Source organism: Planktothrix serta PCC 8927, from assembly GCF_900010725.2.
Taxonomy (GTDB): domain Bacteria; phylum Cyanobacteriota; class Cyanobacteriia; order Cyanobacteriales; family Microcoleaceae; genus Planktothrix; species Planktothrix serta.
The window spans coordinates 76,684-134,354 of record NZ_LR734876.1 but is presented as its reverse complement, the minus strand read 5'-3'; the positions used below and the strand labels follow the sequence as shown (position 1 = coordinate 134,354).

At 39.8% G+C, this 57,671-nt stretch carries 53 protein-coding genes and 3 pseudogenes (2 of these 56 only partly in view); 28 read left to right on the top strand and 28 right to left on the bottom strand.

Annotated features, from left to right (window positions below; genetic code table 11):
* The 4 genes in view from PL8927_RS16545 to PL8927_RS16535 are tightly spaced (at most 60 nt apart) and all read left to right on the top strand, a layout consistent with a single transcriptional unit that may run on beyond the window.
* Positions 1-957, top strand: partial view of a M16 family metallopeptidase gene (locus PL8927_RS16545; protein ID WP_083623676.1) — the 3' portion only. It extends 624 nt beyond the left edge of the window; the window shows 957 of its 1,581 coding nt (coding positions 625-1,581); its start codon lies off the left edge, out of view; the stop codon is at positions 955-957.
* Between the two features lie 60 nt (positions 958-1,017).
* Positions 1,018-2,499 (top strand): M16 family metallopeptidase, encoded by a 1,482-nt coding sequence (locus tag PL8927_RS16540; protein WP_083623672.1) that lies wholly within the window; start codon positions 1,018-1,020, stop codon positions 2,497-2,499.
* A gap of 23 nt (positions 2,500-2,522) precedes the next feature.
* Positions 2,523-2,732, top strand: coding sequence for a DUF6972 family protein (locus tag PL8927_RS29160; RefSeq protein ID WP_407947424.1), 210 nt, complete (start codon positions 2,523-2,525; stop codon positions 2,730-2,732).
* Positions 2,680-2,958 (top strand): hypothetical protein, encoded by a 279-nt coding sequence (locus PL8927_RS16535; protein WP_083623670.1) that lies wholly within the window; start codon positions 2,680-2,682, stop codon positions 2,956-2,958. The genes PL8927_RS29160 and PL8927_RS16535 overlap by 53 nt, the downstream gene beginning before the upstream one ends.
* 107 nt (positions 2,959-3,065) lie before the next feature.
* Here the strand turns inward: PL8927_RS16535 and trpB are convergent, their stop codons facing one another.
* A complete protein-coding gene (gene trpB / locus PL8927_RS16530; RefSeq protein WP_083623667.1) occupies positions 3,066-4,316 on the bottom strand; it encodes a tryptophan synthase subunit beta in 1,251 nt (416 codons plus the stop codon).
* 266 nt (positions 4,317-4,582) lie between these two features.
* Between trpB and PL8927_RS16525 the strand changes: the two genes are divergently transcribed.
* Entirely contained in the window at positions 4,583-5,350 is a 768-nt protein-coding gene (locus PL8927_RS16525; RefSeq protein WP_156093216.1) for a hypothetical protein, read from the top strand.
* Between the two features lie 164 nt (positions 5,351-5,514).
* On the top strand, positions 5,515-5,736 hold the full coding sequence (locus tag PL8927_RS16520; RefSeq protein ID WP_083623662.1) for a hypothetical protein: 222 nt from the start codon (positions 5,515-5,517) through the stop codon (positions 5,734-5,736).
* Positions 5,737-5,887: 151 nt separating this feature from the next.
* Here PL8927_RS16520 and PL8927_RS16515 read toward each other — a convergent pair whose 3' ends face one another.
* The 8 genes and pseudogenes from PL8927_RS16515 to PL8927_RS16485 all read right to left on the bottom strand — a co-directional run bounded on the left by PL8927_RS16515 (position 5,888) and on the right by PL8927_RS16485 (position 14,233).
* Positions 5,888-9,430, bottom strand: a complete 3,543-nt coding sequence (locus PL8927_RS16515) for a HEAT repeat domain-containing protein (protein WP_083623659.1) — start codon at positions 9,428-9,430, stop codon at positions 5,888-5,890.
* 427 nt (positions 9,431-9,857) lie between these two features.
* The gene (ndhO, locus tag PL8927_RS16510; RefSeq protein WP_083623654.1) at positions 9,858-10,070 is read right to left on the bottom strand and encodes an NAD(P)H-quinone oxidoreductase subunit O; all 213 of its coding nucleotides are present in this window, start codon (positions 10,068-10,070) and stop codon (positions 9,858-9,860) included.
* Between the two features lie 178 nt (positions 10,071-10,248).
* The gene (locus PL8927_RS16505) at positions 10,249-11,139 is read right to left on the bottom strand and encodes a DNA-formamidopyrimidine glycosylase (protein WP_083623651.1); all 891 of its coding nucleotides are present in this window, start codon (positions 11,137-11,139) and stop codon (positions 10,249-10,251) included.
* A 3-nt stretch (positions 11,140-11,142) separates the two neighbouring features.
* Positions 11,143-11,295, bottom strand: a complete 153-nt coding sequence (locus PL8927_RS29155; protein WP_407947425.1) for a hypothetical protein — start codon at positions 11,293-11,295, stop codon at positions 11,143-11,145.
* A gap of 39 nt (positions 11,296-11,334) precedes the next feature.
* Positions 11,335-11,457: pseudogene (gene psaE, locus PL8927_RS29150) on the bottom strand (photosystem I reaction center subunit IV); the annotation flags it as partial.
* A 106-nt stretch (positions 11,458-11,563) separates the two neighbouring features.
* The gene (locus tag PL8927_RS16495; RefSeq protein WP_083623644.1) at positions 11,564-12,175 is read right to left on the bottom strand and encodes a DUF6391 domain-containing protein; all 612 of its coding nucleotides are present in this window, start codon (positions 12,173-12,175) and stop codon (positions 11,564-11,566) included.
* 120 nt (positions 12,176-12,295) lie between these two features.
* Entirely contained in the window at positions 12,296-13,024 is a 729-nt protein-coding gene (locus tag PL8927_RS16490) for an MORN repeat-containing protein (protein WP_083623640.1), read from the bottom strand.
* 75 nt (positions 13,025-13,099) lie between these two features.
* Positions 13,100-14,233 (bottom strand): hypothetical protein, encoded by a 1,134-nt coding sequence (locus PL8927_RS16485; protein WP_083623636.1) that lies wholly within the window; start codon positions 14,231-14,233, stop codon positions 13,100-13,102.
* Positions 14,234-14,381: 148 nt separating this feature from the next.
* On the opposite strand from PL8927_RS16485, the gene gpmI reads away from it, so the two are divergent.
* The 6 genes and pseudogenes from gpmI to PL8927_RS16455 all read left to right on the top strand — a co-directional run.
* Positions 14,382-15,980 carry a 2,3-bisphosphoglycerate-independent phosphoglycerate mutase gene (gpmI, locus tag PL8927_RS16480; protein WP_083623633.1) on the top strand — a complete coding sequence of 533 codons (1,599 nt, stop codon included), beginning with the start codon at positions 14,382-14,384 and terminating at the stop codon, positions 15,978-15,980.
* A gap of 75 nt (positions 15,981-16,055) precedes the next feature.
* Positions 16,056-16,283 carry a preprotein translocase subunit SecG gene (secG, locus tag PL8927_RS16475; RefSeq protein ID WP_083623631.1) on the top strand — a complete coding sequence of 76 codons (228 nt, stop codon included), beginning with the start codon at positions 16,056-16,058 and terminating at the stop codon, positions 16,281-16,283.
* A gap of 82 nt (positions 16,284-16,365) precedes the next feature.
* On the top strand, positions 16,366-17,112 hold the full coding sequence (locus PL8927_RS16470) for a matrixin family metalloprotease (protein ID WP_231506042.1): 747 nt from the start codon (positions 16,366-16,368) through the stop codon (positions 17,110-17,112).
* A 792-nt stretch (positions 17,113-17,904) separates the two neighbouring features.
* Positions 17,905-18,174: a hypothetical protein gene (locus PL8927_RS16465; RefSeq protein ID WP_083623628.1), complete on the top strand. Its 270-nt coding sequence runs from the start codon at positions 17,905-17,907 to the stop codon at positions 18,172-18,174.
* Between the two features lie 5 nt (positions 18,175-18,179).
* Positions 18,180-18,452: a type II toxin-antitoxin system VapC family toxin gene (locus PL8927_RS16460; RefSeq protein WP_197047447.1), complete on the top strand. Its 273-nt coding sequence runs from the start codon at positions 18,180-18,182 to the stop codon at positions 18,450-18,452.
* Positions 18,419-19,330: pseudogene (locus PL8927_RS16455) on the top strand (NB-ARC domain-containing protein); the annotation flags it as partial. The gene PL8927_RS16460 and the pseudogene PL8927_RS16455, both read left to right, overlap by 34 nt.
* A gap of 30 nt (positions 19,331-19,360) precedes the next feature.
* Here the strand turns inward: PL8927_RS16455 and mnmG are convergent.
* On the bottom strand, positions 19,361-21,277 hold the full coding sequence (mnmG, locus tag PL8927_RS16450; protein ID WP_083623620.1) for a tRNA uridine-5-carboxymethylaminomethyl(34) synthesis enzyme MnmG: 1,917 nt from the start codon (positions 21,275-21,277) through the stop codon (positions 19,361-19,363).
* A 137-nt stretch (positions 21,278-21,414) separates the two neighbouring features.
* On the opposite strand from mnmG, the gene PL8927_RS16445 reads away from it, so the two are divergent.
* On the top strand, positions 21,415-21,669 hold the full coding sequence (locus PL8927_RS16445; protein WP_083623616.1) for a helix-turn-helix domain-containing protein: 255 nt from the start codon (positions 21,415-21,417) through the stop codon (positions 21,667-21,669).
* Positions 21,650-22,249 carry a PDDEXK family nuclease gene (locus tag PL8927_RS16440; RefSeq protein WP_083623612.1) on the top strand — a complete coding sequence of 200 codons (600 nt, stop codon included), beginning with the start codon at positions 21,650-21,652 and terminating at the stop codon, positions 22,247-22,249. Before PL8927_RS16445 ends, PL8927_RS16440 begins: the two co-directional genes overlap by 20 nt.
* Here the strand turns inward: PL8927_RS16440 and PL8927_RS16435 are convergent.
* Together PL8927_RS16435 and PL8927_RS16430 are read right to left on the bottom strand one after the other, a co-directional pair.
* Positions 22,246-23,124, bottom strand: coding sequence for a DNA-methyltransferase (locus PL8927_RS16435; RefSeq protein WP_083623609.1), 879 nt, complete (start codon positions 23,122-23,124; stop codon positions 22,246-22,248). The two genes, PL8927_RS16440 and PL8927_RS16435, sit on opposite strands and share 4 nt — an antisense overlap.
* Positions 23,125-23,188: 64 nt before the next feature.
* The gene (locus PL8927_RS16430) at positions 23,189-23,344 is read right to left on the bottom strand and encodes an FAD-dependent oxidoreductase (RefSeq protein WP_231506041.1); all 156 of its coding nucleotides are present in this window, start codon (positions 23,342-23,344) and stop codon (positions 23,189-23,191) included.
* A 97-nt stretch (positions 23,345-23,441) separates the two neighbouring features.
* Between PL8927_RS16430 and PL8927_RS16425 the strand changes: the two genes are divergently transcribed.
* Complete coding sequence (locus PL8927_RS16425) at positions 23,442-24,218, top strand: DUF3800 domain-containing protein (protein ID WP_083623606.1); 777 nt, start codon at positions 23,442-23,444, stop codon at positions 24,216-24,218.
* Positions 24,219-24,477: 259 nt separating this feature from the next.
* Here PL8927_RS16425 and PL8927_RS16420 read toward each other — a convergent pair.
* A pseudogene (locus PL8927_RS16420) lies at positions 24,478-24,711 on the bottom strand (FAD-dependent oxidoreductase); the annotation flags it as partial.
* A gap of 77 nt (positions 24,712-24,788) precedes the next feature.
* Between PL8927_RS16420 and PL8927_RS16415 the strand changes: the two are divergent.
* A complete protein-coding gene (locus tag PL8927_RS16415) occupies positions 24,789-26,021 on the top strand; it encodes a GTPase (RefSeq protein WP_083623602.1) in 1,233 nt (410 codons plus the stop codon).
* Between the two features lie 76 nt (positions 26,022-26,097).
* Entirely contained in the window at positions 26,098-27,423 is a 1,326-nt protein-coding gene (locus PL8927_RS16410) for an AAA family ATPase (RefSeq protein ID WP_083623598.1), read from the top strand.
* Positions 27,424-27,433: 10 nt separating this feature from the next.
* Here the strand turns inward: PL8927_RS16410 and PL8927_RS16405 are convergent, their stop codons facing one another.
* The 4 genes from PL8927_RS16405 to PL8927_RS16390 form a co-directional block, all read right to left on the bottom strand.
* A complete protein-coding gene (locus PL8927_RS16405; RefSeq protein WP_083623595.1) occupies positions 27,434-28,351 on the bottom strand; it encodes a sensor histidine kinase in 918 nt (305 codons plus the stop codon).
* 133 nt (positions 28,352-28,484) lie between these two features.
* Positions 28,485-29,084: an L-threonylcarbamoyladenylate synthase gene (locus tag PL8927_RS16400; RefSeq protein WP_083623592.1), complete on the bottom strand. Its 600-nt coding sequence runs from the start codon at positions 29,082-29,084 to the stop codon at positions 28,485-28,487.
* A 113-nt stretch (positions 29,085-29,197) separates the two neighbouring features.
* On the bottom strand, positions 29,198-30,703 hold the full coding sequence (locus PL8927_RS16395) for a NupC/NupG family nucleoside CNT transporter (protein WP_083623590.1): 1,506 nt from the start codon (positions 30,701-30,703) through the stop codon (positions 29,198-29,200).
* Between the two features lie 326 nt (positions 30,704-31,029).
* The gene (locus PL8927_RS16390) at positions 31,030-33,828 is read right to left on the bottom strand and encodes a cation-translocating P-type ATPase (RefSeq protein WP_083623588.1); all 2,799 of its coding nucleotides are present in this window, start codon (positions 33,826-33,828) and stop codon (positions 31,030-31,032) included.
* Positions 33,829-34,053: 225 nt separating this feature from the next.
* Here PL8927_RS16390 and PL8927_RS16385 point away from each other — a divergent pair, with 225 nt between their 5' ends.
* The 4 genes from PL8927_RS16385 to PL8927_RS16370 all read left to right on the top strand — a co-directional run bounded on the left by PL8927_RS16385 (position 34,054) and on the right by PL8927_RS16370 (position 37,564).
* Positions 34,054-34,830, top strand: a complete 777-nt coding sequence (locus PL8927_RS16385) for a LemA family protein (protein WP_083623587.1) — start codon at positions 34,054-34,056, stop codon at positions 34,828-34,830.
* Between the two features lie 262 nt (positions 34,831-35,092).
* Positions 35,093-35,638, top strand: coding sequence for an LptA/OstA family protein (locus PL8927_RS16380; RefSeq protein WP_083623585.1), 546 nt, complete (start codon positions 35,093-35,095; stop codon positions 35,636-35,638).
* 22 nt (positions 35,639-35,660) lie between these two features.
* Entirely contained in the window at positions 35,661-36,389 is a 729-nt protein-coding gene (lptB, locus tag PL8927_RS16375; RefSeq protein WP_083623582.1) for an LPS export ABC transporter ATP-binding protein, read from the top strand.
* Entirely contained in the window at positions 36,386-37,564 is a 1,179-nt protein-coding gene (locus PL8927_RS16370; protein ID WP_083623580.1) for an LptF/LptG family permease, read from the top strand. Before lptB ends, PL8927_RS16370 begins: the two co-directional genes overlap by 4 nt.
* Positions 37,565-37,601: 37 nt before the next feature.
* Here the strand turns inward: PL8927_RS16370 and PL8927_RS16365 are convergent, their stop codons facing one another.
* From PL8927_RS16365 to purD, 4 genes are all read right to left on the bottom strand, one after another.
* Positions 37,602-39,521 carry an N-acetylmuramoyl-L-alanine amidase gene (locus PL8927_RS16365; protein WP_197047446.1) on the bottom strand — a complete coding sequence of 640 codons (1,920 nt, stop codon included), beginning with the start codon at positions 39,519-39,521 and terminating at the stop codon, positions 37,602-37,604.
* 230 nt (positions 39,522-39,751) lie between these two features.
* A complete protein-coding gene (locus PL8927_RS16360) occupies positions 39,752-41,434 on the bottom strand; it encodes a mechanosensitive ion channel family protein (RefSeq protein ID WP_083623577.1) in 1,683 nt (560 codons plus the stop codon).
* A 52-nt stretch (positions 41,435-41,486) separates the two neighbouring features.
* The gene (locus PL8927_RS16355) at positions 41,487-43,697 is read right to left on the bottom strand and encodes an ATP-binding protein (RefSeq protein WP_083623738.1); all 2,211 of its coding nucleotides are present in this window, start codon (positions 43,695-43,697) and stop codon (positions 41,487-41,489) included.
* Positions 43,698-44,063: 366 nt separating this feature from the next.
* On the bottom strand, positions 44,064-45,329 hold the full coding sequence (gene purD / locus PL8927_RS16350) for a phosphoribosylamine--glycine ligase (protein WP_083623574.1): 1,266 nt from the start codon (positions 45,327-45,329) through the stop codon (positions 44,064-44,066).
* 253 nt (positions 45,330-45,582) lie between these two features.
* On the opposite strand from purD, the gene PL8927_RS16345 reads away from it, so the two are divergent.
* Positions 45,583-46,101, top strand: coding sequence for a KGK domain-containing protein (locus PL8927_RS16345; RefSeq protein WP_083623571.1), 519 nt, complete (start codon positions 45,583-45,585; stop codon positions 46,099-46,101).
* Positions 46,102-46,177: 76 nt separating this feature from the next.
* On the opposite strand, the gene PL8927_RS16340 is transcribed toward PL8927_RS16345, so the two are convergent.
* From PL8927_RS16340 to PL8927_RS16315, 6 genes are all read right to left on the bottom strand, one after another.
* A complete protein-coding gene (locus PL8927_RS16340; protein ID WP_083623569.1) occupies positions 46,178-47,149 on the bottom strand; it encodes an o-succinylbenzoate synthase in 972 nt (323 codons plus the stop codon).
* Positions 47,146-47,955, bottom strand: coding sequence for a 2-succinyl-6-hydroxy-2,4-cyclohexadiene-1-carboxylate synthase (gene menH / locus PL8927_RS16335; protein WP_083623568.1), 810 nt, complete (start codon positions 47,953-47,955; stop codon positions 47,146-47,148). The genes PL8927_RS16340 and menH overlap by 4 nt, the downstream gene beginning before the upstream one ends.
* Positions 47,956-47,983: 28 nt before the next feature.
* Entirely contained in the window at positions 47,984-48,172 is a 189-nt protein-coding gene (locus PL8927_RS16330) for a hypothetical protein (RefSeq protein ID WP_083623566.1), read from the bottom strand.
* Positions 48,173-48,380: 208 nt separating this feature from the next.
* Positions 48,381-49,091 carry a M15 family metallopeptidase gene (locus PL8927_RS16325; RefSeq protein ID WP_231506040.1) on the bottom strand — a complete coding sequence of 237 codons (711 nt, stop codon included), beginning with the start codon at positions 49,089-49,091 and terminating at the stop codon, positions 48,381-48,383.
* Positions 49,092-49,192: 101 nt separating this feature from the next.
* A complete protein-coding gene (purB, locus tag PL8927_RS16320) occupies positions 49,193-50,488 on the bottom strand; it encodes an adenylosuccinate lyase (RefSeq protein ID WP_083623563.1) in 1,296 nt (431 codons plus the stop codon).
* Positions 50,489-50,757: 269 nt separating this feature from the next.
* Positions 50,758-51,459, bottom strand: coding sequence for a Uma2 family endonuclease (locus PL8927_RS16315; protein ID WP_083623561.1), 702 nt, complete (start codon positions 51,457-51,459; stop codon positions 50,758-50,760).
* Between the two features lie 87 nt (positions 51,460-51,546).
* On the opposite strand from PL8927_RS16315, the gene PL8927_RS16310 reads away from it, so the two are divergent.
* Complete coding sequence (locus tag PL8927_RS16310) at positions 51,547-53,046, top strand: DNA methyltransferase (protein ID WP_231506039.1); 1,500 nt, start codon at positions 51,547-51,549, stop codon at positions 53,044-53,046.
* Positions 53,043-53,999: an AvaI/BsoBI family type II restriction endonuclease gene (locus PL8927_RS16305; RefSeq protein WP_083623558.1), complete on the top strand. Its 957-nt coding sequence runs from the start codon at positions 53,043-53,045 to the stop codon at positions 53,997-53,999. The genes PL8927_RS16310 and PL8927_RS16305 overlap by 4 nt, the downstream gene beginning before the upstream one ends.
* A 25-nt stretch (positions 54,000-54,024) precedes the next feature.
* Here the strand turns inward: PL8927_RS16305 and PL8927_RS16300 are convergent, their stop codons facing one another.
* Complete coding sequence (locus PL8927_RS16300) at positions 54,025-54,618, bottom strand: PAP/fibrillin family protein (RefSeq protein ID WP_083623556.1); 594 nt, start codon at positions 54,616-54,618, stop codon at positions 54,025-54,027.
* 152 nt (positions 54,619-54,770) lie between these two features.
* Here PL8927_RS16300 and PL8927_RS16295 point away from each other — a divergent pair, with 152 nt between their 5' ends.
* The 4 genes from PL8927_RS16295 to PL8927_RS16280 all read left to right on the top strand — a co-directional run.
* Positions 54,771-55,016: a DUF3134 domain-containing protein gene (locus PL8927_RS16295; RefSeq protein ID WP_083623554.1), complete on the top strand. Its 246-nt coding sequence runs from the start codon at positions 54,771-54,773 to the stop codon at positions 55,014-55,016.
* Between the two features lie 94 nt (positions 55,017-55,110).
* Positions 55,111-56,217 (top strand): phospho-N-acetylmuramoyl-pentapeptide-transferase, encoded by a 1,107-nt coding sequence (gene mraY, locus PL8927_RS16290; RefSeq protein WP_083623552.1) that lies wholly within the window; start codon positions 55,111-55,113, stop codon positions 56,215-56,217.
* Between the two features lie 41 nt (positions 56,218-56,258).
* The gene (locus tag PL8927_RS16285; protein ID WP_083623550.1) at positions 56,259-57,185 is read left to right on the top strand and encodes a glycosyltransferase; all 927 of its coding nucleotides are present in this window, start codon (positions 56,259-56,261) and stop codon (positions 57,183-57,185) included.
* A 151-nt stretch (positions 57,186-57,336) separates the two neighbouring features.
* Positions 57,337-57,671: the 5' end (the start) of a PD-(D/E)XK nuclease family protein gene (locus PL8927_RS16280; RefSeq protein WP_083623548.1), read on the top strand. The gene runs 475 nt beyond the window's last position; only the first 335 of its 810 coding nucleotides appear in the window; it begins with the start codon at positions 57,337-57,339; its stop codon lies off the right edge, out of view.

Sequence of the window (57,671 nt, the reverse complement as noted above, 5' to 3'; positions counted from 1 at the left end):
AAATTAGAACTGTGGATGTCTTTAGAATCAGAACGTTTTTTAGAACCCGTATTTCGAGAATTTTATAAAGAAAAACAGGTGATTTTAGAAGAACGTCGCTTGCGAACAGACAATTCTCCTGTCGGTCAAATGATTGAGGAATTCTCAGCAACCGCTTTCAAAGTTCATCCCTACCGTCGTCCGGTGATTGGATATGTAGAAGACTTAGAAAATTTAACCCGTGAAAATGTTCAAAATTTCTTTGAAACTTACTATGTTCCTAATAATTTAACCGTTACTATTGTCGGCGATGTTAACCCCGATGAAGTCAAACGTTTAGCGGAAATTTATTTTGGTCGTTACGCAGCGAAACCGAAACCTCCTCAATTGAATATTGCAGAACCTCCTCAAACAGAAACCCGTGAACTAACGTTAACTTTAAAAACGCAACCTTGGTATTTTGAAGGGTATCCGAGTCCGGCTTTAAATCATCCTGATTCTGTGATTTATAATATGATTTCTAGTCTCCTCAGTGATGGTCGAACTTCTCGCTTATATCAATCTTTAGTGGAAAAACAACAAATTGCTTTAGCTGCACAGGGATCAAGTGGATATCCAGGGAATAAATACCCCAATTTAATGTTATTTTATGCCATGCCAGCACCGGGTCATACCGTTGATAAAGTGGCGACAGCGTTACGCCAAGAAATTGAACGCTTCAAAACAGAATTGGTATCTGAAACTGAATTAGAACGGGTCAAAACTCAAGCTAAAGCGAGTTTATTGAGATCCTTAGATTCTAATATGGGAATGGCATTTGCTTTAGCTGAATATGAGGTTAAAACGGGATCTTGGGTCAATTTATTTAAAGAATTGGAAAAAATCGATGCTATTACACCCCAAGATATTCAACGAGTGGCTAAAGAAGTATTTCTTCCTGAAAAGCGGACAACTGGACGCTTATTATCCGATGAATAAAACGGGAATTTAACGATTTTATTCTGAATTTTTTCATGCTCATCCAACTTTTGATTAACTATGCTGAATTCCGTCGTGTTAAATTTGAAACAATCTAAAATTTTTTGGGTAGGATTACTATTTGTTACAATGATAGTAACGATTTTGTGGCATATTCCTGCTCTAGCTTCAACGCCAAAACATTACACAGAATTAACCTTTCCTCCCTTAAGCGCCATTCAACTTCCTCCGTATGAACGCTATCAATTAGACAATGGAATTACAGTTTATTTAATTGAAGATCATGAACTTCCTTTAGTCGGAGGAACTGCATTATTTCGCACCGGAGATCGATTTGAACCTGCGGATAAAGTGGGTTTAGCAAGTATGACAGCAGAGGTGATGCGAAATGGGGGAACTCGCCAACATTCCGCCGATGAATTGAATCAATTATTAGAACAAAAAGCCGCCTCTGTTGAAGCCGGAATTTATACAACATCCGGTCGGGTCGGGTTTGGTGGGTTAAGTGAAGATTTAGAAACGGTATTCGGATTATTTACGGATTTGATTCGCAATCCTGCCTTTCCCCAGGATAAATTAGATTTAGCAAAAACTCAAACCAAAGGTGCGATCGCTCGTCGCAATGATGACCCAGAAGGAATTGCTTCCAGGGAGTTTGTTAAACTGATTTATGGTCAAGATAGTCCCTATGCACGATCCGCAGAATATTCCACATTAGACAATATAAACCGTGAGGATTTAGTTGATTTTTATCAACAATATTTTCATCCTGAAACTATGATTTTGGGAATTGTAGGAGATTTTGAACCGCAAAAAATGAAAGCTCTAATTGCAGAAAAATTAGGAGATTGGAAACCGAGTCAAAAAGTAGTTATTCCTCCCCTTCCTGCGGTTTCTCAAGCCCATTTCGGGGGTGTTTTCTTTGTAGATCAACCTCAATTAACACAAAGCTATGTGGAAATGGGTCATTTAGGCGGGTTATTAAATGATCCCAATTATCCCGAATTAACGGTTATGAATGAGGTATTAGATGGGTTTGGAGGACGGTTATTTAATAATGTGCGATCGCGCCAAGGATTAGCCTATTCTGTTTATGGATATTGGGGAGCCAGTTACGATTATCCAGGGATGTTTAACGCCGGAGGACAAACTCGTTCGGAAGCTACAGTTCCCTTTATTACAGGGGTAAAAACTGAAATTGAACGTTTACAAAAAGAACCCATTAAGCCTGAAGAATTAGCTTATGCGAAAGAATCAACTTTAAATTCTTTTATTTTCAATTTTGAAGATCCGGCTCAAACCCTTTGGCGTTTAATGCAGTATGAATATTATGGTTATCCCAAGGATTTTATCTTTGATTATCAACGTCAAGTCCAAGCAACAACCATCGAAGATGTTCAACGAGTCGCCCAACAATATCTCAAACCTGAAAATTTAGTAATCTTAGTTGTCGGAAATCAAGCGGTAATTAATCCACCTTTAAAGAGTTTAAATGATCAATCAAACGTCACTACCATTGATGTGACAATTCCGGGTAGTTAATATAGCCCCCCCAGGGCTGTTTAATTCTCAAGAAATTAGGTGCACAAATAGAAAGAGGAGAATACACGGGCAGCGTTCGGAACTACGAGCGCTATGGGCTATTTTTTACTGAAGCAATCGGTTATCGGATCAGTCCAGACGGTTTAAGAACTCCTTTGTTCTACGGTGAGGTAAAAATTGATGCAAACAACCGATACCACGCAATTCCTCGCACCCGACCTAGTGAAAGATGATTGGAACTTCTTAGAAGTTTGGGTAGATTCAATGCAATCACCACCCTACGTCTTGCTGCTACTAAGTGACAAAATGGGGGGTTGTTATGTTTTCGACCCCTCTGAGCATTATAGTCTTGTAAAAGCTTTTCAGAACTATGAAGAAGCTCAACTCTGGCTATTGGAAGATGAATACGAGCCACTGGAAGGACGCCTATTTAGCCTCGAAGTTCGCCAGAGCGATTGAAACTTGTTGCGTGGAAGGGCATAACACCGTTGGGCTGCTTCATCACTGAAATCAATAACGTTCTAGCGTCACCCATCCGACAAACAATTTTGCTTTTATTGCTGAATTTAACTGTTAGAATGATTCAGGAATTTCTGTACCGTTTGTACATCTTTATCTCCCCGTCCTGAACAATTTAAAATAATTCGAGGACTGCCTTCTAATTGCGGACAAAGCATTTCTAAATAAGCGATCGCATGGGCCGTTTCCAACGCTGGAATAATCCCTTCCAAACGCGATAACCGTTGAAACGCATCTAACGCTTGTTGGTCAGTCACACTATAATATTCTGCCCGACCCAAATCTTTTAAATAGCTGTGTTCTGGCCCCACACCCGGATAATCTAACCCAGCACTAATAGAATGGGCTTCCATCACTTGACCATCATCATCTTGTAACAGATAACTCATCGCCCCGTGTAAAACCCCCACTTGACCATGAGTTAAGGTGGCGGCGTGTTTTCCCGTTTCCACCCCCGACCCGGCGGCTTCTACCCCAATGAGGCGCACAGAAGATTCATTCACAAACTCATTAAATAGCCCCATCGCATTAGAACCGCCCCCAACACAAGCCAATAAAATATCCGGTAAACCGCCCCATTTCTCTAAACATTGGCTGCGAGTTTCGATGCCAATTACATTATGAAAATCCCGTACAATCATGGGATAGGGATGGGGGCCAGCAACCGAACCGAGAATATAATGGGTCGTTTCCACGTTCGTTACCCAGTCGCGGATGGCTTCAGACGTCGCATCTTTTAAGGTTCCGGTTCCCGCTTCCACAGGTCGAACTTCCGCCCCTAACAGCCGCATTCTAAACACATTCAGGGCTTGACGTTCCATGTCGTGAATGCCCATATAAATCACACAGTCTAGGCCATAGCGGGCGCAAACCGTCGCCGTCGCTACCCCATGTTGACCCGCCCCAGTTTCCGCAATAATTCGTTTTTTGCCCATTTTTTTCGCTAACAACGCTTGGGCGAGGGCATTATTAATTTTATGGGCTCCCGTGTGGTTGAGGTCTTCCCGTTTCAGATAAATTTGCGGGCCTGTACCGTCAGGTTTAGCATAATGTTGGGTGATGCGTTCGGCGAAATACAGAGGGCTAGGCCGTCCCACATAGTCTTTAAGCAGGCTTTGGAGTTCCGTTTGAAATTCAGGATCTTGACGATAATGGTTATAGGCCGTTTCCAGTTCAGCTAAGGCGGGCATTAAGGTCTCAGGAACGTATTTGCCGCCAAATTGTCCGAAGCGTCCGAGGGGGTCAGGGCGTTGTGTTGCGGTGAGTTGGGGGTTGGGAGGTAAGGGAGTGGTAGTCACGGCGCAGGAAAATGATTAATATTGAACAATTTTCTAATTATATAGCGAGTCTCAATCAAAAGGTTAGGAATCTAACCTGACTCAGTTGTTGTGATATAAAATCCCTAAATGTTTACTGCAAATTTACCCCTGTAGAGACGTTCCATGGAACGTCTCTACAGGGGGTTTTGGGGGATCATCTGTAGCATCTATAATGGGATTTGATATGAGTTAGGGAACAAAAGCCACTGTTTGGAAATTAAATGATATTGATGGGGAAAAATGCTATGAATCAAAATTCTAATTCTTCGGTGGTTCCAGAAGCCAATTTAAGCCAAAATCAATCTATTATACTTGGCAAAAAATTTTATATCCTGTTGGGGATGACTTTTTTAATTTTAACAGTAGCTTTAATCCCGGCTTATACTTATTTAATTTTTGCCATAACTTTAACAACGCCCCCATTACAAAATCATCCAGGTTATTCTCAAGTTTTAATCGATTTGTTCTGGAAAGGATTTAGTTTATTAATAGCGTTATACTGGCTTTACCTAGGAATTAAAATTGGATTATCTCGTGGCGGACTCTGGGTAATTCCTTCAGCATTCTTCTCTTATTTTATTTTAATTTCGATGGTTCAATTAATTGGGAAGTTATCAGCAATAGCTATTCCCAGTAGTTCTGATTCTATTGTGGGTCTATTTTTTCAATCTGGCTATGGCGGAATATTCCTTAGATTTTTGAGTTACAGCTTAATTTATATTTGGGGGGGTGGAAGTTTTTTTAATATGGGGGTTGTTGGGGGATGGTTAACAAAAAGGTATCAAAAAGTTGGCTTTGAACCCCAAGAGTCTAAAATTCTAGCCTTGCTAATAATTCTATCGAGTTTTAGTTGGGGAGTTGTGTTTTTCTTAAAATGGCTTTTACCTTTGATGATATTAACAGGAATTCTAAGCATTGGGGGAATAGTAAAATTAATTCAAACGAGCGTTAAGAAACGCCAGAGAGTGATTCCAGCTTATCTTCAATCAGAATATCAAAGAATTCCTGAATAGGATTTCATCTAAGAATTATGGGGAGAGCGATCGCATTCGAGATCATCTCAAACAGTTAGGGATTACCTTAATTGATCAACCCGGAAATCAAACCATTTGGCATCGTTAATTTGAGTTAATTTATCTAACTCGTTTGTGTTAAAATATAGGAAAAGGAGATTATTGTGTTAAAAAGTTATGAAGCAATTTATGAAAACGGTCAGGTGAAATGGTTATCAGAACAACCTCAAGTGAGTTCAGCGCGTATTATTGTGACCGTGTTAGAAGAAACAAAAATATCTCCAAAGCGTCGGATTCCTTCAGCCTTGATAGCTGGTAAAGCCAAAACTTTAGGAGATATGATTAGCCCTATTATTGATGAAGAGGATTGGGAATGTCTGAAATAATTATTCTCGGTTTATTATAGCTACAATGTTAGTTTATCAAGCAAATTTAGCCAGTATTGATAGTGTGTTCTCTCAATATTCGGAACTCGATACCTACTTGATGAAATAGCCGAGAAGTCACATAAAATTCTGCAATAACTCTAATACACAATTAACCATTCACCAAATCCCACAACGCATCAATACCTCTCCCAACAAATTCAGAATCTTCATGTTGTTGAATCCACTCCACCACCAACGGCTTAACTTTAGGGGATTGCTTACCTAACTTGCCTAATGCCCTTGCTGCATCCCAACGCACCGAATCCGCACTATCTGACAAAGCGTTAAGCAAAGCCTCTATTACTGTTTCCGAAGTATTTCCTAACTTGCCTAATGCCCCTGCTGCATACCGACGCACCCCATAATTACTATCGGACAAAGCTGTAAGCAAAGCCTCAATTACTGTTTCCGAAGCATTCCCTAAGTTGCCTAATGCCTCTGCTGCATCGTCACGCACCCGATTATCACTATTGGACAAAGCTTCCAGCAAAGCCTCAATTACTGTTTCCGAAGTATTCCCTAACTTGCCTAATGCTCCTGCTGCATTCTGACGCACCCAATGCTGACTATCGGACAAAGCGTTAAGCAAAGCCTCTATTACTGTTTCCGAAGTATTCCCTAAGTTGCCTAATGCCTCTGCTGCATTCCCAGACACTAAATCTAAATCGTGACTATCGGACAAAGCCACAAGCAAAGCCTCAATTACCCGGTCTGAACTATTACCTAACTTGCCTAATGCCTCTGCTGCATTCGGACACACCTCATCATTACTACCGGACAAAGCGTTAAGCAAAGCCTCAATTACCCGGTCTGAACTATTACCTAACTTGCCTAATGCCTCTGCTGCATTCTCACGCACAGAATACTCACTATCGGACAAAGCGTTAAGCAAAGCCTCTATTACTGTTTCCGAAGCATTCCCTAACTTGCCTAATGCCTTTGCCACATTCTGACGCACCCCATCCTCACTATCGGACAAAGCGTTAAGCAAAGCCTCTATTACTGTTTCCGAAGCATCCCCTAACTTGCCTAATGCCTCTGCTGCATTCTCACGCACCCTATGATCGCTATCGGACAAAGCCTTAAGCAAAGCCTCAATGACTGTTTCCGAAGCATTCTCTAAGTTGCCTAATGCCTCTGCTGGATACCCACGCACCCAATACTCACTATCGGACAAAGCCTTAAGCAAAGCCTCAATGACTGTTTCCGAAGCATTCCCTAACTGGCCTAATGCCTCTGCTGCATTCCAACACACCCAATTATCACTATCAGACAAAGCCTTAAGCAAAGCCTCAATGACTGTTTCCGAAGCATTCCCTAACTGGCCTAATACCTCTGCTGCATTCGCACGCACCCCATCATCACTATCGGACAACTGTTGAATTAACTCGTCAATCACTGTTTCCTTTTCCCCTAATTCGGCTCGATAGGTTAATAATCTATCTGAATCAATTTTGCTTGTCTGGGCTTTTAAACGTGCCAAACATTGCGGAGCAAAATCCGTTTCATAGAGACTGCAAAAAACCTTAAAAAGCTGCTCCTTGAGTTTATCTGATGTCTTGTCACTAATCTCTAAACTAACTAACCGGGCTAAAATATCCTCCACTAAACCACTATCCGCCACATTTAAGCCTTTGGGATTTTCAGCTAAACAACTACCCGCAAATAATAAATCTCGGTGTAACCATTGCTCATACTCACTTTGATTATCTAAGATAACTTGAATCGCTTTTGCTGCTGATTTTTTCTGCTGTTGAGCTACCAATAATAACAAAACCTCCCGCCAGTGAGCATCATGGAGATGGGTTTTAATAGCATCGAGAATAATCTCGAAGTTATAGGAATCTTCCTCCATTTCCCGTTGTATTTTTTGAGCGCAAAGATATTCCTGAAAAGTTTTATGGACAAACGCATAACAATCTCGACCTTGCTCATTCAGTAAGCCACTGCGATCGCGCACAAAATCAATAAAACGTTGGGCTTCATTTTTAGCTGGAGTCCATTTAATCTGCTTTGTGTTTTCGATATAATTTGCCACAAACTTAATCAACTCATCTTTATCAATTAACGTTCCCTCTAATTCATTATTTTCAATTCCATCTTGATGGCTATGAATCCAAAACGCTAAATTTTGCATCAGATCTTCCCAATCATCATTTTTGAGATATTCTAATTTGTTATGATTTTCGAGTTGCTTATTGGTTGTATCCCAAGTTGTTAATAAAGTTTGTACTGCACAGTGATAAAGTTTATATCTTTCCTTCGGTAATTGAGCTTGATAACGGTGAATTAAAGTAATAATCGTTAACAATAAAGGATTCCGCGCTAGAAGTTGCAGACGAGGATTTTTATCAAAAGCTTTTTTAATGTCTTCCTTGCGTAATTTAGCTTCTTCTGGATCTGGAGTCCGGCTATTATACCAATTCTCAATAAATGCGTTAATTTTTTTATCGTCAAATGGCTGTAACCAATAATGGGGAAACTCTTCAGCCCGAAAAAAGTCTCTTCTATACCCCGCCGGACGAGACGTAATCATTACCCGATTTTGGTCATATCTTCCCAGGAAATTCTCTATTTTTTGGACGATTTCATGGCGTTTGCCTTCTTCAACAATTTCATCTAAACCATCTAAAAGAATTAAAGCTCTACCATCTTCTAGCCAATGTTCAAAAAATCTTTCGGGTAAAGATTGAACCGCCAGAGATTTATAGCAAAATTGCTGATAATATTCTAAAATACTCAGATTTTCAAAGCGAACATAGTCCCGCATCCGAATCAAAATCGGTAGCCAATCAACTTCTGAATTTAAGCCTAATAATTCCGATTGATTTTGAGCAATGATCACTGAAAAATAACTCATTAACGTTGTTTTTCCTGAACCGGGCGCACCCAAAAGCACAACCTTTTTAGCCTGATTTTTCGTTAATAAATCCTGAGCCGGAAAGGGATTTCCCGCATAATTATCTAAAGCCATCCATTGACGTTGTTGTCGGGATAATTCCCCTTGGCGATTTCCCCGATCTCCCAACTCTAAAAAATCAGCTTCCCTCAGACTTCCATAACGTTCTTTTTTCTCCTCTTTGACATCTTGCATCACAAAAATTTTAGCCAGCTTTTCGGATTTATCGTTTTCCTGTCCTTTAGCATCAATACCCACAAACTTAACATCATCATACCAGCATATTAATTGTTTAAGATAAACAGCCTTAGCATATTTAAAGTTTAAATTACCCCCAATTTGTTTAAAATATTCTGTTTTAAATAATTCTAACCAAGGTTTAATAAATTCTGGATTAATTCGATTATTTCCATCTGAATTATTATTGTTAACTGTTTCTTCAAAAGCAAAAACAAGTAAATCCAGATTAATTCCCTGATTAACTAGAGGTTTTTGCAATTCTTCTAAAACTTCTTTTCTCTGAAAATATTGATCTAAAAATTTACGTTTAAACCGCTTATCACTCTGACCAAATAACTGCTCACAGTGTTGCTCTGCAACAGTAATCGCCACTTTTAAAGCTTTTTCAATCTCCTGGGGATTTAATTGACTGCAAATATTCTTCAGAATACCACTGGCGATTTTTACTGCTCCCCATTCCCCTAACCAAGGTGCAATTACCGTGCCTAAAGTGCCTAAAGTTTCTAATAACATATAGCAATCCCAAATAGGCTGTAATAATTTTAGTTGAATTGTTAGCTTTTGCTTGAGTGCATTTCTCCACTATAGCAAGTCTAAATTAGTTCTACATCAGACTTAAAATCCAATTCCTCGTAGGGGCGAGGCGCGCCCCATTAGTGTCAACTTAAACCATNCGCACCCCATAATTACTATCGGACAAAGCTGTAAGCAAAGCCTCAATTACTGTTTCCGAAGCATTCNGTTCAACAAGATCTTTTCTGATTAACCGCAACCCCACTGAACCCGCCCCTACGCCCGAAATTTATTTCCGGGCTTTTGGCGTTAAGTTGACGGACTTTGGGCGCGCCTCGCCCCTACAAAGACATCGGGTTATTGGGAGGGGGAAAATCAAGTCAAGTGACAAAAGAGGGATAGACCGCTTAATAGATTATGCCAGCTATTAAGCTGCTTCTAGTTGGTCTAGTCGTAACCAGATATTCGGTGTGGGGACTTGTCCAAATTTAACTAAAGCATAGTCCCCTCGCAGTTCCATAATTTCCCCTTTGGTTTCAAAAAGATAAGGGGAAAATCGGCTATCACTGGCTTTTGCCTCTAAGCTGTTTTCTAACTTTTCCCGAACCGCGTGAACAAAGTCACCTTTTTTAATTGCCATAGCTCGTTAACTTAAAATAGTGATAGAATCTTTCCCAAATTTTAAAGGTTTATTAGGTTAATTTTCTATATTCTTTCCCCCTATTGCCCATTCCCTATTGCCTATTGCCTATTGCCCATTTCCTATTGCCCATTTCCTATTGCCCATTTCCTATTCCCTATTCCCTATTCCCTATTCCCTATTCCCTGTTCCCTGTTCCCTGTTCCCTGTTCCCTCCCCCCTGACATTGAGGACAAAAATGAGCAGACCGTCCGGCAAGTTTTAAACGTTCAATGGGAGTTCCACAAACGCGACAGGGTTCTCCAGTCCGGTTGTAAACCCAAGCGCTACCCCCATAATTACCATTTACTCCTTGAACATTGAGGAAGTTGCGAATCGTTGTCCCGCCTTTTTGAATACTTTTTTCTAATACTTGAATAATCTGGTGCTGTAAGCGTTCGAGTTGTTCACGGGTTAAAGTAGTGCAAGGAGTTGTTGGGGCTATTCCGCTTAAAAATAACGCTTCATCTGCATAAATATTCCCGACTCCAGCCACTAATTTTTGATCCAAAAGGGCTGATTTTATGGGGCGTTGACGTTTTTTAAATTGGGCTTGTAAATATTCAACGGAAAATTCTGGAGCAAAAGGTTCTGGCCCTAAATTGTTTAATCCGGTAATAATATTAGAAATCTCTTGATCCGGCCGAACCCACCAGATTTGACCAAAGGTGCGTTGATCAACAAATCTCAATTCTCGATTTTCAGCAAAAAATAATCGAATGCGAGTGTGTTTTTGTAAGGGTTCTTGAGGGTTAACCCATAATAATTGACCCGTCATCCGTAAATGAACCCCTAACCAGCCTCCAGGGGTTGAATTAGAGTCTAATTTAACTAATTCTGCTAATAAATATTTACCTCGGCGATGCCAATGAGCGATCGCAATTCCGGTTAAATTCTGCAAAAATTCATCAACAGAAAACGGGTAGGCGAGAGTGCGTTTTAACAACACCTCACCCCCCATAAACGCTCTTGTCAAGGTCACTTGATTTAGACCTTGCCGAACGGTTTCAACTTCCGGTAGTTCCGGCACCGACTAATTTCCTTCGGTTCCTTGGTTCGGATCACCGATACGAGTGGGACTACCACCAGGAACTGTGCGATCTTTCGCTTCTACGGAAGTTTGAGGGCCACTTTTCCCTTTCGTGCCACCTTTGCTGGAGCCTGCAACTTCCACGACTTCAGACATCGCAAAGTTGTTAGTGTTGATGGTTGAATAGTTCACCTTGTCAAAGCGAACAATCACCGGGTATTTGATACCACTGGAGTCTACAGAAGCCACTGTACCCACTTCTTGATACCAGTAAGACTCTTTGCGTAGGATACGAACTTTAGAACCACGTTGAACCATTGGTTTATCTTCCCCTTTTTAATGAAAAGAACGGACAAAGACGTTTAATGTTCAGGGTACTACTGGATCGGCTGTCTCAGTTCACTCAAGTCTTTAAGTTTTATTGCTAACTTACCCATTGCACTCGAACAAAATGGGCTGAACGTCCCCAAAAGTCTTGGGTTTGGGATATTTCTACCACCCGCAAATTAAAGGGAATCGCCGTTGTGAGATAACGTTGGGCTATACTTCCCAAATCGGGGGCCAATTGATTGGCCAAGACCGTTGCTAATCCCAAACCGAACAATTGTTCTATCAGGTTTTTGGGAAGCAGGGAACTGATCCCGAATGCGAGTCCACTGGTTAAGAGTAAATTCACCGAGAAATTCGTCCCACAGCGCGGATGAACGGCTAAATCCCATTCTCCTAGGGTTAGACGTCTTAACCCCTGCTCAACGGCTTGCCGTAACCGTCCTGTCTCTACTTTTCCATACAGGTAAAAACCCTGTTCCGTTGACATTCCCCCGAATAATTCCGTTTCGGCCCGTTGGTTAGGGGTATTCGCCCCTTCACTCAGCACCCAAACCGTTGCGTGTTCTAAAGCATGAACTTGACGAATTGTCAAGAGTTCTGCAACTCCTGGCACAAAACTTAACTGTTGCAACAGTTCCCGATCCTGGGTGGGATCAGGTACAAAATCAAAAATAGACTGACCCGTTGAACTGGAAAAAGCGTTCATCAGCAAATCTCCCGGTGTATAGCAGTCGCGGAAATACGGTATTCGTAATTCGTAATTCGTAATTCGTAATTCCCTGTTCCCTGTTCCCTGTTCCCTGTTCCCTGCTTTTTGAGATTTTGTCTATACTTTTTTACCATCGCGGAAAGACCCTGGATAACGCTTGCCTTTGGCATCAACAATTGTTCCTTGGCCATGAGGAACGCCACCTCGAAATTCTCCTTCATAACGAGTGCCATTTGCAAAGGTACAGGTGCCTTTACCATCAAGTTCTTGATTAAAAAACTGTCCTTGACAGCGAGTGCCATTGGTTCGGGTAAATACTCCTTGACCAAAGGGAGATCCGGCAAAGAATTCTCCTTCATAGCGATCGCCATTCACATAAATAAATTGTCCCCGACCATTGGGTTGACTACTGACCTTTCCACTCCCAACTTCTCGCACCAGTTTAAACGTGCCAATATAGCGATCGCCATTAGCAAAAATTACCGTTCCTTGACTGATGTTGCCATCCTTAAATACCCCAACGACACGGGCATCATCAGCAAAAATGAATACCCCTTGTCCATTGGGTAAACCATTACGAAATTGTCCTTCATAGCGATCGCGGTTGGCATAAACATAAATCCCTTGCCCATCCGGTTTGCCGTTGACAAAATCCCCTTTATAGTTATCTCCTCCCTCATAATTACACTTCACGCTTCCGGTGGGTAACTGTCCTTCACAAACAGGAGGACGCTTACCTTCTGCTTGCTGTGAAAAAGCAGGAAGAGGATCATTAATCCCAATAACAACCGCTAAACTCGATAAAATTAGCGTCAAAAAACCCAGTTTTGGCATCGAACACAACATGGTTACTCCTACCATGAGAAAATTATAGAAATTACTAAAGATTACACCCCTTTCCGTGAGTCCTGTTAAACAGGACTAACTGCTTGGACGGGAGGTTCGCATACTAATATTATTGATTTGTTGATCGGCAGGTGGATTAATTGCACCCACAGATTTAGCAATTTCAACGCCATTTTGCTCAAAAATCACCAGGGGTTCACCCCCAGTATCAAACTTAACTCGCTTGACGAGAACTTCACCATTAGACACACGCTGTCCCACGTTCACATAACGACTGGTGGGTTCTGCGGGAGCTTTGAGAATAACTTTAGTTTGATTTCCCACTTGCAATACCCCCGTGACTTCCATAGCCTGAGCTAAGTCTGTGGATGGAGGTGGCGGCACCAAGGGTTGAACAGCAACAGGTGCAGGAGGTGGCGGTGGCGGTGGATTGGGATCACGCCAAGACGGGGGTGCTTCTGTATTCGGAATTGCAGGTAAATCAGGGACTTGGGCAATGGGTAAACTCGGTAACGTGGGTACGGTTCTTCGAGGGCTAACGGTTCGAGGTTTCGGTGCTGTTGCTCTTGGGCTAGGAGACAAGGGGTTAGAGGGATTACGAGTCACACCACTGGGCGATGTTGGTGTTGTTCTGGGATTTGCTGTCGCACCTCTACCCTGATTTACTGTTGGCTTAAATCCCGTATTAGGGCTACGGGTTTGAGGTGAAGGAATGCTCACACTGGCAGTTCTCCAGCGAAGCGGAGGTTCAGCAACGGGTAATTTGGGCAGATCTGGTACAGCACGAGTAGTTTGTTCTGGTACTTCCGGCGCTTCTCCGATGTCAGGAGTGGTTTGTACAATTGATGGAGGCAAGACTGCAAACGGATCAACATTCGACGCAGGGGGGGCTACTGTGGTAGCGGGTGCTACGGGAGTTCCCGCCGGACGTTTTCCCAATAAATTTAAGCGTTCTTCTGGATTAGTCGATTGAATTAAACCCGCACCCGCAGCGACGTTTGATTGTTCTTGGACTAAAGGATCTTTAAACGGGGCTATTTGACCCGGACTAGGGGTTGCATTCGGTTTAGGTGAAGCCGAAGCTCCAGGGGAAGCCGCTGGAGAAGTTGTTGGACTGGGTGTAGTGGCTGTTTCTTCGGGTGTCGAACCACATCCTCCCAGCCCAACTGTGAAAATACCGATGGAGAGCAGAAACCAAAGTTGACGCATTGCCAGTCCCCAAAATACAGTTGATACAATTTAAGGATACCCAATCTTCATCCCAAGGCACAACAGAAACTACTCACTGGTGAGGTATTGACTCACGATGGTATGATCGAGTCGGCAATCACCACAACAAACGAAAAGGTAACTTGGCATGGCACCAAAGTCTGTATCTCCCGTTGTACTGATCATTTTAGACGGATGGGGTTATCGTGAACAAACCGACGGAAATGCCATAGCCGTTGCAAACACTCCTGTAATGGATAGTCTATGGACAGCTTATCCGCGAACCTTAATTCGCACCTCCGGGAAAGCGGTGGGTTTACCCGAAGGTCAGATGGGAAATTCAGAAGTCGGTCATTTGAATATTGGTGCGGGACGCATTGTTCCTCAAGAGTTAGTGAGGATTTCCGATGCGGTCGAAGATGGCACCATTCAAAATAACCCCGCACTGTTACAAGTTTGTCAACAGGTTTTAGAGAAAAATAGCAAATTACACTTAATGGGTTTATGTTCCGATGGTGGGGTTCACTCCCATTTAGACCATTTAATCGGACTTTTAAATCTAGCAAAAGCTAAAAATATTAGAGATGTTTGTATTCATGCCATCATGGATGGTCGAGACACTAATCCTAAAGATGGGATTAAATATATTAAGCAGCTTCAAGACCAAATTGATGCGATTGGGATCGGTCGGATTGTAACTATTAGTGGCCGTTACTATGCAATGGATCGAGATAAACGCTGGGATCGGGTTAAACAAGCTTATGATGTCATGACTACCGATGGCGAAGGTAATGGATTATCGGCTGCTGATGTCATGTTATTGTCCTACACCGAAGGCATTAACGATGAGTTTGTGCTTCCTTCTCGAATTGCGCCTGGAGCGGTGGAAGCCGAAGATGGGGTGATTTTCTTTAATTTCCGTCCTGACCGGGCTAGAGAGTTAACTCAGGCGTTTGTAGATGCCAATTTTTCCGGGTTTGAACGTTCCTATATTCATCCCTTAAGCTTTGCAACTTTTACCCAATATGACCCCCATTTTCCCGTTTTAGTCGCCTTTGAACCTCAAAATCTTAACAATATTCTCGGACAAGTGATCGCTGAACAGGGGTTAAAACAATTGCGGACGGCGGAAACGGAAAAATATGCTCACGTCACCTATTTTTTTAATGGCGGTTTAGAAGACCCCTTTCCTGGGGAAGACCGAGAATTAATTCCTAGTCCTTCGGTCGCAACTTATGATTTACAGCCGGAAATGTCGGCGGCTGAAGTCACGGATGTGGCGATTGAAGGAATTGAAAAGGGAATTTACTCGCTGATTGTAATTAATTACGCCAATCCTGATATGGTCGGACATACGGGGATGATAGATGCTGCGGTGAAAGCGATTGAAACCGTTGATCACAATTTGGGGTTATTGTTAGAAAGTATTAGTCAAGCGGGAGGAACGGCGATTATTATTGCTGATCATGGTAACGCTGAATATATGTCCGACGCGGAAGGAAATCCTTGGACAGCCCACACAACGAACCCCGTTCCCTTTATCCTAATAGAAGGGGAAAAACGCAAAATTCCAGGTCACGGAACTGATGTTCCCTTACGCACAGATGGCTGTTTAGCGGATATCGCCCCCACGATTTTGCAAATTTTGGGGATTCCGCAACCGCCAGAAATGACAGGTCGTTCTATGATTGAATCCGCCGCTTATGATGTTCGAGAAAATCGGAGTCCGGTGCGGATGCGACTGTAACTTATTTCCCTAAAAAATATAGTAGGGAACAGGGAACAGGAAATAGGAATTCGTTCAAATTATCAACTTTTTACCATGATTACTCAAGTATTACAAGCAATTTGGTCTTTATCGGCTGTGGGGATTATTATTTTAGTCTTACTCCACAGTCCTAAAGGGGATGGAATTGGCGGTATTGGTGGACAAGCTCAACTCTTTACTAGCGCTAAAAGTGCTGAAACAACCTTAAATCGAATTACTTGGATGTTAGCAATTATTTTTATGGGAATGACTGTTATTTTAAGTGCAGGTTGGATCAAATAATCAGTTATCAGTTATCAGTTATCAGTTATCAGTTATCAGTGAAGACTTCATAGTCAATTAAACTAATGTTATAGCAACGGACATGGCTATTAGGACAAAATATCAGCGTGTCATTCGAGCGAAATTGGGAATCTATGCCCTAGGCGGAATGGCGACTGCTATAATAATAGTTCTGATCATTTTAATTAGCCAAGTTTCAACTATTGCGACTGACGATAAAATTCCGTTTAAACCTCATCCTTTACCCGAAAGTTTAGCAAATTGGCAAGATTTAACGAATAAAGGTGATTATTTCGATCAAATTGAACCCGCTAACTTTGGTTATTTAGTTTTTTCAAAATTTCCGATTAAAGTTTATATTGAAAATCCTGATTCTCTTTCTAGCTGGAAAGAAACCGTTTCATCTGCTATTTTAAAATGGGATAATTATTTACCCTTAAATTTAGTTGAACAACCCCAAAATGCTGATATTAAAATTATTAGAAAAAATCCTCCCCTAGACCCCCAGAAAAAACGGGCGAGTTCCGCAGAAACCCGTTATCAAATTTCTGTTAAAAATACCCCTGAAGGGTTTCCCTATTTATCCCATCGCTTCACAATTTGGTTAAGTCCGACCCAAACCGGACAATATATTGAAGCCGCCGCCCTTCATGAATTTGGTCATGCGTTAGGAATTTGGGGTCATAGTCCCGAACAAACAGACGTGATGTATTTTTCCCAAGTTCGAGAACCCCCGCCAATTTCCGTTAGAGATATTAATACTTTAAAACGAATTTATCAACAACCCACTCGTTTAGGATGGTCTATATTAATCGCTCCAAACACTTAAGGTCTGGTACAGAATGACCAGACCTTAGCGTTAGAATGTAAACTAAGTTGACTCAAGCAGATTTCAGGTAAGTTAGATAGAAAAATCAAGATACTCAGCTAACGTGGACAAGATATTGCAACAATTCCAATCAGGAGTATTGTACTAGCAAAGTCGATACAGACCTTTTTTATGACATTGACCCCGAAGCTAACTAAATCATTATTGTTTTACAGCCTCAAGCGAGTCTTAGACCCTCTACAACGTCAACTTTTTTGGTAGTTCACATTGCCACTGACGGCGTTGCAATTGGATTAAAGCACGACGGACACAAGCTTTTAATCCGGGGGTTGTTATCAACGTTGGTGTGTTGTTGATTTGTGTCCTATGACTATTAACATAACATAAGTTTCTGGGTTGCCAACCCTAATTTACTAAATTTGACACTCTTTAATATTCCGTAATAATTCATCAAACCTTAGATCCCGATCTCAACGATAGTTTTATAGTTTTGTTAAGCTGAAAACCCCTGATTACAGCTTTGATCAGATCCCCCTAAATCCCCCTTGAAAAGGGGGACTTTGATCTCCTGTCCCTGCTTTTTAAGGGGGGTTAGGGGGGATCATTGACTTGAGATCAGAGCAAAAGAATTCGGGTTTGAGTGCTTACTTTTAGCGCGATTGTTGACGGACTTTAATCTGAATTAATTTTACTCCGGCTGAAATGCGATGGACTACGCCCACCCGAAGGCGATCGCACTTTTGGAAAATCAATAGGTTATCATACTAGATATTTAATGGGTTAACAGTTAACATGGTTTCCAATCAATTACTAGAACTAGAAAACTTTATTCATCAATTATCTGTAGAAGATAAGTTATGGTTATTAGGACAAATTATGGTACAACTCCGACAAGTCTCTGAAACCATTAATGATAGAGACAAAGCAGCAGATATTCAGTATGATCCCACTGTTAAACCGATCTGGGAAATTGCTATCCAAATTGGAGCCAATATTCCTGAATCTGAATGGGAAAAAGTGCCAAGTGATTTGTCAAAAAACTTTGACCTTTATCAAGGTTAGGGAGAATGAGACGAGTTTTTGCGGATACGGGTTATTGGGTTGCTTTGCTAAATCCTAAAGACGAATTACATCAGAAAGCACGAGATATATCTAAGCAGATGGATTCGCTTTATATTTTTACCAGTGAAATGGTTTTAGCAGAAGTTTTGAATGATTTTTCTAAAAGGGGCGCGTTTTTTCGTCAGGCTGCGATTGAGTTAATTGAAAGTCTCTATAACCATCCTAATGTGACAGTAATTCAGCAACCGGATTATCGGGTATGGGTAAAACAACCCTAGCGAGACAACTGGTAGAACAAATCGGAGATAACTTTGATTGCATCCTGTGGCGAACTCATCGCAAATTCCCGACCCTCAACGCCCTCAAAACTAACCTCATCGAGTTTTTCTCCCCAACTCCACCGACCGAAAATCCATCAATTATCAACTATTTACACTCCCGCCATTCCATCCTAGATGATTTGCGATCGCACCGTTGCTTAATTATCCTCGACGATTTCCAAGACACCTTAACCCCCCGTCAATTCGTCGGAAATTATCTCCCAGAATATCAAGACTATGGTAAACTGTTAACTGAAATTGGCAGATCTCCCCATAATAGTTGTCTGCTCCTCCTCAGTTGGGAACAACCCATCGAAATCGCCAACTTAGAAACCGAAAACCGCTATTGTAAAACGCTACAACTTCAAGGTTTAGGTCAAGCCGCAACACAACTTTTAGCGGACAGAAAACTCACAGACCAACACAAATGGCCAGAACTGATTCAACGTTATAGTGGTAACCCCCTGTGGTTAAATATCATTGCTTCTACGATCAAAGATTTATTTAATGGTAGTGTTGAGCAATTTTTATCCTATAAAACTACATTTTTAGGAGATTTAGAACCTTTGATTAAACAACATGATCAACGGTTATCCGAATCTGAACAACTTCTGATGTTGTGGTTAGCGAACCAAGATAAAACAGTCAATATTTTGAGTAAACCTACAGAATTTTCATCTGATACCGATTTTTTAAGGGCTATACAATCTTTGAAAAAACGGGGTTTAATTCAACAGGTCAAGAACAGTAAAGAATCTTGCTGGAGTCTTGAACCTGTGATTAAAGAATATATGAAAAACCAATCTCGGAGTGATAGTAACTTTCACAGAGATTGACTGTTGGTGAGTGCGATTTATTATATAACATTAGGAATTTAGACTCACCGCTTGTTGACGATTTCGCACTTCTAAATAAATCAACAACGCATTAATATCAGCCGGGTTAACCCCTCCAATTCTCGACGCTTGACCAACGGTTAACGGTTTAACTTTCATTAACTTTTCTCGCGCCTCCATCGACAAGGTTTCAATTTTCATGTAATCTAAATCTTCAGGTAAAGCTCGGTTAGATTGGCGACTAACTTGGTCAATTTGGTTTTGTTGGCGTTGCAGATATCCTGAATATTTAATCTCGATTTCTGCTCCTTCTTTTTCCACTTGATTAAGATTAAGATTGCCTAAATTATACTTTTCTAAATCAACGTAATGGAACCCCGGACGGCGCAACAAATCTGCTAAGGTAATTGACCCTTTAATCTTTTGTTGGGTGTCATTAAAAATAGAAATTCCTACTTGATCATTTTCCTTAATTCGAGTTGAGTATAACCGTTCTTTTTCTGCCAGAATATTCTCTTGCTTCCGTTGAAATAACTCCCAACGACGGTGATCAATTAACCCAATTTCTCGACCCAAGGGCGTTAACCGTTCATCCGCATTATCAGACCGTAATAATAACCGATATTCCGAGCGACTCGTTAACATTCGATAAGGTTCTCGTAAATCTTTTGTACACAAATCATCAATTAACGTTCCGACATAACTTTGTTCCCGCGAAAATACAATCATCTCTTGATGTTTGACAAATCTCACCGCATTAATTCCCGCCACAAAACCTTGGGCTGCTGCTTCTTCATAGCCCGTTGTGCCATTAATTTGTCCGGCACAAAATAACCCCTCAATTTTCTTCGTCATCAACGTTGGATAACATTGAGTTGCGGGTAAATAATCGTATTCCACCGCATAAGCTGGACGCAACATTGCACAATTTTCTAACCCCGGAAGACTTCTTAACATTTGCAATTGCAAAGTTTCAGGGAAACCCGTTGAAAATCCTTGAATATACAACTCAGGAATATCTCGACCTTCCGGTTCAATAAAAATCTGATGACTTTCCTTATCCGCAAACCGAACAATTTTATCTTCAATACTCGGACAATAACGGGGGCCTTTTGAATCTACCCAACCGCCATAAACCGGAGATAAATGCAAATTTTCTCGAATAATTTGGTGAGTTTTAGCAGTGGTTCGAGTCAAATGACAACACATTTGTTCCCGTTCAATTTGTACTTCTGGGTCGAAACTAAACCAGCGAACTTCTGTATCTCCCGGTTGGGGTTCTAATTTAGAATAATCTACAGAACGTTTATCAACTCGCGCCGGAGTTCCGGTTTTTAATCGTCCGGTTTCAAACCCTAAACGGTTGAGAGTTTCTGTTAACCCAATAGCCGCAAATTCTCCCGCTCGTCCCGCAACCATTGATTTATTACCAACCCAAATAATACCACCTAAAAATGTACCCGTTGTTAAAATAACGGCTTGACATTTAAAAGCAACTCCAAAATAAGTTTCAACCCCAATAATTTCTTGATTTTTACCTAAAATTAAATCCGTCACCATCCCTTCTCGCACGGTCAAATTATCCTGATTTTCAATAATATTTTTCATCACGGCGGCGTATTCCCGTTTATCGGTTTGAGCGCGTAAAGCCCACACCGCAGGGCCGCGAGAAATATTCAGCACCCGTTTTTGCAAATAGGTACGGTCGGCCATTTTGCCAATTTCCCCACCCAAAGCATCGATTTCATGGACGAGTTGGGACTTAGCAGGGCCTCCAACAGCCGGGTTGCAGGGTTGCCAAGCGATTTTATCGAGGTTGAGGGTTAAGAGCAGGGTACGGCTTCCCAAGCGTGCGGAAGCCAGTGCCGCTTCACAGCCTGAATGTCCAGCACCGACCACAACAATGTCAAATTCATCTAAAAATTCTACTGAGGATGTTAGGGTCATCGTTTCTATTGGATAGCAATATATTTTCTTTAATCTTAGCGATTCTTTGAAACAGTCTCGTAGTCTGCATACTATAGTCTGAAGATTTATAGTTCATAACGTCTTAGGATGATTTTTGTCTAGTTATTTAGCAAAGCGTGACTTTAGCAAAAGTCTTTGGAAAAGTATTAAAGCAAAGGCGAGAATTTTTGAATTTAAGTCAGGAAGAACTGGCTTTTGAGGCGGGTTTACATCGAACTTATATTAGTCTTTTAGAAAGAGGAGTAAAATCACCGACTCTGAATGTTTTGTTTCGACTTGCTGAAGCTTTAGATATTCCAGCATCCCAGTTTATTCAAGAGATTGAAGTTCAGTTAAAAACTTTAGAACTTTATGAAGATTCCGAAGATTAGAATTTTATCCCATTCATTAGAAACCTTAACTAATCCCATTTATATCCAAGCGAAAAAGCAAGTTGAAAATGCTATTCAACAAGTGGACTGGCCCGTAGGAACTGGAACTTTTTCAGTTTATCCTGAAAGTGGAAAAAAAAGAGGACAAGGAAATGGTGTCAAACCTATTAAAGATAATTTTATAAAGGATTTAAAAGATCAAGGTTGGTTAACAGAGTTAGCCATAATCATTGGTTTGGGAAAAGTTGACGCAGTTTTGACAAGTGAGGGTAAAATCGCTGTTGCTGAGTGGGAAACTGGAAATGTTTCCTCAAGCCATCGTTCTTTGAATAAAATGGCATTTGCAATTCAGCAGCAACTCATTATCGCTGGATTTTTGATTGTTCCCTGCCGAAATTTAGCTAAGTATTTAACTGATAGAATTGGGAATTATGAAGAATTAGAACCATATTTTAACTTTTGGTTAAATAGTATTGCATCCTATCCTGGGGTTTTAGTTATTTTAGGAATTGAACAAGATGAAATCAGTTTTGATGTTCCTAGAATTCCTAAAGGAACAGATGGACGTGCTAATAACTAACCCTCAACATAATCATTATTTTTATGATAATGTAGATTTTCTTCGGTTAACCGTTCAATAATCACATCACAATTTTGGATTTCCATTCCGATCCAATGGCGACCTGTCGCTTCACAAACGGCATAGGTTGTTCCACTTCCACCAAAGGGATCAATGATTAAATCTCCGGGTAAACTTGACATTTCAATGACCCGATCTAAAATCTTGGTTGAGAGTTGATTAGTTGTCCGTTTTTTACTTTTAAATTTCCAATGACGGACAGGAGGAATGTCTGTCCAAACATCGGTTAAATTGACTCCTAATGGGTTCATGGCATGACGATGACCGCCATAATCTTTAATTTCACCCCCACAATGACGGCAAGTTTCTATGGGAGTTCTAATTTTACGGAATACGTTTGGCTTGCCTTTTGTATAATATAAAAGACTATAATGGCTAGGATATAATCGCCCTGGAATCGGTAAACTCGATTTTTGACTAATAGTAATCCAATGTCTAAAAGTTAAACCCTTATTCATTAAATAAGAGCCTAACAACATATTCCATTTAGGTAAATTGTAAATAAATAAACTGCCCCCGTCTTTAAGAATCCGGCAACATTCATCCAGCCAAGTATAACACCAGTTTAGATATTCACTATCTTCGAGGCTATCATCATGCTTTTTGCCATATTTTTTCCCTAAATTAAAGGGAGGATCAGCAAAAACAACATCAGCTACACTGTTATTGATCTGTTTTAAAAGTGGTAGACAATCTTCTTCAAAAAGAACGCCCTGTTTTGAGATGAAGCAAGGTTCTTGTTTCATCTGATTAAACATATAGTTTTGATAAGGAAATTGATTAGGACTTTTAAATTGAAGATAAAGTTGCTGCATGATGATTTTATTAATGATCAATACTATTCTATCAAACTAAAAAACACGATTGATCCAGCCGTGGTTAAAGCATCGACTTCATGGACGACAGGGCCTCCAAGAGCAGGGTACGACATCCTAAGCGTGCTGTCGCCAGCGCCGCTTCACAGCCCGAATGTCCGGCGCCGACCACAACAATGTCAAATTCATCTAAAAATTCTACTGAGGATGTTAGGGTCATAAATTGTACACAAATATGGCTTAATCTACTGTTTAATTGTAGCGATTATATTAACCAATGATAAAATTTATTAGCCCAGTTAAGTATAAACAGTGGAATGATATTATTTTACATTGATGAGGGTGGAACTGGCTGGAAGGATCAAGAAACTAATTTCTTTTTTCTAGTTAGTCTTGCTGTTCCTGCATACTGTGTGCCAGAAATGGAGCGAGAACTACATTCACTAAAACAGAGTTGGTTATCTGGAGGTAAGCTGACAGACTGGGAACTTAAGGGACATGATATTTGGCAGGGAAAGGGCAAATTTAAAAACGTTAATCAAGAATATAGATTCAAAGTTTTTCTACAACTTGCTCAAAATTTAAGTCAATCTCAGTCTTCTATCTTTGCTATTGTAATCAATAAAAAATTAATTATAGACAAACAAAAACAAATTAATAAAGACGTTGAACGTTATATTGAAAATGATGCTGATTTATATCAATTGTCTTTTAAAAAAATGCTAGATATCTTAAACTATTTTCTCAAAACATCAAATCAAATAGGGATTTTGTTGATGGATTCTCGTTCAAGTTCTCATAATTCTGTCCAAGATGGAAGACTGGTGAAAGTCTATGAAGATTGGATAGAATTACAAGAAGAAACTCCTTGTTTTATAGAAAAGCCCTGGTTTGGCTTCTCAGAGTTTTATACAGGTTTACAGCTTGCTGATTATGTAGCATATTTGTTGGCTCGTCGAGTCAACGAAAAGAAGGAAATTGCTTCTCAGAAGTTGCAGGAAGCTTTTGATTTATTAAAATCCAAAATTTATCTCCTTCAAATTCCTGATTCTCCCATCAATTTTGAAGACGATTTACATGACAAGTCATCTTAAAATTCAGAACCGCGATTGATTTAATCGCGGTTCTTAAAATCATGTTGATGTCTACGATCAACAGTTGTTTTTAAGCTCAACAGGCGCACAGCATTTCAACTGTACCATGCCCCCCCGTGCAGTTCGGGGTACCTGATAGATACCGAGGCGCACAGCATTTCAACTGTACCATGCCCCCCCGTGCAGTTCGGGGTACCTCTGAAGTATATGGACTAATTGTAGTATAATTATAAAATTTTGTCAACAACTGTTGTCATGCTTTGCCAATTTCCCCGCCCAAAGCATCAATTTCATGGACGAGTTGGGACTTGGCAGGGCCTCCAACAGCCGGGTTACAGGGTTGCCAAGCGATTTTATCGAGGTTGAGGGTTAAGAGCAGGGTACGACATCCCAACCGGGCCGCAGCCAGCGCCGCCTCACAGCCAGAATGTCCAGCACCGACCACAACAATGTCAAATTCATCTAAAAATTCTACTGAGGGTGTTAGGGTCATGGGTTAGGTTAAGGTTTTATAGACTTATTTCTTGATTTTAGCGGTTAAAATTAATATCATCTTAAATTAGTTACTGTATGTCTGAAGTTAAAAATCATCCAATTGAACCCTCGGTTACAGCACTGAAAAAGTTAGTTTCCTCTATTCCTGATTGGTTTCCTGGTAAACAGGACATCAACAAATATTTAGATGAAGTTCTTGATTTGATCCTAGAAATGCGTCCTCCTCGTATCATGGTTGTTGGTCGTTGTAAGTCCGGTAAATCATCTCTAATTAATGCTATTTGTGGAAGAAAAGTAGCTGAGGTAAGTATGATTGAGCCTCAAACTGGACAGGCTCAATGGAAAACTTACTATAATCAGTATGATGGTAGTGAAATTCTTCATATTTTAGATACAAGAGGTCTTCAAGAAGATAAAGATCCTTTTGAGAAAGATTCAGCAAAAACTCCTCTTAACAGTATTTTGAATGCTGTGAATCAATATTCTCCTGATTTAATTCTCTTTCTTTGTAAAGCCAGCGATGTTAATGTAGGAGTTAAAGAAGATTTACAAGCTCTTGATGAAGTATATCAAGTAATTTATAAAAAATATTCTCGCAAAATTCCTTTAATTGGTGTGTTGACCCATTGTGATCAGTTAGTCTATGGCCCAAGGTGGGAGAAACTGGATAATCAGGCTAAACTTGATCTGACGCGACCCTCCGAGACATCTCTAAGGAATCATCTAGTTTTGTACAAAAATTACAAAGCTTACTTTGAGAGATCTATTGATAGTATAAATGTTGTTCCTACTGTTACTTATGCGGAGTATTATGAAGGAGAAGGTGCGGAAATAGATCCAGAGTCGGATGGAAGATGGAATATTGAAGAATTAGTTAAAGAGATGCTTAAATGTCTTCCCAAAGAAACAACTGTCTCGATTTTAAAAACATCAAAAATCAAAGACTTTCAACGTAAGCAAGCTATTAGTGTAGTTGATACTTGTTCTGTTTTGTCTGGGGTGATTAGTGCGAATCCGATTCCTGGAAGTTCGTTCCCAATTATTGGAGCTATTCAAACAATGATGGTAACTTTTATTGGATACTTAAGTGGACGTGATCTTTCACCAGAAACAGTAGCAGATTTTATTGCAACAGCAGGCGCAGGTTTAGGTGCTAATTGGGGATTAACTACACTGAGTGGAGAAGTTGCTAAACTTATACCTGGCTTTGGTAGTATAATTTCCGTAACAATTAATGCTGTGGCAACTAAGGCGATAGGAGATCTAGCAATTAAAATTTTTATTGATCAAGAAATTCCTGAAAAATAAAAGTAGGAATTAATTTACACTATCATAAAAATAATGATAGTGTAAAGTTCTTTCAGTTAAGCGTTCAATAATCACAATGCTAAAAAAAATACGTTTAGAACGATTTAAAAATTTTAAAGAAGCTGAATTAACTTTGGGTAATTTTACAATTTTAGTGGGGACTAATGCCACAGGTAAAAGTAATATTGGTGACGCTTTACGTTTTTTACATGGAATTAGTCGAGGTTATAATTTAGCTGAAATATTAGGGGAAAAGTGGGGACAAGGAGGTTTTTTAGAATGGGAAGGTATAAGAGGAGGAAAACAGAATATTACTTTTCAAAATTTTCCAACTTTTGCTATAGAAGTAACTTTATATTTTCCTGAAGAATTTGAATGTGATGAAGCAGGAAATTTGATTGTTAAAACTCAAGATAAATATGAATTAATCTATCGCATAGAGGTTAATCCAGGAATTAATGGTAAATTGCCAAAGCTTGTAGAGGAAAGTTTATATTATCAAAAATCTCTTAAACTTAAAATTGAGAATTTACCTAATAATTCTGGAAAAATGTTACTTCAGATATATGAGGATTCAGAAACTAAGAAAATCATAGAATTTCCAACAAAAGCCGATAAACCCCTACTGATTGATAGTGACTTAATAAATAACATCTTTAGTGAAAATGAAATAAATAAAAGTATTTCTCACGATATAGATTTTTATATTAATGAAGTTTTAGACGAATTAAGTCATTTACAATTCTTAGATTTATTTCCTGATGCGATGCGAAGACCCTCTAACCCGGGTCAAAATATTTTAGGCGATCGCGGAGAAAACTTATCTTCAGTATTACAAGGAATTTGTCAAGATCAAAACCTTAAAATCGGTGTATTAGAATGGTTAAAAGCATTAACCCCAATGGATGCGACGGATTTAGAATTTGTTACAGATATAACGGGTAAAATCTTACTGGTATTAATAGAAGCGAATGGTCAAAAAATCCCAATTATTAGTGCATCCGATGGAACTTTAAGATTTTTAGCTATCATTGCAGCGTTATTTAATGAATCTGATGATTTACCTAATTTTAGTTGTTATTTTTTGGAAGAATTAGATAACGGTCTTCATCCCACCCGTTTACATCTTCTCATAGAATTAATTGAAACTCGTGTTAAACAAACTAACTTGCAAATTATTGTCACAACCCATTCCTCGCAACTGCTAAGATTATTAAGTTATGAGACTTTACAAAATACCTCTTTAACTTATCGCTTAGAAAATCAACCCGATGCCAAAATTAAAAGAATTTTTGATATCTCACCAGAAACAGAAACTTTAATTAAAGAACAAAGTTTAGCCCGTCTTCATGAGTCAGGATGGTTAGAAAATATTATGGAATTTTCTCAGGAGGATGAATAGTTTATGTGAGTTAGGGTTTGGCTAAAGGGATCGAACATTGAGTCCGATTAAAATTAGAATCTTCACCCTCAGAAGGAATAGCTAAAACCTCTAAACGTCCATTCATTAAACTCAATAAAGTTTGATTCATCAATAGTCGCATTCCTGGGGATAATGTGGCTTGATCTGGAGGAGTTTGATCCTTTTCTAAGGTTGATTTTAATAAATCCCAAGACTCACTCCAAGCACTGATCGGACGCTGATCATCAACCCAAATGTGAACAAATCCTGTCTCTGGGGAAGAATGTGCAGAAACATTCACGCTTCCCTCAGTCATTTGAGCAATTGCTGTATCCACTAAACTAACTAAAACTTGTCGCAGTCGGGGTAAATCTGCCAGAACATAAATATTATCATCAGGGGGTTCAATTTTTAATCGAATACTGCGATTTGCCGCCTGAATACAGGTTAAATCTTCTACCTCATCCATGACTTTTACTAACTGAATGGCATGAATATCCATTGTGTCTGTACCATATTCAGTTTTAGCCACAAAAATTACTTGATCCAATAATCCCACCATTTTCAAGGCTGAAGCGTGAGCGTGTTGGATAAATTCTCGCTCCTCCTCTGGACTTTCGCACAGATCCGAGATAATCAGTTGCAATGAGCCAATCATACTATTGAGAGGCGATCGCAACTCATGGGACGTCCGCGCCAAAAACCCCGCTTTAAATAAACTCATTTCCGATGCCATCTGATAGGCGAGTTGAGTTTGTTTTAATTGATAAGACAGGGTTTGCACCTGTTGTTGATCAGTGATATTTTGGGGAGAGTCATCGATGGCAACGGGTTCGGGCGATTTTGTTCCTTTCCCCGGCCATAGCTGATTTAGGGCGATCCCTAACCCCAACCCAAAACCTAAATATAGAAATTCGCTCCAACCCATTTCAGTTATCAGTAATCAGTAATCAGTTATCAGTGTAAGAGTTGATCAGTTATTGGTCAACAGTAAACAGTTTAGAAAGTTTAGAAGCTCGGAGTTAATCAACAGATTAGTATTTATTTATTACTTCTTTTCTTTACTGATTACTGATTACTGAAGCTCCCTGTCGCAAGATTTTCCATTCACCATTGCTTTGCCATTTCGCCACCGTTGAAGGGATAGTCGATGGGGTGATTGTTGCCTCAAATTCTGAGGAAAACAAGGTTAATATATCGGGAAATTGAGTATTAATTTCAGCCGTTGTTAATAGGGGGGGTTGTCCTGATAAATTAGCACTGGTGGTTGCCAGGGGGCCAGTGCGGGCTAAAATGGATTGAGCGATCGCACAATTAGGAACCCGTAACCCAATCGTAGAGGGATCAGTCGGGTTGATCGCCGGGGAAACTTTTTCAGAAGCGGGTAACACTAAGGTTAACGCACCCGGCCAATATTGTTGAGCAATTGTTTGCCAAATCAATAATTCCTCAACCGTTCCGTTAACATAAGGCCATAAAGCTTCCGGTGTTGCTCCCATTAATATTAACGGTTTATCCTGACGGCGTTGTTTCGCCTGAAAAATTAATTCAGCTTGATCAGGACGGGCGGCTAAAGCGGGTACAGTATCCGTCGGAAAACTCACTACAACTTCTCCAGAAATCGCCGCCTTAATTAACACATCAATAGAGACTTGAACCATATTTTTGATAATTCAGTTAGAATGATTCAGTTTTTTCGCCTGATTCGAGAAAATTGGGGAGTCAAATTGAGTCCCCAATTTTGTAAAATCACACAGCCCTGCCCTGCTCTGCTTTAAGATTTAGGGGAGGGTGAAGTTGTCGATTTTGGAGAAGGAAAAGCTTTAGGAGAGGGACTAACGGTAGGGGCGACGGTAGGGACGGGTGAAACGGTTGTATTGGGGGCTGCGGGAGTGCTAACGGCCGGAGTTGCAGCCGGATCGCCCATAATACTGGGGTTTCCATTATCGTAGAATCCCGCTAAACAAGCAATCATCATCGTGGCTAATGTTCCGGCGAATAAGGCTTTCCAACCTAATTCGGAAATATCTTTCCGGCGCGAGGGAACTAAACCGACCATTCCGCCCACAAAAATCCCCACTGAAGCAACATGAGCAAAACCGGATAAAGCATAACTAACAATTAACACGGTTCTAGGGGTAATTAATCCTTCTTTGGCGGCTTCTGCTAAGGCTTGATAGGGGGGAATTGCTGTTTCTAATAAGCGACGACCAATAATTACTGAAGCTGCCCAAGAGTCATCAAAGGAAACTCCTGTTAAAATGGTTAAAGGATAAAAAATAAATCCCAAAATATTCGCTAAAGTCAGGACTTGAAAAACATCTCCCACTGGACTCGGTAACAGACCTAACCACGCTGAAAATTGATTGACTAAAGAAACTAATCCCAAAATTAAGATTAAAACCGCAGCAATAGCAACGGACATTTTTACCCCATCTAAGGCTCCAATAATCGCAGAATCTAGGGGGCTAACTCGTTCCATGAGTTCACCGCCAACAGTTTCTAATGGGGGGTTTTCACCTTCATGGGTAACTAAATTCTCTTCTTTTCTTTCTTCTGGCAGTTTCCCTAATGTTAGGGGTTTGTCGGTTTCAGGAACTAATATTTTAGAAACCACAAAACAGGCAGGAATTGCCATAATAGAAGCCGAAACTAAATGCCCTAAAATATTCGGAAAAACAGGTTTTAAGAAACTGACATAAATGGCGAGAGTTGATGAAGCAGCCGTCCCAAAACAACAGGTTAGAATAGCACACAGTTCGGAACGGGTCATCTTTTCTAAGTAGGGCTTGACCACAATGGCGGCTTCAATTCCGACAAAGATATTGGCTGCACCGCTTAAAGCTTCTGCCCCACTTAAGCGCATCGTTTTATAGAATAACTTGGCAAAAACATTCGTAACAACTTGAATTACACCTAAGTTATATAACAGTGCCATTAAGCCAGAGAAAAAGATTACCGTTGGTAAGGCTCTAAATGCAAAAATATAGCCTAAATTGATATCTGGCGTTTGTCCTGGAAGGGGAACAATATTTTTTCCAAAGACAAATCTAGCCCCTGTATCAGCAGCATAAAATAAACTATCGAGAAGACTACTAAACCATTCTAAAGCGGTTCTAGTGGGAGGAAACAGGAATACAAGAAAGGCTAAAAACAACTGTAAGCCAATCCCTAAACCCATTGTTCGCCAAGGAATAACTCGTTTATTTTCTGAAAATAACCAAGCAATAAAGCAAATGCCAAAAATTCCCAAAAATGAAATTAAATTTAGGTAACTCATAATCAGTTATCAGTGATCAGTTATCAGTCAAGTCAGTTATCAGTCATCAGTGATCAGTGATCAGTTAAGAGTTAAGAGTTAAGAGTTAGGAACATTGTCTAACAGTTGTTTCCTGCACTGATAACTGGTAACTGATCACTGATAACTGATTATTGGGTTAAGGGACAAAACCCAATTAGCAACGAATGCCCTTGGTGAACAATAGGGGGTCATGTGTGAGTTATTGAGTGCAACGCTACCACTAACCCTGTCAAACGTCAATGTCAGTAAGCCCAAAAGAAAAGGTTTCTAGTCCTTATCTAGGGGGTTAAATCAAGATTAATCCTTTATAAACCCGAATTTTGACGACGACGAGAAAACCATTTATAAACCAGTTTTTCCATTTCAATCCAGATAAACATTAAGGCACTAAAACCCAGACAGATTGATAATTCAGTAAAATTTAAAAAGTGAGTTCCAAAGAAACTTTGTAAGGGCGGAACATAAATCAAGAGTAACTGAAGAATTGTGGTTAAGCCAACAGCAGCCCAGAGATAAAGATTAGTAGCGGGATTCATTTGTATCGTCAATTGAGTATCGGAACGTACTGCTATTGCATGACCCATTTGGGCTAAACATAAAGTTGTAAACACCATTGTTTTCCAACGTTCGGGATTACCATCGCTTTGAGCATGGTTATAAGCCCAAATCATCAAAATAATTGTTAAAATTGAGAAAACAATTCCAATTCTAATCATATATAACCCTAATCCGCGTGCAAAAATACTTTCACGGGGATTATAGGGAGGACGTTGCATCACCGCAGGTTCAGCAGGTTCCATGGCTAAGGCTAAAGCAGGTAAACCATCAGTAACGAGGTTCATCCATAAAATTTGTAAAGGGGTTAACGGCACACCCCCGCCTAAAAGAGGAGAAGACGCAATTACTAACACTTCCCCAATATTACTACCGAGAATATATTTAACAAAACGGCGAATATTACTATAAACAACTCGTCCTTCTTCTGTAGCAGCAACAATGGTGGCAAAGTTATCATCTAATAAAATCATATCACTGGCTTCTTTACTAACATCGGTTCCGGTAATTCCCATCGCAATGCCAATATCTGCCTGTTTTAAAGCGGGAGCATCATTAACACCATCCCCCGTCATGGCGACAAATTCACCATTCTTTTGTAACGCTTGAACAATGCGAAGTTTATGTTCAGGAGAAACCCTAGCGTAAACACTCACCTGTTCAACTTGTTGTTCTAATTCCGTTTGAGAAAGTTTCTGTAATTCTTGACCTGTTAAACTCAGAGCATCTGATGTGGCAATCCCTAAATCTTGAGCAATTACTTTCGCGGTTAATTGATGATCTCCAGTAATCATTACCGGACGAATTCCCGCTTCTCGACAACGTTTAACTGCTTCTCGAACTTCAGGACGCGGCGCATCTAACATTCCCACTAATCCTAACCAAACTAATTCCTGTTCGGCGGTTTCTTCATTGCCTTCTTCAGGTAATCTTGTTAAAGATCGAGAGGAAAATCCTAAAACTCGTAATCCTTTTCCGGCCATTTCATTATTTTGGTCAAGAATTCGTTGACGGTCAGCTTCAGTTAAAGAAATGATTTTATCACCCACGAGAACAGAATCACATTCAGCTAAAATTAACTCCGGTGATCCTTTCGTAAACATCGCAAATTCTGCATCAGATTCACAAATCACACTCATGCGCTTGCGTTCTGAAGAGAAAGGGATTTCAGCAACACGAGGGTTTTGTTGATTTTGAGTTTCTCTAAATAAACCGACTTTTCCCGCTAAAGATAATAACGCTCCTTCTGTGGGATCTCCTAAAATAATCCATTGATTTTTATCTTGTTGCAGTTGAGCATCATTACATAAAACACAGGCATTTAAAATGGGTTGTAAAACTTCAGAAGCAGGAGAGAGGGTGCTATTTTCGTCAGAGGTGATCAATCGTAATTCCCCAACCGGATCATATCCTTCTCCGGTGACTTGAAACACTTCATTTAAGGTATAAACCGATTGCACAACCATTTTATTTTGAGTCAGAGTTCCGGTTTTATCTGAACAAATAGTTGTGACAGAACCCAAGGTTTCCACCGCCGGAAGTTTACGAATTAACGCATGACGCCGTACCATGCGTTGGGTTCCAATGGCTAAAGTAACTGTTACCACCGCCGGTAAACCTTCGGGAACAACGGCCACCGCCATACTCAGGGATACTTCTAATAAATCTTCTAAACTACTAAAATTCCCGGTTCTAATGACACCCCCGATGACCACCAAGGCGACTAAGGCTAAAGACCCACTGACCAAGACATTCCCTAACTGAGTCATCCGTTGTTGTAGGGGAGTGGGTTCAGTTTCTACCCCCTGGATCATTTCGGCAATGCGTCCGAGTTCCGTTGTCATTCCGGTATTGGTGACAATCACTTGTCCCCTTCCCTGGACAACTTCCGTCCCCATGAATACCATATTAAGGCGATCGCCTAAAGTCGCATCTTCGGGTAGTTCTACATTGGGTTTTTTGATCACCCCTTCGGCTTCTCCCGTTAAAGCGGCTTCGCGGACTTGCAAATTCTGAGCTTCAATTAAACGACCATCGGCCGGAATTTGCACCCCAGCTTCGAGAAACATGATATCCCCTGGAACCAGTTCTTTGGCTGCGAGTTCTAGCATTTTACCGTCTCGCACCACCCGGACTCTCGGCGAAGACATCCGTTTAAGGGCAGCTAAGGCTTGTTCTGCACGGCTTTCTTGGAAATAGCCCAACATCCCATTCAAAATCACAATCGCAAAAATTGCAACCGCATCCTTGGGAAAACTACCCTTTCGGAAATCAATAAAGGCAGATACAATAGCGACAGCAATCAACATCACGAGCATAATATTCGTGAACTGATCCCATAAAATCTCCAAGGGACTGCGACCTGCGCTTTCTTTTAATTCATTGAGACCATACTGTTCCTGTCGTTGAGTCACCTGCTGTGGGGTTAACCCCGTTTCACTGTCTGTATCGAGTACCTTGAGAACTTTGTCAGCAGCGAAGGTGTGCCAAGTTTTGATGGGGTCTAAGGTCGAATCAGAAGACATTGATGAGGATGCGGGAGATACCATTGTCTACGTCCTAAACGTTCCGGCTAATCTACTTTAATCAAATCATAGGTGATTTGTAGGATGTGTGGAAACCTACACCTGATCCCTATTCAGGTCTGTCCAGAGGAATTAATACTTATTACCCTTTTAAAAAAGCCTTTTTAAAGGAGATTAACACTTTTTAATTCCTATAAAAATATCCCATTTTAGGGGTTTAAATTCTAAAATTGATGGGGAGGAACTTTCATGAACAATCCCGAAAACTCTAAAATCCCTGAAGAGATTGCATCTGAAGTCTTAGAAGTTGCATCTCGAATGTATTCTGAAGCTAATAATAGTTATTCTTTAGAAACGTTACAACAAGCGGGAAAAGAAGTTTCAATTCCACCGGAATTCATTGAAAAAGCAATTCAAGAAGTTCGAGAAAAACATCAAATAGAAGAACAGAAAGGTCTGGAATCTAAAAAACAACAGAAAGTTTTTACTCGAATTGCGATCGCCGTAGCCGGATTTTTAATATTCTGGAGTATTTTAATTTATAATTCGATTGCCAGCCATAAACAAAATGTTAACGCATCTTGGGCGCAAGTGGAAAACCAAATGCAGCGTCGGGCCGATTTAATTCCCAATTTAGTTGCTGTTACCAACGCCCAAGCTAAACAGGAAAAAGAAATCATTCAACTGCTAATTCAATCGAGGGAATCTTATTTACAAGCCAATTCTATCCCCGAAAAAATAGCAGCCAGCACTCAAATTAGTACGGTTATTCAACAATTGAATCAATATGCAACCACTAACCCCCAATTGCAATCTTCCCAAACTTTTAGTAATCTTCAATATGAACTCGCCGGAACTGAAAATCGCATCGCCACAGAACGCCAGCGTTATAACCAAGCCGTCCAACGTTATAATCAATCCCTACAAACTTTTCCTAATATTTTGATCAGTTCTCTGTTCAATTTTCAAGAACAACCTTATTTTCAAGCTGAGGATAAAACTGTTCCTAAAGTGAATATTCAGTAGGGGGACAGGGAAGCCAGGAGATCCTTCGCAAGCTCAGGATGACAGCCTATAGGGTTTGTAAGCGTAACGCAGGCATCCTAACAGCCAACCGTCGCAAGCTCAGGGTGACAGCCTGTAGGGTTTGTAAGCGTAGCGCAGGCATCCTAACAGCCAACCGTCAACAATCGAGTACAATAGGCACACAGGCTTATGAGATGTCAATTTCAGCGTTCCTGGCTCAATTGCATCACCCAGTCACCGTTTTAGAGTTTCCAAGGTCATAATGCTGATTGCCAAACTGTTAAATTCAATCACTCTCCCCTTGGGGTTCACACTTCTGTTACCCTTTGCTCTAATCAGTAGTTTTGTTACAGATAGCATGGTGAGTTCCTCCCCTAGCTATGCCCAAAATGCACCCCCAGCTAAGAACGCTGTGGGACGGGCGATGACCGTTCGGTCTGATATTCAAGAAGCGGATGCTCAAACGGGAATTGTTACCGCACGGGGTAACGTCCAGATTAACTATCCCGCCCGCAGTATTCAAGCAACTGCTGCCCAAGCCCAATATTTTAGTCGAGAACGCCGCATTGTCCTGAGTGGGAATGTGTTTGTTTTGCAGGAAGGCAACACAATTCGAGGGGAAACCGTCACCTATTTGATTGATGAAGGACGATTTATTGCTTTACCTCAAGGAGGCGGACAGGTAGAATCGATGTATTTAGTCCCCGATGAAAGTGCCAGTCCTAAAAATGCTACGGTTGAACCTTTTAATCCTAAACCTGCCTTCAAAACCCCGTTAAGTTCACCTTCAGCACCGCGTACTCCTTAAATGATTTCTGACAAATTCCGTTATGAAAATAGTGCTGGAGAATATTCACAAATCCTACCGGAAACGCACCGTTGTCAGTCGAGTTAATCTCTCTGTTTCTCAAGGGGAAATTGTGGGATTATTAGGGCCTAATGGTGCTGGTAAAACCACAACATTCTATATCGCAACGGGGTTAGAAAAACCGACTCAAGGGAATGTTTATCTCAATGAACTGGATATTACCCATTTACCCATTCATCAACGTGCTCGGTTAGGCATTGGTTATTTAGCTCAAGAGGCGAGTATTTTCCGCCATCTCAGTGTCAGGGATAATATTTTATTGGTGTTGCAACAAACCCGTGTTCCTCGGTATTTGTGGCAAAAACGTCTCCATACCCTGTTGCGGGAGTTTCGTTTAGAAAAAGTTGCCTCAACTTTAGGCTATCAAGTTTCTGGGGGAGAACGACGACGGACAGAATTAGCCCGTGCTTTAGCGGCGGGGTTAGAATTGCCTCAGTTTTTACTCTTAGATGAACCTTTTGCTGGAGTTGACCCGATTGCGGTTTCTGAAATTCAAGAAATTGTAGCTCAGTTACGCACTCGCAATTTAGGAATTTTGATTACGGATCATAACGTCCGAGAAACCTTAGCGATTACAGATCGAGCTTATATAATGCGAGATGGACAAATTTTTGCATCAGGAACCGCCGAAGAACTCTACAATAATCCTCTAGTGCGGCAGTATTACCTTGGCGACAGTTTTCAACTATGAAAATCACTCTTCCTAAGCCCTTCAGTTCTGGGAAATTTATCCCGCCCTCTATTTCGATTTTGGATCGATATTTAATCCAAGAATTAATTCCTCCCTTTGTGTTTGGAGTGGGATTATTTAGTTCGGTTGCCTTAACAGTTGGAACGGTTTTTGACTTAGTTCGACAAGTGGCAGAATCGGGTTTAGCAGTGGCGATCGCGGTGGAAATTTTTCTATTAAGAATGCCTGAATTTATCGTTTTGGCATTTCCAATGGCGATGATTTTAAGTACGTTAATGGTTTATGGTCGTTTATCCAGTGATAGTGAATTAATTGCCCTGAAAAGTTGTGGAATTAGTTTATATCGCTTGGTAATTCCTACATTGATTTTTAGTTTATTAATCACGGGTTTAACTTTTGCTTTTAATGAAGTGATTGTTCCGGCGGCTAATTATAAAGCCTCTGTCACCTATGAACAAGCGTTAAATGAAGGCAACCTTCCCCTTCAGGAAGATAATATTTTTTATCCCGAATATGAGAAAATCAAAATAGAAGGAACCGATAAAAAATTTAGTCGCTTAGTGCGGTTATTTTATGCCGAAAGATTTGATCGGGGTCAAATGTTGGAAGTGACGATTTTAGATCGTTCCCAACCGGAATTAACTCAAATTATTTCTTCCAAATATGCCAATTGGAATTTTGCCCAAAAAACCTGGGATTTTTTTAATGGTACGATTTATATTGTTAATCCCGATGGTTCCTATCGTAATATTGTTCGGTTTGATCATAAACAGATTCAACTCTCCCGAACTCCCCTGGATTTAGCATCCCGAAAACGAGATTTTGATGAGATGAATATTGCTCAAGCTCAAGATTATTTAAAATTAATGAAATTGAGTGGTGATCAACAAAAAGTTATTAAAACTAAAGTTAGAATTCAACAAAAATATGCTCTCCCTTTCTCCTGTGTTGTCTTTGCTTTATTGGGTATTGCATTAGGAAGTAGACCCCAAAGTACCAGCCGAGCCACCAGTTTTGGGATTAGCGTTATCGTTATTTTCGGATATTATTTACTCTCGTTTATCACCGGAGCATTCGGTCAAAAAGAAATTCTTACCCCCTTCTTCGCGGCTTGGTTGCCGACATTTTTAGGGATTGGAATTGCAAGTTTTTTATTAGTTCGTTCGTCTAAGTAGAAATTCGGTTTTTTCGTACTTATTACTTTTATATCGGTTAGTTACCTCGCAAATATTGAAGAATCCCTTGGGCGATCGCTTGAGCCATGCGACTCCTTTGGGCTGGATCAGCTAACATATAAGCATCATAATTATTACTCACGAACCCCGTTTCCACTAACACCGAAGGCATAGAAGTATTTCGTAGTACATAAAAACGCGCTTGTTTAACCCCTCGATTAGGCAGGTTTGAAAAACTGCTCATAATATTATTTTGAATATATTGAGCCAGACGAGAACCACTGCTATAGTAAAACGTTTCAATCCCACTCGCCGCCGCATTGGTCGCTGCATTCGCGTGAATACTGACAAACAACGTCGCATTCATGCGATTCGCCATATCCACACGCGGTTCTAACTCAACGGTGCGATCATCCAAACGAGTCATCACCGCTTGTACTCCATTTTGTTGCAAAATCTGAGCCACCTGTTGAGAAATCGACAACACTACATCTTTTTCTCGGAGTCCTCCCACCCCCACAGCACCCGCATCACTTCCGCCATGTCCAGGATCAATAATCACCACCACCCGACTATTGGGAAGGGGATTGTTTGAGGGTGGAGTCGCTGAACGCGGTGGAAACGGTAACGGATTTGTATTAGTTCGCGGGAGATTAGAACGAGGCGGAAAGGGTGATGGATTGGTATTCGTTCTGGGAGGAAGGGGTCTAGGATTGGGAGTCGGAACCGTCGCCACGGGGGTACGCCCTGAAGGAGTAACGCCTAATCCCTCTCCGACAAAAGGTAAAGCCAATTGTTGAGGACTACTTTGGCTAATTTGTCCGACTTCAATCCGAGTTGCAGGCTTAATTAATAGGGTAAAGGTTTCTGGGTCTTCCCGACGTAACCTCGTCCAAATAATCGGACTTCCTACCTGTCGTTGGGGTAGGGATACGCCCTCAGCCAAGCCCGCCGAGAAAAACGTAATACTATAAGACTGGGTTTCCGCATCCCAACCACTACTATAGTTCAGGGGTTGATCCGCTTGGATGAGAAGCTGTTGGTTACGGATTTCAACGGATTTAACCGTAGCAAACCCGGCCGACAGTTGAACCGCCGGAGGTGTCCCTCCTTGGGGCCAAACCGCCACGCCTCCGGCCGCGGCTCTGGCTTGCCAATTTTGATTTCGCTTCGGGGTACTCATCGTTACCCGAACCACTGGGGGGGTGCTGGAGAGTTGAGTAACTTGAGTAATACTGACTCCATCTCGATTCACCTGTTTTCCCGCAGTGCTTGAACGAGTGGCTAAGGTTGCACCGAGGATGTCTAAGGTCATCCAACTGCGATCTTGACTTTGTTTAAATTCAATATTGGGCATTCTGCCTGTGGTGTGTAGCACAATGCCCCCCTCTCGAACTTCCACCTGTGCCAAGGTCGTTTGAGCTTGATTGGGAATAGAACGATTAACCGTCTGTTGGGGAATTGGAGACTGGGAGGGGACGGGAGGGCGAGGTGTGGTAGCGACAGGATTGGGCCGTGGTACAGGATTAGGCCGTGCTACAGGGTTAGGTGTGCCAATCGCTTGAGGGGAAGGCAGTTGTACCGTCCACTGACTGGGAGAAATCCCCCGAAATTGTACCCCTTGAGGATCGAGGGTATAACCATTAGCCAATTCCACCACAATCCGGGCGGTTTGGTTATCCACCTGACCGACTCGAATTTCCCGAATCGCTCCCCCAACGGCCTGTTGACGGGTAACACCGCCTAAACTGGTTCCGGGTAAGTCAATCACTAAGCGGGTGGGATTGGACAGGAGTTGAGCTTTCGGTTGTACTCCGCTATCTGTTGTAAAGGTCAAGCGGTTTTGAGCCGTTTCAAATTGCCAAGATTGCAGTCTTGCTGCTTGGGCGGGAGAGGTCAGGATAAAAAAGCTCGTTAAACTGGGTAGTAACCAACGCAAAAATAGAGTTTTTCCCATTCGTGACACGCTAAGAACCTGAATTAATAATTGAACCTGGGTCAAGGTTTTACACTCCCACAGCCACACCAAATCGGGATTGTCTTCGCTGTCGTCAGTTGTTGGCGAACAGTCGGAAGCTCGAATCCTCACACCGTCTGAAAAACGCTGATTTGTCCCACTGGGACAGAATCAACAAAGCGAGTGAATCATATCATAGTTTAGCGATCGCAAGTTTTATTTACAGCCTTTTATTGATTGATTCGGTGAGAATTTGTGAATTGAATGTTTTGCTGGGGAATACCAATGGAAATATTATTTTGATCAAAGGCAATTTTTAAACGGCGTCGATATTCTCGTGCGACCGGCCATTGTTGTAGAGGTTGAGTTTTAATAAAAATCCGAATTCCGATTCCGGTATGATTAAGTTCATCGACTCCCAATACAGTTGGCGGTTCTAAAATATAGAAACTCCAGTCGGGGTCTTGATTCATCGTTTGAGCCACTTCATTAACGACTTGAATCGCTTGATCAACATCGGTATAATAATCCACATTTAGAGTTAAATCTACCTGTGACCAACCATTAGAAAGATTTTCAACGCTGGTAATAATTCGGTTAGGGACAGTAATTAAATTCCCGTTTGTATTTCGCAGTTGAGTAATTCTTAAATTCATATTCTCCACTTTACCTGAGAGTTGACCAATGGTAATCACATCTCCCACTGCAAATTGGTCATCAATTAGAATAAATACCCCAGTAAGAATATCTTTAATTAAATCATTGAACATAATTGATAAAGCCAAACTAATTAACCCCCCTGCGGCTAAAATACTGGCAGAATTGACCTTTAAAACCGCCAAAATTGTAATAATCCAAATGATCAACCAAACCACAATAGCAATACTTTTTAAAGTTTGAGCTAAGGTGTAAGCTCGTAAAGAACTGCGACGAGAAACATCAGGATTAACAATAAAAAAAGACGAATCTTCTAAGGCGGTCATAAACCGATCAATAAACAGAAGGGTTAAGCGATTAGAAAAATAGATAAAAATTGTGATAATTAATAAAATATTAATTGTTCTTAAGATTAATTGATAATAGCGAGTTTGAGGAAACAAGCCTAAAATAATAAAAAAAGCCGTGTAAACGATGATAATTTTTAAGATTTGCAAAGCTTGGCGTTGAAATGTATTCCAATTAATTTGCTTCTTGATCTCAATAAATTCTTGATTTGATTGCTCCGAATTAACATCGGTAATCGGTTTGGGTTTATCATCATTTAAAGGATGGGATGGAATATTTTCTGAGAGAATTTCCCATTTTTTCTTTAATTGTTTTTGCCGATAGGAAACTAAAGCTATTGCTATGGAAATTCCCAATAGCAGAGAAAAAGCCATGGCAAATTTTTGTTTTAAAAAGTCAGAATGACGTTCTGATTTCGCTTGTAAAATTCCTTCTTTAATAATTGGAATTAATTCCGTTGCCTGACTTTCAGGATCAACCCCATCAATTTCGGCATCTAATGACGTAACACTCATAATTTCATAGGGTCTTTCTCGCTCTTTCCAAGAGGCATAAATTACAGGTAAATTATTTTTAATTTGATAAAAAACTTGTAAAGTATTGACATCCAAATTACTATTAACAATAAATAAAAGTCTATTTTCTATTTTTCTGATGCGGCGATTAATAGCAGGATTTCCATTTTCATCATCACTCACACGAGGTGCGGTAATTTGAAATAATTCCTGACCGTCTAATCTCACGGTTGCTTGAACAATTGCGGAATCTTGATCAGGAGTTAAAAAATTGTTTAAAGAATTAACGGGTGGAACTTGTCCTCCAGCTTTTGGTACAGTGATTAAACTCAGACTGAGAATCATTAAAATAATCAGGAAAATTACCTGATATTTAGATTTCAAAAAACGCATTTTAACTAATATTTTAATTTAACATTTAAGAAAAAAAAGTTTTTTCTTCTTACTATATTTTAGAAATGGAAATCGAAGGTTCTCCGATAAAAATATCATTGCTGAAAGCAAGAGATTGTGTTTCTTCCTGACACACAGCTAAATCGAACCAGAAAGTTGTTCCCACGCCCAACTCACTAATTAAATGGACTTGACTGCGATGTTTTTCAATAATATTTTTAACAATAGACAACCCTAATCCGGTTCCTTCTAAAGTATGAACTCGATTTTCTACCCGGAAAAACCGAGTAAACACAGCATCTTGATCTTCCGGCGCAATTCCCGTTCCTGTATCCGAAACTTCAGTGCGAATATAACGAGTTTTGGGTTGATTTTTAACTAAATGTAAATCAATGGGACGAGGCGGTGGCGGCGAAATAATCCAGCCCCCTTTTTCGATTTCTTCAACTTCTTGATTAATCTTGAGATCATTGTCTTCTAACAAATAAACCCGAATAATGACTCGTCCTCCTGAAGGAGTAAATTTTAGAGAATTTCCGACTAAATTCGTTACCACTTGCAACAATAAATCATAATGTCCTAAAACCCCAGGTAAATCGGGTTCTATTTCTCGACTGAGTTCAATCCCTTTATCCTTAGCATTCAGTTGATAGGTTCTCAAGGTTTGTTCCACAACTTGCGCCATATCAACGCCTTCAAAATGATAGATCCGGCAAGATTCTAACCGAGACAAATCTAACACATCATTAACTAAACGAGTTAAACGATCCGTCTCATGATTCGCCGTTGCTAAAAATTCCATGCGTTCTTCTTCCGTTAAATCTTCGCCATAATCATGCAAAGTTTCAATAAAAGATTTAATATTAAATAAAGGCGTTCTTAATTCATGGGAAACGTTACTAATAAATTGACTTTTAGCATCATTTAACTCCACTTCCCGCGTAATATCCTGAATCGTCATCGCAATCCCTTTTAAACTTTCCCGATAATTCCCTTCTTCGGTATGGGTTGCCATCAGTTCATAGTCATATAACGTACATTCTTGAACGTTAGGACGTTCCGATAATTCACAACTATTATCCGTATCATGAGTACAACTATGACACAAAGGTTCTGAACCCGGAGATTTATGTAATAAAACCGTTGTTACTAAAATCCGTAATGTTCGATTTGTCGGTTCTCCCAAAGAACAACGAAACTCGCCCCCCTCCAATGTTCCACTCGCAATTTTTTGTAAAGGTTGTGATAATTCTTCGGCTACCAATAGGGGTAAAAAGTTGAGAACATTATTACCAATCACCGTTGTCCCTTCCCAGCCAAATAGACGGCGGGCGGTAGGATTCACTAACATTAAATTCAGTTCGGCATCAATTAAAACTGCCCCATCAGCAATCGTTGAAACTAAGGTTTCTAACTTTGCTTTTTCGGCTGTTAGTTCTTCAAAATTTTGTTCTTCAAAACTTTCTAGGCGTTCCGCCATTTCATTAAAGCTATAAATTAATTCTCCTAATTCTCCTCCAAAGGGTAAATCCACCCGTTGATTAAAATTTCCCGCCGTAATATTTTTAACGCCTTGGACTAATTCTTTAATCGGTTGAGTAATGGTTAAGGCATTAAAAACCGCCCCTAAAATCACCATCACCCAAATCGAAACAAACACCGCTAATGTCACATCACGGGTTAAATTTGAGGAGACAACAACGGTAGGATTAGGATTAATTCCAATCGCTAAAATTCCTAAATAATTGCCATTGTGCATCATCGGAACAAAAACATCCGTCACTTCTCCGCCCGGTGTTAAATGCTGTCTTACCATCGGTAAATCAGCAAAATTTCCCGTCTCTACACTGGCTAAAAAATTATCCGGTAATTGCATCCGCCGACGCAAAGTTAAAGAATTTTGCACCGCCGAGTCAGAAAAGGGTAAACCGAGATAAATTTCCCCCTCTTGATCCGCATACAACATATAACGGACACTAGAGGTACTGGTGTAAAATTGACGAGAAAATCGCGCGACTTCATCCCGTTTTTCTTCAGCAATTAAAGGGGCAACATTGGCGGCTAAAAGTAACCCTAAATCTCGACCGTAACGAGTATCATTGAGACGAGCATCTTCTTGAATGGTATTAACCGCCCAAAAAGTTAAACTACTCATCAATAAGGAAACCACCAGAGTTGCTCCCGCCATTAACCGAGTTTGCAGGGTAAACTCTGACCACCATCTACCAATAATGTCACCGATTTTTTTGAGGACTCTCAGCATTTCAGGACGATTTCGGGGTTGAGGGTTAAGGGGCAAATCTGGGTTCATCGACGATACAGTAATGGTTCCTGATTTGTCGATTTGACATATTCGCCTGTTAACAGGCAGAATCTTGCCCCACTATAAAATTAAGTTTTGTTAACTATATATCTTAACAGGCGTTATCGGTAATCAGTCATCAGTCATCAGTCATCAGTTATCAGTGGGTCGGGGCGACGTATAAATCCGCCTAATGTCTGGCTATCTCCTGAAAGCCAGTTAAATCCGGTCGCTACAGACTCTAGCTTTGTAAGTGAATCAACTGTCTACTTCTTAACTGATAACTGAGTACGGGCGGGGTAACCCCGCCCCTACAACTGATAACTGTTAATGGTCAACCCTAAACCCAATATCCCGACGGTAATAGAGTCCTTCAAAGTTAATACAGTCAACGGCTTTGTAGGTTTGGGTGATGGCATCTTTGAAGCTAGACCCAATAGCCGTAACCCCTAAAACTCGTCCGCCATCGGTGAGAATTTGGCCGTCTTGGAGTTTGGTTCCCGCATGGAAGACAATGGCCCCAGATGCTTCAGCCTCTTGTATTCCGGTGATGACCTTGCCTTTTTGATAAGAACCTGGATAACCCCCAGAAGCTAAAACCACACAAACGGAAACCCCAGATTTCCAGGTCAGAGAAATTTGTTCTAAACGTTGTTCACAACAGGCGAGTAGAACTTCCTCTAAGGGAGTTTCTAATAACGCCAGCACCGCTTGGGTTTCCGGGTCGCCAAACCGACAGTTAAATTCCAAAACCTGAATTTCACCTTCTGGGGAAATCATTAACCCCGCATACACCACCCCGCAATAGTTAATTCCCCGTTGACGCAGGGTGGCTAAAGTAGGTTCTAAGACCTGCTGTTGCACACGGGACAGGAGTTCAGGAGGAACAATGGGAGTGGGAGCATAAGCACCCATGCCCCCCGTATTGGGGCCAGTATCCCCTTCTCCGGCTTGTTTATGGTCTTGGGCGGGAACTAAGGGGCGAATGGTTAGGCCGTCTGTGAGGGCGAGTACAGATGCTTCCTGTCCGCTTAAAAAGTCCTCCACCACAACCCGCAGGTTATCCTGGCCAAATTCTCCGGCGAAAATCGTATCAATGGCTTCATAGGCCATTTCAACGGTCGTCGCAACGGTGACACCCTTTCCGGCGGCTAACCCATCGGCTTTAACCACAATAGGGACGGTTTGAATATAGGCTTTAGCAGTGTCAGCATCGGTAAAGACAGCCGCTTTAGCAGTCGGAATTCCGGCGTCTTCCATGAAAGCTTTTGACCAAGCTTTACTGGCTTCGAGTTGCGCTCCGGCTTGGTTAGGGCCGAATACTTTAATATTGTGTTGTTGTAAATAGTCGGTAATTCCCAAAGCGAGGGGTAATTCTGGCCCCACGACAACTAAGGATATTCCCTGAGTTTCCACTAAATTTTTAATCCCTTCAAAATCTTCAACGGAAATCGGATAATTTTCACAGCCTTTGAGGGTAGCCGTCCCTCCATTCCCAGGGGTACAAAATACTTTTTCAACCTTGGGTGACTGGAGCAATGTCCAAGCGATGGCGTGTTCCCGTCCCCCATTTCCAACAATTAGAATTTTCACGGTTTTTTCTTCTCAAATTGATTAGCAGTTTTTGATTGTACAATTGTGGCGGTTGTTTTTACATCCGATTGAGGATTGCTATATTTTAACCTAAAAAGATAACCTGAAAAAATATCTACATGACTGTGTAGGGGCGAGGCGCGCCTCGCCCCTACGATGAATTGAATTTCAAGCAATTTCTACAACAGATTGAAATTTGCTATCTATAATTTAGTATAATCTTAGAACACATTTGCTTTTGAGATTAAGTCCCATGACTGATAATTTTTATCCTTTAACTTGTGATGACGATCTTTTATTGATTGATAAAGATACTTTTACTGTTGCTAGGTTTAAAGAATTTGTGATGGATTCTTTGAAAGACAAAATTTATAATGACCGGAGTTTTTCATCAGACCCAAGGTTTAAGATCTTATTTAATACTCTTAATAATTATAATTATATAATTGATAATAAAGTAAAGCTACAATTAACACAAAGTTCTTGGAGTAATGTTAGTGAGTCTGTTGAATGTAAATTATTGAGTTTAAGTTCTGGTAAAGGTTGGATTAGTGGTAAATTAATTATAAAAAGCACAGTTAATCTTTTTCCTGAAGACTATAAAAACTTTACTTATGATCCAAAATCTCCATCTTACCCAAAATCTGAAATTGAGATGGAATTACAATTTTGTCCTGACGAACCCGAACCATTAGAAACGTCACTCGAACAATTAGAAACCTCTGATTCTTGTCTGGATGAATTAAGACAACAACTACAAATTTATCAATAATAATAGAATTCGTTTCTCTCCTATAAATCTTTAGATTTTTCTCCCTTCCTTCGTGTCTTCGTGTCTTTGTGGTTCCTTAATATTCTATAAACCAATGATTAATTCCAAAGCCAACCGCACGATCATATAATAACAGTTCAGAAGCAAGTTTTAAAGCAGATTGTTGACCGATATCAGTTTCAAAAACAGAGGAAAAAACAGAATCAATTTGATTATTTTGACAAAAATTCTTAAGTTTTTTAGGAGAACCAAAAATAGCAGGTTTAATTACAAAAATATCTGACCATCCTTGCTGATAACAAGAGTTTAATTGTTGTAAATTAGCAACGGATTCATCTAAGGCGAGAGGAGTAGAATAGCGATCGCATAATTCTAACATTAAATCAAATTTAGAGATAGATAGAGGTTGTTCTAAAAATTCAATTTCAATTAACTCTTGATTAATATTAATTAAATCACAGATTTCTAACCAGCGTTGCGCTTGTTCAAAAGTTAACCCGCCATTCGCATCTAACCTGAAATAGATTTTTTGAGAAGGAGACAAAAACCCAGTTTCTTGAAGAAACCGAGTTTCTTGGTTAATTAACTGTTGAAAAATATTGATTTCTTCTGTAATATCATCAACGCCAATTTTCCATTTTAAAGTGTGATATCCTTGCTGAAATAAAGTTTTCCAAGCCGTTAATACCGTTTTTCCAGTGGGTAATAACCCGCTATAGTGAAGTTGAGATAAATCAACTGAGGGGTTAGGGTTTAACTGATTAAATGCAGATTCAAACCCAAATTGACAAGCGGGTAAATTATCGGGAATAGTGAAAATAGTTTCTATTGAAATAAAACTCGGAAGTTGTTGACAAAATGCGATCGCATCTTCTAAGGTTTCTGACCCAAACCAACTTAAAGGAGCAATTTCTCCCCAGCCAATATAACCCTTTTCATCGGTTAAATTTAAAATAATTCCGGTTCGTGTTTTCCAAATTCCGTGAGCCGTTTTAAGCGGAGTTTTAAACGCACGTTGATAGGGTTCAAATTGAAATTGATAGTTCATTGAGATAAAAATTTAATAATTACATTGATCCACGCTTGAGGATTTTCGATTAAAATATTATGACCACAATGGGGGATAATTTGCAACTGGGAAACGGAACATAATGTCTTGATTTCTTGATTAATCTGTTTAAATTTATGATCAAATTCCCCGACTAACAGCAATAAAGGAATTTGATTTGGTGATAACTTTTCCCAGAGGGAGGGTTGATTTCCGGTTCCTAAATAACGGAGGGATTTTGATAATTCCAGGGGATTATTCTTTAACCGATGAGCAAAAATTTGTTGAAATTCAGGATGATTTTTTAAGGTTTGAAACAGGGGTTGATGATACCACTGTTCTAAAAAAGTAGGGAAATCTAGGGTTTTTAGTTGTTCGGCTTTTTGAGTATCTGAAATCAACCGTTGTAACCGCTCTGACTCGGTTTTGAGTCCTGGGGAGGTGGATTCTAATATTACTTTTTTAAAATATTGGGGAAAATGTAGGGTTAAATATAGTCCTAATCTTCCCCCCATTGAATATCCCATTAAATAACATGGGGAAATCTTCAGAGAGTCTAAGACTTCTATTAACGCGGTTGCTGTTTCTGACATTGTATAATAACTATCTTCTCCTAATACTTGGGTTTGTCCATGTCCAGGGAGGTCAATAGTTAAACAGCAAAACTGGGGGAAAAGGGGGGAAATTCGGGTATTAAAATCTTGGCTATTTCCCAGAAATCCATGTAAAAATAAAATTAAAGGTTGATTTATATTGCCGTTTAGGGTATAATAAAATTGGTAATTTTTTAACCTTAAAAACGGCATAGGATTTCAATAAAATTCGATAAAGTTGTTAATCGAGTAGCCAATGTAAAAAGGGAATACAGGCGGCACAGAAGGCCATAAATCCAAATAACCCTAATAACATTCCAAAAAACAAAAATTCTTCTCCTTTTTGTTTAGCCAGTTTAACAATAAAATAGCTGTAACCGTAACAGGCGATAAAGAAAATAACGATAAATGCTGTGAAATAATACTGCATTGTGTTTTAGCTCAATTCAGGTTTAGCAACTTTTAAGTAGCTTTACTTATAATTATACTAATTTTTTTAAAAGTTGGGAGGAGTTGAAATAACTTGCAAGAATTTGTTTAAAAAACTTACTTAAACTTAGTATTTCGTTATTAGGTTGTGATTTGGGCGAGAAAACCTCGCCCCTACGTTTGTTAGAGATATTCATCCTTAATGGATGTTAACGAATATTTTCTAAGGGAATATCTAAAAGGCCGTATTGATCCCATCCTGGGGCATCAAAATGCCACCATTCTGTAATTAAGGAAATAAATCCTTGTTGTTTCATTTTAACAGCAAGTAAGTCACTATTACGACGAACTTGAGGGGAATTTCCGGGGTAATCTCTAGCGGCTTTGTCGGTAAAATCATCAAAGTCTGTTGGCATTTCTAACTCAGCGCCTGTGCGTAAATCAACTAAGGTTAAATCAACTGCCGCCCCTCGGTTATGGCGAGACCCTCTAGCGGGGTTTGCCACATAACGACTATCGGGTAAAATTTCCCACATTTGCCGAGTCACAGACAGGGGACGATAACAGTCATAAACTTTTAATCCTAACCCCATTTGTTCTAAATCTTGTTGTACTCTTGATAAGCGTTGGGCAACATCATAACGTAACAAACAACGAGGAACAGCATAGATTTTTTTGTTTAAAAAATTGTTGGTTGTGGCGTAGCGAATATCGAGACGAATATTCAGATTAACGCTTCTAATATCTACTAATTTTTCCGCTTCTGGAACTTGATTATAATCTTGAACCACGAGGGGAGGCGGGGAAGCAGAAGGAGCAGCAACAGGAGAGGTTAAATTTTGAGCATTAACAGGGTTAGAGTTGATACCCAAAATCAGGAATAAAAACAAGAATAATCGCATCATTTGTTTAAAAAACATAGGGTTAAAAATCAGGGTGATGTAAATAGTTAGAAACCGGGTTTCTGAAGGAAATAGATTAATTTTATTCCGCAAGTTAGGATCAAAAACCCGGTTTCTTTTTATATGTCTAACCGTTGATAGATTTGATCAAGGTTTTTCAAGTGCTGTTTAGGATCAAAACAAGTGTCTATTTCTTCAGGGGATAATTTAGCTTTGACTTGATCATTTTCCCTAATTAAAGCTTGAAAATCGCCATCGATTTTATTCCAAGCTGTGTGGGCGCAAGATTGTACAATTCTGTAGGCTTCTTCGCGGCTAATTCCTTTTTCAACTAAGGTTAATAACACACGCTGACTAAATACAACACCTCCATAAAGGTTCATATTGCGCTGCATATTTTCGGGATAAACTAACAGATTCTTGACTAAATCCGTGAGTTCAACTAACATGAAATGAGCTACTGTTGAGGAGTCGGGTAATATCATCCGTTCAACGCAACTATGGGAAATATCCCGTTCATGCCAAAGGGCAACATTTTCTAAGGCAGCAACGGCATTTCCCCGAATAATTCGCGCCATTCCGGTTAAGCGTTCACTGCGAATGGGGTTGCGTTTATGGGGCATTGCAGAAGACCCTTTTTGACCTTTAGCAAAAAATTCTTCTACTTCTAAAACATCCGTGCGTTGGAGGTTACGAATTTCGACCGCAAACCGTTCAATACTAGCGGCTAATAACGCTAAAGTTTGCACATATTCCGCATGAATATCACGCGAAATAACTTGGGTTGAAGCGGTATCGGGTTCGAGTCCTAAATTGCGACAAGCGATCGCTTCTACCCTCGGATCAACGTTAGCATAAGTTCCCACGGCCCCAGAAATTTTACCCACCGCCACGGTTTGACGCAAACGCACCAAACGTTCTCGGTTGCGACAAACTTCCGCCAACCATCCGGCTAATTTAAAGCCAAAGGTGATAGGTTCAGCGTGGATACCATGAGAACGGCCGATCATCACGGTATTTCGATGTTGTTGCGCTTGGTAACGAATGGCCTGACTTAAGGCTTCCGTGCGTTCTAACAACACATCCACACTGGCCACTAATTGCAGCGCTAAGGCCGTATCCAACACATCAGAACTGGTTAAGCCTAAATGAATGTAGCGTCCGGCATCCCCAACATATTCGTTAACATTGGTTAAAAAGGCAATCATGTCATGGCGGACTTCTGCCTCAATTTCCAGCACCCGCTTGATATCAAAATTTGCCTTAGCCTTAATTTCTTCAACGGCTTCCGATGGAATATATCCTAACTCTGCTTGCGCCTCACAGACGGCAATTTCTACTTGTAACCAAGTTTGCAGCTTGTAAGTCTCTGTCCACAAATTGCCCATTTCGGGCAAAGTATACCGTTCTATCATATTGCAGTTTAGATTTGATTGCTTTGATGTTAAAAGAGACGTTAATCGGTAAACAGTAGACTCTGAGACACTTTTAGCTCAATTTTCCCTCTGCGGTATCCGAGCGACGTCACTAACATCCCATTTAGCACAACTATCCTAGTTTAACTTTTGATGGAGATCAGCGATCGCAACCCTTAAAAAAGTTTTCAAATTATTGTAGAGACGTTGTATGCAACGTCTCTACGTTAGGAAATTAATTTTATTGGTAATAATTCCCCAAATTAATATTAATTGAGTTGATTGGGGTTAATCCCTAAACGTCGTAACTGTTCTTCCAGTTGTTGTATTCTTTGTTCGGCTAAACTGGTTTGATGTTGAGATTGTTGCAGACGTTCTTCGGCAGTTAAATAACGGTTTCCCTGTTGATTATACCAATATAACCAATCTCTGGTAATTCCTAAATGGGTTCCCCGTTCTCGACCAATTCCTAATTGCAATTCCGTTAACCAAACTCGTTCACCTGCTTGCAATTGGTATGTACCATTTTCGAGTTTATAAACTTCTAAAGGTGGTTTTCGTTTCCGTAAAGGATTATAAACCACATAATATAATGCCCCCATTTCTGCATAAAATAGTTTCTTTTTCGTATATTCTCCTCGGCGTTTGTGAGACACCACCTCAATAATGAGAATAGGGACTTCGTGTTCTTCCCAAAGGACATAACTCAAGCGTAAATCTTCATCAATAATTCGAGGAACTCCCACACTTAAAAACCCATCGGGAACAATAGCAGGTTGTTCAGGATCATAATAGATTCCCATATCAACCCCAAAAAACCAGTCCATACGTTCAGACCAAATAGAAGCGAGGAGGATTTTCAGCAGTCCAGGGATTAAATCTTGCAGTTCGTTATCCACAGGCGTATCATCAGAGTCGGGTAAATCTTCCGCAGAAGGTAAACAAAGACCAGGATTGTATTTTAATATCATTGTGGGGTAGGGGATTAAAAGTTAAGTGATATCTATTCATTATAAACTTGAGTTCCCAAAACTTGCCAGCTTAACTATTATTTAGGTTTGGCGATCGCTCTATTTTATGATATTATTATTAATCTTGATACTTATCCCGTGACTAATAAACCTGTGTTCCTAGAACAACCTTCTCAAAATTGTATAGACTCACAACCCTCTAGCCTCGATAAAATTACAGGTTTAGATAATCAACTTAAACAATATTTCTCAGAACAGTTATTTTTAAAGTCAGAACTAAATCGAACCTTAGTTAGTTTTCAAGCCAATAAAACTAAAGCTCTTTATCGTTGCTTTAAATATAAAGAAGCCTTCTCAGCCTCTCTAGTTGAATATTTGCTCAAAAAGTACAATATTAATCAGGGTAATATTTTAGATCCCTTTGCCGGAAGTGGAACAACTTTATGTGCTGCTAATTCTCAGGGAATTAACGCCGAAGGGATCGAGTTACTTCCCATTGGTCAAGAAATTATTAATACTAGAAAAATAATTGATTATGATTTAAGTTTAGAAGATTTAACCAGAATTCAATACTGGAAAGATCAAAAACCTTGGCTAAAAACAAAAGAGTTAGATCCTTTGCTCGAATTGAGAATTACAAAAGGTGCTTATCCTGAAGAAACAAAAGCATCTATTGAAAAATATAGAGGTGCTTTACTTCAAGAAAATGAACAGGTAAAAAGCCTATTACGTTTTGCCTTATTATGTGTATTAGAAGAAGTCAGTTATACTCGCAAAGATGGTCAATATTTACGATGGGATTATCGGTCAAACCATCAACAAGGTAAAACTCATTTTAATAAAGGAGAAATCCTTAACTTTGAAAAAGCTATTATTAATAAACTAGATGAAATTATCCAAGATATTCAGCCAACAAGTCAACAATTGGAACTGTTTTCTAGGAATTCAAATAAAGGAAATCTTAAACTCTATAACGGTTCATGTTTAGATATTCTCCCTAGCTTCCCTGAAAATATCTATGATGCGGTGATTACTTCTCCTCCTTATTGTAATCGTTATGACTATACTCGAACCTATGCGTTAGAATTGGCATTACTGGGTGTGCCTGAAAAAGAACTCGTGCAACTTCGACAACAGATGTTAAGTTGTACTGTTGAAAATAAAGCTAAAGATTTATTAAAAATCAATCCTGACTGGAAAACAGCAATTAATGTTACAGATAATCAAGATCTATTACAATCTATTTTAAATTACTTAGAGGAACAAAAAGCACAAGGGTTATTAAATAATAATGGAATTACTAGAATGATCAGAGGTTATTTTTATGAAATGGCTTGTGTGATTCAAGAGTGTGGTAGAGTCATGAAACCTGACACCTATCTAATTATGGTTAATGATAATGTTCGTTATGCAGGAATTAGTATTTCTGTGGATTTAATTCTCTCAAAAATTGCAGAAGATCTCGGATTTTCTGTTGAAAATATTTTAGTATTACCCAATGGTAAAGGAAACAGTAGCCAGCAAATGGGACTGCACGGACGAGAAGCTTTAAGAAAGTGTATTTATATTTGGAGAAAAGCCAAATGACACCAAACAAACCCTATCTTCAACATTTAACAAGCAGTGAGGATCTAATTACAGATTATCAAGCAACTCGCTCTGGTTTTGTGGCTTTAGCATTAGAAAAAAATCGGAGAGCAACCCCCTTTATTGAACAAGCAAGAACCCTCAAGCTATTTGCATCTCAAGCTAAAAATCCTACTGATCTTTTAGAAATTACAGATATACAACCTGCTTTAATCACAGCAGCAGGGTTATCTGATAAAGCTATAAAATACTTAGAAATTCAAGATAAAATAGATGCCATACAAGGATTAATCAAAAACTTTTTAGAACCTGCGGGGTCAAATTTTGTAGAAGAGTTGGTTTTTAGATTTTTATTAACACGAGGAGATACATTAGGAGGATCAATGCGGAATGCGGGTGGAATCTTAGCACAACGAAAGCTGATTCGCACCCTAATTTCTATATTAAGAATTTCAGGAAAATCTTATCGATGGCTACATTCTGCAACTAATCAATGGGTGCAAATGCTAGAAGATGATTCTGATATTGAGTTATATTTAAAAGGTCTAAGTTGGCAACATGAACTTGAACATCGTACTTTAATTTTTAATCGAAAAGTTACTTTAGTGGGTAATAATATAGATTTATGTTTATTAAATTGTACTCCAGAAGAACTGACTCAAAAAGAACAAATACCCGCCACTTATATTGCATTAGGAGAACTGAAAGGAGGAATTGATCCCGCAGGTGCAGATGAACATTGGAAAACAGCACGAACCGCATTACAACGTATTGTAATTGCATTTTCAAAAATAGAACTTAAACCCCATACTTTTTTTATTGGTGCAGCCATTGAAAAAAATATGGCTAGAGAAATTTGGCATCAACTTGAAACCGGAGTTTTAGAAAATACAGCAAATCTAACAAATGATCAACAAATGGCATCTATCTGTCGGTGGATCTGCCATCTTTAGGTTAAAAACTTAATAAACCTGGAAATTAAACAACTTTTGTTAATACAAACACACTCCCAACATTTCCCCGTCCGATTCTTAAATCTTCATCTAAATAGGTAATATCTAACCAGCCTTGTTGCTCACGAGCTTTTAAATTAAAATCAATCGCAATAAATTTTTTACCGCTTTCAATATCCGTAATAAAAGGATTAGGAGATTGATAGCCAATGAAGCGTTGAGAACCGATAATAAACCGATTAAATTTAACATTGACTCGTTTATCTGAAACCGGTTCAAATTCTGCCGCGACACTAACTAATCCTTCTAATAAGGGTAAACTTTGAACTTCCGCAATATTATAAACCTTCTGATCCGCAACCCGAATACATTGATAAATTTGCCCTAATTTTAACAACGGAAACCGACCAATTCCTAATAATTCATCGCTACTGGTATACAAGAGTCGCCAATTTCCCTCTAACAGTTGAGGTACTTCTAGGGGTCGAGGGTTGGGGTTGAAGTCCTCCAGTTGAGTAATAGCTGATAAAATCGCCGCTTTATCGGTTTCAGTGGCGAGTAACCCTCGATTTTTACCCGCAATCATTTCTAAGAGGGTGGCTTTTTTTTGATTAATCATAATTTTAACTTATAGTTAATTAATTATTTGTTAGTTTTTTTAAATCTATAAAACTCAAAATAGATTTAAAAATTATGATACCGTCCATAATCAATAATTGTGTAAAATTACATTAAGTCTAACGCACTTCTATTTGACACCTGAAACTAAAAATGCTCAATCCATCGTTACGCGAAATCCCTGTCCATGAACCTGCTGACGTGATTCCTTCTAAGCAAGAAATTTCACTTTTGGCTTGGTTAGAATCAACGGGACGTCTGATCGCGCGGGATACCCCCAGTGGTGAAGTCACTGACTACTTGGATGAGGAGGAGGAAATCTCGGAACTCATGTCCGTTGATGACTCCGTTTATGATGATGATGATGATGATGATGCTGAGGATTTATTAGAAGGCTAGAAAGACAGACGGGGGAATTGTCATGGTGTGACTGAAACCCTTTGTCCTATTTTCAGTCTTTTGAAATTGTGGTGTTGAGGATTAAATTTTTTCTGTGGATAGCAAATTTTCTTCGGCTAAATCATTCAATTTATCGGGACAAACATTGTTGTTATTCCTGAGTTTAGGGTTGAGTGTGTTCGCCTTTAGTTTAGATGGGGTGAATGACCATTTATTCCAAATTCAAGGGTCATTGTTTTTGCCTTGGTTTGTTTGTACGGTTGCGGTTTCTGCGTTGGGACATTGGGTAATTCCGATGTTAGTCCGAATTAAAGCCGGACAATTTATTCGAGAAGATGGCCCCCAAGCGCATTTACAAAAAGCCGGAACTCCAACGATGGGAGGCGTCTTTTTTATTCCGGTTGGAGTTGCGATCGCCTTAATTTTAACTCAATTTAATCCGAATATAATTGCGGTTTCTGCCTTAACTTTGGCTTATGGATTTATTGGTTGGTTGGATGACTGGCAGATTTTAAGACGTAAATCCAATAAAGGGATTTCTCCTAAAATGAAATTGGCGTTGCAAGTTGGTTTTGCGACGCTATTTTGTTTTTGGTTACTCGCCACTCAATCGGCAACTATAACAACCGTTGCTTTACCATTAGGATTAGCAATTCCCCTCGGATTATTATTCTGGCCATTAGCAATATTTGTGCAAGTTGCTGAGAGTAACGCTACCAATTTAACTGATGGTGTTGATGGTTTAATGGCAGGGTTAGGCGCGATCGCATTTTTGGGTTTAGGTGCTTATTTAGCCCCCACCGCACCGGAATTAACCACCTTTTGTGCTTGTATGAGTGGCAGTTGTTTAGGGTTTGTCACCCATAACCGTAACCCAGCAAAAGTGTTTATGGGAGATACGGGAGCTTTAGCATTAGGAGGAGCTTTTGCAACAGTAGCCTTATTAACCAATAGTTTGTGGGTGTTATTAATTATCAGTGGAATTTTCTTGGTTGAAACCCTATCTGTAATTGCTCAAGTTAGCTATTATAAAGCTACAAAAAACTCCGAAGGAGTGGGAAAACGTCTGTTAAAAATGGCTCCGTTGCATCACCATTTAGAATTATCAGGATGGCAAGAAACCCAAGTTGTGGGTAGTTTTTATGTGATTAATGCTATTTTAGTATTAATCAGTCTTATCCTCGGCTATTCATCAACCTAGATAACCCCAAATATTCCTCTTTCCCTACACCCACCCTGATCATGACTAACCTTTCTGTTGTTATCCCCGTTTATAATGGTGAGATAGATTTACCGGATTTAATTCAATGTTTGCGCTTACAAACCTATCCGGTAGATCAAGTAGAATATTTATTAGTGGATAATAATAGTCAGGATAATTCTGTGGCGATGGTACAGGAGTTAGCGGCTGGTTCTTCAATTAATATTCGATCACTATCAGAAAATAAGATTCAAAGTTCTTATGCTGCTCGTAATGCAGGAATTCGAGCCGCAATGGGTGAAATTATTGTTTTTACAGATATGGATTGTAGACCAGAATCCCAATGGTTAGAGGAATTAATTAAACCCTTTTCTAATAAAAATATCGGTTTAGTTGCAGGTGAAATTATAGCCTTACCCAGTCAAAATTTATTAGAAAAGTATGCCGATAAACAAGAGACTTTATCTCAAAAACATACTTTAAATAATGCTTTTTTACCCTACGGTCAAACCGCTAATTTAGCAATTCGTCGCCTTATTTTTGAACAGGTGGGTTTATTTCGTCCCTATTTAACAACTGGGGGGGATGCGGATATCTGTTGGCGCATTCAACAACAAAGCGATTATCAATTAGAATTTGCACCCCAAGCAACGGTTAAACACCGTCATCGGTCTACCTTCAAAGCCTTACAAAGTCAATGGCGACGTTATGGGGAATCTAATCGTTATTTGCATGAACTTCATGGGATTAATTTAATGCAAGAATTAACCCCTTCTGATTATGTTTATCGTTTAGGACGTTGGATTTTCAAAGAATTACCTCTCGGTAGCATAAAACTGTTGATGGGAAAAGCGGAAATCGTGGATTTAGTCAGTACCCCAATTTCGTTATTAAATGGAAGCGATCGCTTCAAAGGACAACAACAAGCGAAATTATCTAAACAAGCTGAATGGATTGAACATCTCTAAGGAAAAACCGATTAAATTTGAAACGTTATTCAGGAAATATTCGCCAATCATATTACTTAACATAAGTCTAATTTTAGGAGGAATCATCGCAACCGTTTTCACCCTTTTCAGGTGATAATTCAAAGTAGACCTGTTTGTTGATCAAATCGCCATGACTCGATTTAGACTGTCTCAACAACACTTAAATTTGTTGTCTCTGTGTCCCCGAAAATTTCAATATACCTATTTAGATCAATTGGTTTCACCCATTTCTCCAGAGGATGAAGAACGTATCGCTTGGGGAAGTCAATTTCACCTATTGATGCAGCAACATGAGTTAGGATTACCTGTAGAGCCCTTACTTACCGAAGATGCCGAATTACAACGTTGTTATACTGAATTTTTAACCGTTGCATCGGATATTTTTAGTGTAGATTCTGAAAATTCAACCTGCCTTTTTCGAGAAGCAGAACATTATCGTAGTTTAAATTTTAAGGATGATTTATT

Coding starts and splice junctions, on each gene's coding strand:
- PL8927_RS16540 (WP_083623672.1), top strand. CDS start 1,018: ATGCTGAATTCCGTCGTGTTAAATTTGAAACAATCTAAAATTTTTTGG.
- PL8927_RS16535 (WP_083623670.1), top strand. CDS start 2,680: ATGCAAACAACCGATACCACGCAATTCCTCGCACCCGACCTAGTGAAA.
- PL8927_RS16525 (WP_156093216.1), top strand. CDS start 4,583: ATGAATCAAAATTCTAATTCTTCGGTGGTTCCAGAAGCCAATTTAAGC.
- PL8927_RS16515 (WP_083623659.1), bottom strand. CDS start 9,430: ATGTTATTAGAAACTTTAGGCACTTTAGGCACGGTAATTGCACCTTGG.
- ndhO (WP_083623654.1), bottom strand. CDS start 10,070: ATGGCAATTAAAAAAGGTGACTTTGTTCACGCGGTTCGGGAAAAGTTA.
- PL8927_RS29155 (WP_407947425.1), bottom strand. CDS start 11,295: ATGTCTGAAGTCGTGGAAGTTGCAGGCTCCAGCAAAGGTGGCACGAAA.
- PL8927_RS16495 (WP_083623644.1), bottom strand. CDS start 12,175: ATGAACGCTTTTTCCAGTTCAACGGGTCAGTCTATTTTTGATTTTGTA.
- PL8927_RS16490 (WP_083623640.1), bottom strand. CDS start 13,024: ATGTTGTGTTCGATGCCAAAACTGGGTTTTTTGACGCTAATTTTATCG.
- PL8927_RS16485 (WP_083623636.1), bottom strand. CDS start 14,233: ATGCGTCAACTTTGGTTTCTGCTCTCCATCGGTATTTTCACAGTTGGG.
- gpmI (WP_083623633.1), top strand. CDS start 14,382: ATGGCACCAAAGTCTGTATCTCCCGTTGTACTGATCATTTTAGACGGA.
- secG (WP_083623631.1), top strand. CDS start 16,056: ATGATTACTCAAGTATTACAAGCAATTTGGTCTTTATCGGCTGTGGGG.
- PL8927_RS16470 (WP_231506042.1), top strand. CDS start 16,366: ATGGCTATTAGGACAAAATATCAGCGTGTCATTCGAGCGAAATTGGGA.
- PL8927_RS16465 (WP_083623628.1), top strand. CDS start 17,905: ATGGTTTCCAATCAATTACTAGAACTAGAAAACTTTATTCATCAATTA.
- PL8927_RS16460 (WP_197047447.1), top strand. CDS start 18,180: ATGAGACGAGTTTTTGCGGATACGGGTTATTGGGTTGCTTTGCTAAAT.
- mnmG (WP_083623620.1), bottom strand. CDS start 21,277: ATGACCCTAACATCCTCAGTAGAATTTTTAGATGAATTTGACATTGTT.
- PL8927_RS16440 (WP_083623612.1), top strand. CDS start 21,650: ATGAAGATTCCGAAGATTAGAATTTTATCCCATTCATTAGAAACCTTA.
- PL8927_RS16435 (WP_083623609.1), bottom strand. CDS start 23,124: ATGCAGCAACTTTATCTTCAATTTAAAAGTCCTAATCAATTTCCTTAT.
- PL8927_RS16430 (WP_231506041.1), bottom strand. CDS start 23,344: ATGACCCTAACATCCTCAGTAGAATTTTTAGATGAATTTGACATTGTT.
- PL8927_RS16425 (WP_083623606.1), top strand. CDS start 23,442: ATGATATTATTTTACATTGATGAGGGTGGAACTGGCTGGAAGGATCAA.
- PL8927_RS16415 (WP_083623602.1), top strand. CDS start 24,789: ATGTCTGAAGTTAAAAATCATCCAATTGAACCCTCGGTTACAGCACTG.
- PL8927_RS16410 (WP_083623598.1), top strand. CDS start 26,098: ATGCTAAAAAAAATACGTTTAGAACGATTTAAAAATTTTAAAGAAGCT.
- PL8927_RS16405 (WP_083623595.1), bottom strand. CDS start 28,351: ATGGGTTGGAGCGAATTTCTATATTTAGGTTTTGGGTTGGGGTTAGGG.
- PL8927_RS16400 (WP_083623592.1), bottom strand. CDS start 29,084: ATGGTTCAAGTCTCTATTGATGTGTTAATTAAGGCGGCGATTTCTGGA.
- PL8927_RS16395 (WP_083623590.1), bottom strand. CDS start 30,703: ATGAGTTACCTAAATTTAATTTCATTTTTGGGAATTTTTGGCATTTGC.
- PL8927_RS16390 (WP_083623588.1), bottom strand. CDS start 33,828: ATGGTATCTCCCGCATCCTCATCAATGTCTTCTGATTCGACCTTAGAC.
- PL8927_RS16385 (WP_083623587.1), top strand. CDS start 34,054: ATGAACAATCCCGAAAACTCTAAAATCCCTGAAGAGATTGCATCTGAA.
- PL8927_RS16380 (WP_083623585.1), top strand. CDS start 35,093: ATGCTGATTGCCAAACTGTTAAATTCAATCACTCTCCCCTTGGGGTTC.
- lptB (WP_083623582.1), top strand. CDS start 35,661: ATGAAAATAGTGCTGGAGAATATTCACAAATCCTACCGGAAACGCACC.
- PL8927_RS16370 (WP_083623580.1), top strand. CDS start 36,386: ATGAAAATCACTCTTCCTAAGCCCTTCAGTTCTGGGAAATTTATCCCG.
- PL8927_RS16365 (WP_197047446.1), bottom strand. CDS start 39,521: ATGGGAAAAACTCTATTTTTGCGTTGGTTACTACCCAGTTTAACGAGC.
- PL8927_RS16360 (WP_083623577.1), bottom strand. CDS start 41,434: ATGCGTTTTTTGAAATCTAAATATCAGGTAATTTTCCTGATTATTTTA.
- PL8927_RS16355 (WP_083623738.1), bottom strand. CDS start 43,697: ATGCTGAGAGTCCTCAAAAAAATCGGTGACATTATTGGTAGATGGTGG.
- PL8927_RS16345 (WP_083623571.1), top strand. CDS start 45,583: ATGACTGATAATTTTTATCCTTTAACTTGTGATGACGATCTTTTATTG.
- PL8927_RS16340 (WP_083623569.1), bottom strand. CDS start 47,149: ATGAACTATCAATTTCAATTTGAACCCTATCAACGTGCGTTTAAAACT.
- menH (WP_083623568.1), bottom strand. CDS start 47,955: ATGCCGTTTTTAAGGTTAAAAAATTACCAATTTTATTATACCCTAAAC.
- PL8927_RS16330 (WP_083623566.1), bottom strand. CDS start 48,172: ATGCAGTATTATTTCACAGCATTTATCGTTATTTTCTTTATCGCCTGT.
- PL8927_RS16325 (WP_231506040.1), bottom strand. CDS start 49,091: ATGTTTTTTAAACAAATGATGCGATTATTCTTGTTTTTATTCCTGATT.
- purB (WP_083623563.1), bottom strand. CDS start 50,488: ATGATAGAACGGTATACTTTGCCCGAAATGGGCAATTTGTGGACAGAG.
- PL8927_RS16315 (WP_083623561.1), bottom strand. CDS start 51,459: ATGATATTAAAATACAATCCTGGTCTTTGTTTACCTTCTGCGGAAGAT.
- PL8927_RS16305 (WP_083623558.1), top strand. CDS start 53,043: ATGACACCAAACAAACCCTATCTTCAACATTTAACAAGCAGTGAGGAT.
- PL8927_RS16300 (WP_083623556.1), bottom strand. CDS start 54,618: ATGATTAATCAAAAAAAAGCCACCCTCTTAGAAATGATTGCGGGTAAA.
- PL8927_RS16295 (WP_083623554.1), top strand. CDS start 54,771: ATGCTCAATCCATCGTTACGCGAAATCCCTGTCCATGAACCTGCTGAC.
- PL8927_RS16285 (WP_083623550.1), top strand. CDS start 56,259: ATGACTAACCTTTCTGTTGTTATCCCCGTTTATAATGGTGAGATAGAT.